Raw genomic sequence first — 55,728 nt, forward strand, 5'->3', positions numbered from 1 at the left:
TTCGATCCAGGCGCTGTGGACTGCAGCTCAGCGAAAGCTGCCGCTCACCATCGTCGTCATCAACAATTCCGGCTACGGCGCGATGCGTTCGTTCAGCCAGGTAATGCAGGTACGCAACGTGCCTGGGCTGGAACTGCCGGGAATCGATTTCGTTCGGCTCGCCGAAGGCCTGGGCTGTCATGCGGTGCGGGTCAGCAAGGCCGCCGAGCTCGGCGAGGCGCTCAAACGCGGAATGGCGCACGAGGGCACCAGCCTTGTGGAGGTCGTCGTGGATTCGGCCGTGCCGGTGCTCTACGGGCAGAAGCATTGACGCGGCTACGCCGCCAAAAATCCCCCGTCCGCCGCCAGCACGTGGCCAACCACATACGACGACGCATCCGACGATAGCCACACCACGGCCTCCGCCACCTCCTCCGGGGTGCCCATGCGCCGCAACGGCAGGCCGGCGCCGACGGTTGCGACATCGCCGACGCCGGCGCTGAGCATCATGTCGGTGATGACACGGCCCGGTGCGACCGCGTTGATGCGGATTCCGCGCGGGGCGTTCTCCATCGCAGCCGAGCGGGTCAGCGAGATCGCGGCCGCTTTCGATGCCGAATAGAGCGAGAAGCCGGGATTGGGATTGCGCACGCCGCTGACGGAGGCATTGACCACGATACTGCCGCCACCATTCGCCAGCATCGCCGGCAGTTGATGGCGCAGGCAGAGAAACAGCGCGCGGACATTGGTGTCGAACACGCTGTCGTAGATCTCCATGCCCTGCTGCTCCAGCGGTGCACGGCGCTCCTGAAAACCGGCATTGTTGAAGGCGACGTCGAGACGGCCGCGGCGTTCAATGGCGGTGCTGACCAGACGTTCGACGTCGTCCTCTCGCGTGATATCGGTCTGGACCGCGATCGCATCTGCACCGAGCTCGCGACACGCTGCGGCGGTGGCTTCGATCTCGGCCTCGCGCCGGCCCGCGACAACAACCGCCGCGGCGCCCTCGGCCGCCATCCGCAGCGCAGTGGCGCGGCCGATGCCGCTGCCGCCGCCCGTGACGAGGCAAACCTTGCCCCGCATCCGCTCGCCGGTTGGCAAAGTTCCGCTCATGATACGGCTCATGGCCCCACTCCAAAACGCTTGCGCGCGCCGTTGCGCGCATATAGTTGTATGGTACAACTATATGCCGGGAGTCAAGATGGCCGAACTCGCGCTGATCGACGACATCCGCGCCGCCTCGCGGTTGATGGTGCGCGAGCTCGGCTTCATGGATGCGACGGTGGCGGCGTCGGACTATCCGCCCTCGGCCGTGCACACGATTTTGGAGATCGGCATCCGCGGCCCGCTGACCTCGGGCGAGCTCGGCGATTTCCTGCGCCTGGAGAAATCCAGCGTCAGCCGCATGGTGCGCAAGCTGATCGATTGCGGCGAGCTGCGGGAAACGCCGGATGAGCTTGATGCACGCATCAAGCTGCTGTCGCTGACCGCGAAGGGCCGGCGCACGCTGGAGGCGCTGCATGCGTTCGGCCGGCAGCAGGTGCGCTGCGCGCTGGCGGCGCTGACGGAGGCCGAGCAGCGCAAAGTGCGCGAGGGGATGATGCTCTATGCGCGGGCGTTGCGGGAGAGCCGGGTGGAGGATGAAGTGGAGTCGGTGGCATGAGGTTGCCGTAGCCCGGATGGAGCGCAACGCAATCCGGGGCCTTTCACGCTACTGAAAGACTGTCCCGGATTACGCTTCGCTCCATCCGGGCTACGAGATCGAGATCGCGGCAGCAGCCGCCCCTACTTCCCAAACTCCTCCCGCATCTTGGCCTGGATCTTCGCCATGCCGCCGATCCAGCGGTCGTAATTCTCGGTCTTCTTGCGCATGTAGCCGAGCACCTGGGAGTGCGGCAGGATCAGGAACGTCTCTTGCTCGAGGCCGGCGAGCACGTCCTTGGCGACCTGCTCGGGTGTGAGATCGCCGTCGCCGGATTGCGGGCCCTTCGGGATCGAGCGCAGCATGTTGGTGTCGACGCCCTGCGGGCAGAGAATCGAGACCTTGATATTGTCAGCCTTGTGCGAGATCGCGAGATTCTCGGCAAAGCCGACCGCGGCGTGCTTCGTGGTGGAATAGGCCGGGCTGCCGACCTGCGACAGCAGGCCCGCCGCCGAGATGGTGTTGAGGAAATAGCCGCCGCCGCGCGTCTTCATGCGGGGAATGAGATGCCGCGCCGCGTAGACATGCGCCATCACGTGGATCGCCCAGCTGCGCTGCCACGGTTCATCGGAGGCGCCGCCGGCATTGACCGACATCGGATCGAAGCCGCCGCCGATGCCGGCGTTGGAGCAGAACAACGCGATCGGACCGAACTGCCGCTCGGTCTCATCGATGACGTGGGCAATCTCTTTTTCTTGCGCGACGTCGCATCTGAACGCTGCGCCGTCCACCGTGGCAGCGACGGCTCTTGCGTTGGCGGCATCCATGTCCGCGACCACGACCTTGGCGGCCCCCGCCTTGTGAAAGGCCTCGCACAGCGCCTTGCCGATGCCGTTGGCGCCGCCCGTGACGACCACGACCTTGCCGGTCACCTGCATGCGACGTCTCCTCTTGTCTTGGACAGCTCTTTGGACAGCTTCTTGTTATGCCGTTTCGCGGAACTTGCTCAGCTCAACACGAGGTCGAGCACCGCGGTATAATGGCATGCCGCGCCGGCCAAGACAAAGCCGTGCCAGATCGCGTTCTGGAAGCGCAGCCGCCGCCAGGCGTGGAAGATCACGCCGAGGCTGTAGAGAATGCCGCCCGCCAGCACGAAGCCCAGTGCCAGCGCGGGCAGCGCCTTGACCACGGGGCCATAGAGCATCACGCCGCTCCAGCCCATCGCAAGATAGATGCCGACGGCGGCACGGTCGAACCGACCGGGATAGCGAAGCTTCAGCACGATGCCGACGATCGCGACACACCAGACGCAGACCAGCAGCGCCAGCGCGAACACGCTGTCCTTCACCTCCAGGATGAACGGCGTGTAGGTCGCGGCGATCAGGAGATAGATCGCCGAATGGTCGAACCGCCGCAGCAGCCATTTCACCGGCGAGACCGGCCAGAGATTATAGGATGCCGACAGCACCAGCATCGAGAGCAGGCCGGCGACGTAGACCGAGACGCCGACGATGTCGGTGGCATCGGCGTAGAGCACTGCCAGCACCACCAGCACCGTCGCGGCAACGATGCCGGCGAGGACACCGATCGCATGGATGATCCCGTCGGCTATCAGTTCGGCGCGGTCGTAGTGCCAGCCGACCGCGTCGGCCGCGGCATGGACGGAATCGGAGGCGAGCTGTTTCAGTTGGAAGACGGTCATGGCAATCCGCAAAGGCTTAAGACAATGTCTTCTTCTATGTGTGTTTCGGAACCGGCGCGTCGTTCAATCGGTTGATTTGCCGACAAAGGCGGTGGAAGTATGAAGCTTGATTTTCCCTACGCAACTGCCACTTTTGTGATCGGCTTCACTGTTCCGCCCGCCCGAGATCAATCACGTTCATATGGCATTCAGTTTTCAGGATATGGTCGAAGAGGCGCGCCTGTCGGCCCGGGCGCTGATTGACTATGGTGAGCACTTCTTTAACCCGACGGTGCGGCTTGGTGTCACCGGCCTGTCGCGAGCCGGTAAGACCGTATTTATCACCGCGCTGATCCATGGGCTGACGCGCGGCGGCCGGTTTCCGGTGTTCGAGGCCTATGCTTCGGGGCGCATCGCGCGGGCGCATCTGGCGCCGCAGCCGGACGACGCTGTGCCGCGTTTTTCCTATGAAAGCCATCTGCGCGCGCTGATCGAGGAGCGGCGCTGGCCGAGCTCGACCGTCGACGTCAGCGAGCTGCGTCTCGTCATCGACTATCAGCGCCCGAACGGCGCCGACCGCACATTGACGCTCGACATCGTCGACTATCCCGGCGAATGGCTGCTCGACCTGCCGTTGCTGCAGAAGAGTTTTGAGCAATGGTCGGCGGAAAGCCTGGCGCTGTCGCGCGAGGCGCCGCGCGCGCATCTTGCCGCAGACTGGCACGCCCATCTCGCCACGCTCAAGCCCGAAGCCCGCGAGGACGAACAGGCGACCCTCACCGCCGCAAAGCTCTTCACCGAATATTTGCGCGCCTGCCGCGACGAGCGGTTTGCGATGAGCCTGTTGCCGCCCGGCCGCTTCCTGATGCCCGGCAGTCTCGCCGACACGCCGGCGCTGACCTTCGCCCCGCTCGATGTACCCGCCGGTGGCCAGGCACCCGAGGGATCGCTGTGGGCGATGATGGTGCGCCGCTACGAGGCCTACAAGGACGTCGTGGTGCGGCCGTTCTTCAGGGATCATTTTGCCCGGCTTGATCGCCAGATCGTGCTGGCGGACGCGCTGTCCGCATTCAACTCGGGGCCCGAGGCGCTGCACGATCTCGAAGCGGCGCTGGCCGGCATTCTCGACTGCTTCAACATCGGCCGCAGCACGATCCTCTCCAGCCTGTTCCGGCCGCGCATCGACCGCATCCTGTTCGCGGCGACGAAGGCAGATCATCTGCATCATTCCAGCCACGACCGGCTCGAGGCCGTGCTGCGCCGTGCGGTGACCCGGGCGCTCGCGCGTGCGGAAAATACCGGCGCACAAATCGATGTGGTCGCCCTCGCCGCCGTCCGCGCCACCCGGGAGGCTCAGGTCACCCGTGGCCGCGACAAATTGCCTTCGATCCTGGGCACGCCGGCCGCAGGCGAAAGCGCCGGTGGTGAGTTCTTTGACGGCAACACGGAGGTCGCGACCTTTCCGGGCGACCTGCCGCTGGACCCCGAACCGCTGTTCAACGGCACCGATGCATTCCGCGGATTGTCGACACAAGCCGCCGAGACAAGCGATTTCCGCTTCCTGCGCTTCCGCCCGCCAAAGCTCGAACGCGACGGAATGGAAGAGCCCGCGCTGCCCCACATCCGCCTCGACCGTGCCTTGCAGTTCCTGATCGGAGACAAGCTCGCATGAACGACCGATCCCAGCCGCGGCGGCCAGCGACGTTCCGGCTCGACGATCCCGGCGTCGTCGTCACCGACGCCGATGAAACAAGCCGGCTCGGCCGCGCCACCATCCAGATCACGCCGGAGCCCGATCCGGCGACATTACCGGTGCCGATCGAAACGGCGCGCACCGCCCGGCGCGGTTTTCCCTGGGGCGTGCTGTTCTGGTCCGGCGTCGCCGGGTTGACACTGCTCGGCACCGGGCTCGGCGTCCTGCGCCTGATCGAGGATCTGTTTGCGCGCAGCGAGAGCCTTGGCTTCGTCGGGCTTGCGCTCGCCTTCGTCACAACGCTTGCGCTCGCGGTGGTGATCGGGCGCGAGGCGTTTGGACTCGCACGGCTTGCGACGATCGAAAAACTGCATCGGCGTGCCGCCGAGGTGCTCGCCAGCGACGATCGCAAGGAGAGCCGCGCCATCTTGCAGGATCTGATCGCGATTGCGCACCAGAACCCGCAGCTTGCCCGCGCCCGCGCCGCACTCGAAAGTCATTCCGGCGAGATCATCGACGGCGCCGACATGATCCGGCTTGCCGAGCGCGAGTTGATGTCGCCGCTGGATGCGGAGGCACGGCGGCTGGTGTCGTCGGCGGCGCAGCGCGTCTCGATCGTCACGGCGGTGTCGCCGCGCGCGCTGTTCGACGTGCTCTTCGTGTTCGTGGCCTCGCTGCGTCTGATCCGCCAGCTCGCCCGGCTCTATGGCGGCCGGCCCGGCGCGCTCGGCATGATCCGCCTGCTTCGCCACGTCATCGCCCATCTCGCCATCACCGGCGGTCTCGCCGCGAGCGACAGCCTCGTGCAGCAGATGCTCGGGCACGGGATTGCAGCAAAACTGTCGCAGCGGCTCGGTGAAGGCATGCTCAACGGGCTGCTGACGGCGCGGCTGGGATTGGCCGCGATCGATGTCACGAGGCCACTGCCGTTCGCAGCCTTGCCGCCGCCGAAGCTGTCGGATCTCGCGACGGATTTATTGCGAAGGAAAGAGGAAGAGGAGTAGCGGCGCTGTTCGCACCACGCGAACGGTGCACCCTCTCCCCTTGCGGGAGAGGGTGGCTCACCGCGTAGCGGTGAGACGGGTGAGGGGTACCTCTCCGCGAATGCCCCTCGCAGTCGTGTTCGCAGAGAGATACCCCTCATCCGGCGCTTCGCGCCACCTTCTCCCGCAAGGGGAGAAGGAAGAAGATCCGAGTTTGCCGCGCTAGGCGCGCGAACGCACTTCAAATTCCCCCGCCAGCACGCGCCACTGGAACAGCGGCGAGTCCTTTGGTGGCGAAAGCTCCGGGGTCCAGCCGGTGAGCTTGTCGATTGTGTAGGTGTCGATCAGGGCGCCGCGCCAGCGGCGTTCGACCTGCCCCAATGGTGCGCGCGTCGCGGGGATCGACTCCCAGAGATGCGAACGATCATCGGGCTGGCGACCGACATAGATCCCCGCCTGCCCCTTGATCCGGTCCATGCCGGGATCACGGAAATCCTGGAAGCGGCCGCGTTCGTTGATCTCGACCACCGGGACGCGGCCTCGGAACAGCCAGCGCATCATGGCATAGGTGCGGTAATCCGTGGTCGCGATCCAGGTCGCGCCGGTCTCATCCAGTGCGGCCTGCGCGCGCGCGGCGACCTGCTCGTAGCCGGCCTCGGCGCCGATCGGATCCATCTTGCCGAGGAAATTCCAGGGCGCCGCGACGTAATAGAGCAACACGATCACGACGAAGGCGATCCCCGACACCAGCGCCGCCTTCACCCAGAAGATGCACGACCGGATCATCCCCGCCGACCAGCCGTCCTCCGGCATCATCGCAAGGTTCACCGCGACGGCAGCGAAGCCGACCGGCCACATGAACATCGGCCAGGTGTCGCCAACCCTGAGCGTCAGTGACTTGAAGAAGAAATAGGCGAACGGCACCAGCACCGCGGTCGACAGCAGGATCGCAACCGGCTCGCGCCTGCGATAGCCGCGCCACACAGTCATCACGAGACCCAACAGCACCACAGGCAGCATGACAAAACCGACGAGGCCGAATTGCAGGCCGATAAAATCGCCGATGGTGCGCAGCGAGATGCCGTAATTGGCGGTGGCGCGCACGCCCTGGAAACGGAACGAGGCCCAGTCGTGCTGTGCGTTCCAGATCAGCACCGGCGAGAACATTGCGATGGCAATCAGTACCGCGAGATAAGGATAGGGACTGCGCAGCCAGCGCCAGCGCCAATCCGGCACCAGCAGAAACGCGGCGACGGCTGGCGCGAACATGATGGCGGTGAATTTCGACAGCAGCGACAGGCCGGCGAACAGGCCGGCCGCGAGCCACCAGCGTCCATCCCCGCTCTGCGTCAGCCGCACCAGCGACCACACCATCGCCACCGCAAACGGGATCATGGCGACGTCGGGGGCGATCTTGGCCATCAGCAGGCCGTAATAGAGCGCGGCCTCCGGCATCAGCACCGCAACCACAATCGCGCGCACATCATGGGTGAGGCGGCGGACGATGTCTGCCAGCAAAAGCTGGGTCACCAGCATCGCAACGATGCCGCCAAAGCGGACCCCAAGCACGGTGTCGCCGAAAATCGCGGTGCCAAAGCGGATCAGCCAGGCGATGCCGGGCGGATGATCGAGGAAGCTCAGCGCCGCCTCCTTCGACCAGGTCCAATAGTAGGCCTCGTCGGTGCGCAGCTCGATCGCGGAGGCATAGACGATGCGCAGCACCGTCATCGCGGCGATCACCAGCGCGGCCATGACAAGCGGCCGGCGCGCCGCGCCGTTGGGCTTCACGATGATGTCCGGAGCGATCGTCACGGCCGCGCTTTTCCCTGAGTTGGGAGGGGGAGTCAATGTGGCGGGTGTTGCCGGCTATGTCGGCCGTCCCTGGCGAGAATCCGTAGGGTGGGCAAAGGCGCTCTTGCGCCGTGCCCACCATTTCCCCTCACTCCCGATGGTGGGCACGCTTCGCTTTGCCCACCCTACGAGACTTACCGTTACGTAACCTTGTCGCTTATGTGATCCGTCTGGCCCCTCGCCCGCGGAATTTAACTCTCCGCTGGCTGTTCTCCTCAGTGAACTGATACAACCGAATCATGGCCGCCACCGCCCTTTCACGATTGCCCGAACTCGTCCGCTCGACCAGCGCGCGGCAGGTGCGGCTGGTCTGCGGCGTGATCCTGTTCGCTTACGTGGTCAGCCATTTCCTCAACCATGCGCTCGGCAACATCTCGGTCGATGCCATGCAGATCGGGGTCTATTACCACACGAGTTTCTGGCAGTTCCTGCCCGTCGCGATCGTGTTCTATGGCGCAGCCCTGACCCATATGGGGCTCGGAATCTATGCGCTGTACCAGCGCCGCCAGTTCCGCTGGCGGACGATCGAGCCGCTGCAGCTGGTGCTGGGGCTGAGCATTCCCGCGCTGGTGATGGCGCATGTGATCGGCGTGCGACTCGGCCACACGCTGTACGGCCACGAGAAACTCTATCCGCAGGAGCTCTATCTGTTCTTCGTCGTGTCATCCGGCCGGCTCTGGGGCATGACGATCCTGCTCATCATTGCCTGGGTGCACGGCTGCATCGGCATCTTTTTCTGGCTCCGGCTCAAACCGTTCTTCATCCGCGCGGCGCCGTATTTGCTGGCGGCAGCCGTGCTGATCCCGACGCTGGCGCTGCTCGGCATCTACCAGGGTGGCCGCAGCGTCGCCGCCGAAAGCGAGGACGGCGAGTGGCGTCCGCATAATTTCACGCAGCGCCAGGTCGGCACGGTCGCGGAGGCCGATACGCTCGACCGCATCACCGGCGGACTGACGATGGGTTACATCGGCCTGCTCGGGCTGGTGCTGCTCGGGCGCGGTGTGCGCGGCTGGCGTGAGCGGCGCGGTGGCATGATCGCGCTGTCCTATGGCAACGGCAAGACGGTGCGCGTGCCTAAGGGCCTCTCCGTGCTGGAAGCCAGCCTGCGCCACAACGTGCCGCATGCCAGCGTCTGCGGCGGCCGCGCCCGCTGCTCGACCTGCCGCATCCGCATCATCGGCGACCACGGCACCTTGCCCGAGCCGTCGCAGCGCGAGGCCTTCGTGCTGGCCCGCGTTGGCACCGCCGATCCCTCGATCCGGCTGGCCTGCCAGTTGCGACCTAACACCGACCTCTCCTTCTTCCAGCTGTTCATGCCGCACATGCTCTCGGCTAATTCGCAGGCCTCCTCGCCTGCGCGAATCGGGCAGGAACGCTATCTCGTCAGCCTGTTCGTGGACATGCGCGGCTCGACGCAGTTGGCCGAGAAGCGGCTGCCGTTCGACACCGTCTTCATCGTCAATCGCTTCCTCGGCGCGGTGTCGCAGGCCGTGATCGAGAATGGCGGCCAGCCGAACCAGTTCGTCGGCGACGGCATGCTGGCGCTGTTCGGCCTCACCAGCGATCCGCAGACCGCCTGCCGGCAAGCATTAAAGGCGGTGGCCGCCATCGCGACCCATGTGGACGAGCTCAACGAGCTCTTGAGCCACGATCTGCGCCAGCCGATCCGCTTCGGCATCGGCGTCCACGGCGGCGAGGTCATCATCGGCGACATCGGCTACCGCGACCACATCGTCTTCACCGCGCTCGGCGACGCCGTGAACGTCGCGGCCCGGCTTCAGGACATGACCAAGACGCTGGCCTGCGAGGCGATCGTCTCCGAGGAGGTCCGCCGTACCGCCGGGCTTCACGACGATGCGCTGCCGCAGCAGGAGGTCACGATCCGCGGCCGCGACGAGCCGATGGTGGTGCGCGTCATCACCGACACCAGGACATTGTCCGCCCTCATCGCCGGCGGCGAGCGCGTCGCGGCGTAACACCGCGTTGTTGCAGCGCAATGGCATGGGCTTGCTGCGAAAGCACGAATTGACTTCGCCCGAGTCGTTGCGACAGATGAGCGCGGGTCTCGCGGTGATGACCGCGAGCCAACGAAAAGCTCCGGGAGGAGACTCAATGTTCGATCGACGCGACCTGCTCAAAGGAGCGGGACTTAGCGCTATTGCCGCCGCACTGAACTCAACCAAAGCCCTCGCACTGGACACCGTCACGCTGCCCTTCGCCAATGGCGAGCGGCCGCTGGTGAAATATCCGCAGAAGCGGCCGATGATCGGGCTGACCAGCCGACCGCCGCAGCTCGAGACGCCGTTTGCGATATTCAACGGCGGCCCGATCACGCCAAACAACGCATTCTTCGTGCGCTATCACCTCGCCGACCTCCCCTACAATCTCGATCCCGACAAGTTCACGCTCGAGGTGAAAGGCAAGGTCGACAAGCCGCTCAAGCTGTCGCTGAAGGACATCAGGAGGATGAAGGCGACCGAGATCGTCGCCGTCAACCAGTGCTCCGGCAACAGCCGCGGCCTCGTGGAGCCGCGCGTCGCCGGCGGCCAGCTCGGCAATGGCGCGATGGGCAATGCACGCTGGCGCGGCGTGCCGCTGAAGGCGGTGCTCGACATGGCGGGCGTGCAGGCCGGCGCCAAGCAGGTCGTATTCGCCGGCATGGACGGGCCGGTGAGCGACAAGACGCCTGACTTCGCCAAGGCGCTCGACCTCGCTCACGCCACCGACGGCGAGGTGATGCTGGCCTATGGCATGAACGGCGACGATTTGCCGTTCCTCAACGGCTTTCCGCTGCGCCTGGTCGTGCCCGGCTATTACGGCACCTACTGGGTCAAGCACCTCAACGAGATCACCGTCGTCGACAGCGTCTATGACGGCTTCTGGATGAAGTCGGCCTATCGCATTCCGGACACGCCGGACAATTCGGTCGCGCCCGGCACCGCGCCGAAGGCGACGATCCCGATCAACCGCTTCACCATCCGCTCCTTCATCACCAGCGTGACTGATGGCGCCAAGCTGAAGGCGGGACGCACGACGCTGCGCGGCATCGCCTTCGACGGCGGCAAGGGCATCAAGGACGTGTCGGTCTCCACCGATGGCGGCAAAACCTGGGCTCCCGCCAAGCTCGGCAAGGATCTCGGCAACTACTCATTCCGCGAATGGAAGCTGCCGGTGAAGCTCGCCGCGGGCCAGGTCGAGCTCAGGGTGCGCGCCACCAGCAATTCCGGCGAGACGCAGCCAGAGACGCCGCGCTGGAACCCGGCGGGTTATTTGCGCAACGTCGTCGAAACCGTCCGCGTCAGCGTGGCCTAAAGGAGAATGATCATGCAGCGCACCGTTCTCCTCGCCATCACACTTGCCGTCGCCACTGCTGTGGGTTCTGCCATCGCGGCGCCGGTCGATTACAAGACGCCGGATGAGGTTGCAGCCTTCAAGCCCGGCGCCAATCTCGAGGTTGTTCAGGGCAATTGCGCCGCCTGCCACTCGTCCGACTACATCGCCACGCAGCCGCCGATGAAGGACAAGAAAGCGTTTTGGCAGGCCGAGGTGACCAAGATGATCAAGGTCTATGGCGCACCGATCGACGATGCCGACGTCGGCAAGATCGTGGATTATCTGGCCGCGACTTATTGACGGAGGGCGCGGTGCGTCCGGGACAATTGACCGCGAAACGGGCAAAACCGGTAAAAACGCCGCGAAGTTGAGCGAATTTCCGCGAAATGCCGATGTGGTTTGATCTACCAAGCCCGCCACATTCCGCGTATCCTGTTAGGACCGAACCGGCCGGTTGGCGGGGACTGGCGGTTCGCGATCTCGGAGGAAGACCCGCGGAGAAGACGTGATGGCTAAAGGTACGGTCAAGTGGTTCAATCCGACGAAGGGTTATGGGTTTATCCAGCCTGCGTCGGGCGGCAAGGATGTGTTCGTGCATATCTCGGCAGTGCAGAAGGCCGGTCTGTCCTCCCTCAACGAGGGCCAGACGGTTGAGTATGAAGAGATCGCAAACCGGGGCAAGACGTCCGCAGAGAACCTCAAAGTATAAGCCCGCCAGCCTTCGCTGCCTCCCGGATTTGTCCGGGAGTTGGGCCAAGAAAATTTTAGAAGACGATCAGTGCATTCGACGACAGGCGTTGCGACTGCGCGCGGAAACTATTTGCCCGTAGAGATCGCCGATCAACGCCGCAGCAGTGACAATCGCGACCGCATTTCGTCAGCCAACCGGCAACGGTGCGTCGCGCTTGATCTCCTCCATCACCGCATAGGTGCGCGTCTCGCGCACACCCGGCATCGACAGCAAGGTCTCGCCGAGGAAGCGCCGATACGCGCTCATGTCGGCCAGCCGCGCCTTCACTAGATAGTCGAAGCCTCCGGCAACCATGTGACACTCCAGCACTTCGGGCGCGAGTTTTACTGCGCGCGCAAAACGCTCGAAATTGTCAGGCGTGGTCTTGTCGAGCAGCACCTCGACGAACACCAGCAGGCCGAGACCAAGCAGGTGCGGATTGAGCCGCGCCCCATAGCCCTCGACGAAACCCTCGCGCTGCAGGCGCTTCAGCCGCTCGCCGATCGAGGTCGGCGACAGCCCGATGCGCTCGGCCAGCTCGACATTGGCGATTCGCCCATCCTCCTGCAAAATCGAGAGGATCTTCCGGTCGATTCGATCGAGTTCCATATTTTATGCGGTTGTCTTGCCAGTACCCTTCATTTCCTAAGGCAAATTGGCTATCTTGTCTATCGAACTACGGTAACGCGGGCTTTATCCTGATTTGAGCTACAGGACACGCCATGCCGAACATCCCGCCGCCCTTCTCCGCCCCCTACGCGCCCGATGATGCCGACATCGCTGCGCGCCTGCTGGCGTCGGCACATCTCAGCCCGCCGCAGGAAGCGCGGATCGACCGCACCGCGACCCGGCTGATCGAGGCGATCCGCAAGCGCGACGACCGGCTTGGCGGGGTCGAGGACATGCTGCGCGAGTTCGCGCTCTCGACCAAGGAGGGCCTCGCCCTGATGGTGCTGGCGGAAGCGCTGCTGCGCGTGCCCGACGCGCGCACAGCCGACCAGTTCATCGAGGACAAGCTCGGCGAGGGCGATTTCATCCATCACGAGACCAAGTCCACGGCGTTCCTGGTCAACGCCTCGGCCTGGGCGCTGGGCCTGTCGGCGCGCGTGATCCAGCCCGGCGAGACGCCCGACGGCACGATCGGCCGTCTCGTGAAGCGGCTGGGCGCGCCGGCCGTGCGCACCGCCACGCGCCAGGCGATGCGGCTGATGGGCAATCATTTCGTGCTCGGCGAGACCATCGAGCAGGCGCTGGAGCGGGGTAAGCCGCGCTCCGGCCAGAAGCCGCGCTACTCCTTCGACATGCTCGGCGAAGGCGCGCGCACGGCGGCCGACGCCAGGCGCTATTTCGACGCCTATGCCAGTGCGATCGAAACCATCGGCAAGGCGGCGGGCAATCACCCCCTACCCGACCGGCCCGGTATCTCCGTGAAACTCTCGGCGCTGCATCCGCGCTTCGAGGCGATCAGCCGCGCGCGCGTGATGGCCGAGCTGGTGCCGCAACTGCTGGATCTGGCCCGGCGCGCCAGGGTGTACGACCTCAACTTCACCGTCGATGCCGAGGAAGCCGACCGGCTGGAGCTGTCGCTCGACGTCATCGCGGCAACGCTCGCCGATCCCTCGCTTGGGGGTTGGGACGGCTTTGGACTCGCAATCCAGGCCTATCAGAAGCGCGCCAGCGCGGTGATCGACTATGTCCACGAGCTTGCGCAGGCGCACGACCGCAAGCTGATGGTGCGGCTGGTCAAGGGCGCCTATTGGGACACCGAGATCAAACGCGCGCAGGAGCGCGGGCTCGACGGCTATCCGGTGTTCACCCGCAAGGCGATGACGGATCTGAATTACGTCGCCTGCGCGCAGAAGCTTTTGAGTCTGCGGCCGCGCATTTTCCCGCAATTTGCCACCCACAACGCGCTCACGGTCGCGGCCGTGCTGGAGCTCGCCGGCGATGCTGGCTCCTTCGAATTCCAGCGCCTGCACGGCATGGGCGAGGCGCTCTACGAGCAGCTCGCCAAGAATCACCCCGATATCGCCTACCGCACCTATGCGCCGGTCGGCAGCCATCGCGACCTGCTCGCCTATCTGGTGCGACGGCTGCTCGAGAACGGCGCCAACTCCTCTTTCGTGGCGCAGGCGGCCGACTACCGCGTCCCGGTCCCGGCGCTTTTGAAGCGTCCGGCCGATCTCATCGTCCGTCCCGATCACGCGCATCACGCCAAGATCCCGCTGCCGGGTGATCTCTTTGCGCCGGAGCGGCATAATTCAGGCGGGATCGAATTCGGCGAGCGCGCGGCCCTCGACCGGTTGCTCGCCGACGTCAAGGCCGAGACGACCAATCTCAAACCGGTCACTGATGCAACGCCCGAACAGGCGGGCGCGGCGATTGCCGCAGCGCGCGCGGGCTTTGTGGCCTGGAGCCGGACGCCAGCAGCCACACGCGCAGCAGCGCTGGAGCAGGCCGCGCATCTCCTGGAGAGTCGCAGCGCGCACTTCATCGCATTGCTTCAGCGCGAGGGCGGCAAGACGCTCGACGACGCGCTCTCCGAGCTGCGCGAAGCCGCCGATTTCTGCCGCTATTATGCCGCACAGGGCCGAAAGCTGTTCGGTAGCGAAGTCGCGATGCCGGGCCCGACCGGCGAGAGCAACGCGCTCGCCATGCGCGGCCGCGGCGTGTTTGTCGCGATCTCACCGTGGAATTTTCCGCTGGCGATTTTCCTGGGCCAGGTCGCCGCTGCACTGATGGCCGGCAACAGCGTCGTTGCAAAGCCCGCCGAGCAGACGCCGCGCATCGCGCGCGCCGCGGTCGCCCTGCTGTACGAGGCCGGCATCCCCACAAGCGCGCTGCATCTCGTCACCGGCGACGGCCGCATCGGCGCGGTGCTGACCGCACATCCCGATATTGCCGGCGTCGTCTTCACCGGCTCGACCGAGGTTGCGCGTCACATCAACCGGACGCTCGCCGCCAAGGACGGACCGATCGTGCCGCTGATCGCGGAAACCGGCGGCATCAACGCCATGATCGCCGATGCCACCGCGCTGCCCGAGCAGGTCGCCGACGATGTCGTCACCTCCGCGTTCCGCTCCGCAGGCCAGCGCTGCTCGGCGCTGCGGCTGCTGTTCGTGCAGGAGGACGTCGCCGACCGCATGATCGAGATGATCGCGGGCGCCGCGCGCGAGTTGAAGATCGGCGACCCCAGCGAGGTCTCGACCCATGTCGGCCCGGTGATCGACGCCGAAGCCAAGCAGCGGCTCGACACGCACATCGCGCGGATGAAGACGGAGGCGCGGCTGCACTTTGCAGGCGCAGCGCCAGAGGGCTGCTTCGTCGCACCGCATATCTTCGAACTCAAGGACGCCGGCCAGCTCACCGAGGAGGTGTTCGGCCCGATCCTGCATGTGGTGCGTTACCGCGCCGAGACCCTCGCGCGAGTCCTGCAAGCGATCGAGCGCACCGGCTACGGGCTGACTCTCGGAATCCACTCCCGCATCGACGACACGGTCGAGGCCATCATCGACCGTGTCCAGGTCGGCAACATCTACGTCAACCGCAACATGATCGGCGCCGTAGTCGGCGTCCAGCCGTTCGGCGGCAACGGCCTGTCCGGCACCGGCCCCAAGGCCGGCGGCCCGCACTATCTGGCACGCTTCGCCACCGAGCAGACCGTGACCATCAACACCGCTGCCGCCGGCGGCAACGCCGCGCTGCTCGCCGGCGAGGCGCACGCACCCTAACGGGAGATGTAGCCCGCGGCCTCCGGCTTGAACCGATAGATCAGATAGGGCGTCTTGTTCTCTGCCTTTCCGTTGTGAAACATCGCGGCTGCAGAGACCTGGGACGCGGAGACGTACATGTACCCGTCGGGAGACGCCGTAATGCCGTCCGGCCACACCATGTCGGGGTCATTGAGATAGGTTCGATATTTCCGGTCCGCCCCGATGATGCCGATCGACTTCGATTCGACGGCGGTCAGGTAGATGTTGCCCGCGTAATCGATGGATAGCCCGCCATTGTTCGGCTTGTCGGAGTAGCGTTCGACCCTCTTGCTCAATTCCTCAGAGCCGAGCTTCTCGTTACTGAGGTCGGCGGCTTTGATCCGATAGAGAGATCGGCCGCTGAGTGGAGCGAAGTAGACCCACTCCGAGTTGACGTCCATCGTGATGCCGTCACAGCCGACCTTGATGACGGACTGCTTGCCGTCCTTGCCCGGCACGGTCAGATCGTTGCCGTCCACCGTGATCGGGATATTTTCCGGAACGGTCGATCGATCGCCATCCAGCACGCGCCGCGCGGCGCCGGTGTCCATGTCGATCACGATGATCGCCGCGTGAGAGCCGTCGCCTCCCGGCCCGATGTTTTCGTCGGCAATGTAGAATTTGCGATGCTTCTGATCGATCACGATGTCCTGCGGCTGAGATCCCGCCACCGTCACCGGCTCCGGCATATAATAGATTCGCTCGAGCTTGTTCGCCCGCGTATTCCAGCCGACGAGCTTTGGCGTAATCCGGGTTCGAAAACCCATATCGATGATCCATACCACTCCACTTTCGTCGGATCGCAAACCCAGCACGTTGTCGAGGTACTGATCCGTTCCCTTCCTTGGCGCGTTCCACTCGGCATTCGGAAAGGGCTCGAAAGTCGTCGGCGATGTGAGCCTGGCTACTCTCAGGTCGGGCTCATAGAATGGATGGTGACTGAAGATCAGCTGATTGTCCGGCGTGAACGCAATGTTGCCGACGGACTGCGGCAGTCTGGCGAAGATCTCCGCCTTGCCACCCCGGTCCTCGGCCTGCGCCGCTCCACCCAGACATGCAGCGGCTATCGAAGCACAGATCAGATTACGCCTCACAGTTTTCATGTGTCTCACTCCCCTGGTCGTTATTGTTGTTTATGAAGGCTTGGATGTTTCGAGGACCGCAGCTTCCGCCCGCATGTGGCAGTCGCCGACTTGTCCGAACCACCGTTAGCCGCTAGCCTCAGATCTTGCGATACGCACAAGAATTGCCACTAGTATCGAAAAGGATACCGTCATGGCCAAACCTCGGCATTCGCGCTTCGATTGCGCCCCAGGCTGCACGGTCGAAGCCGCCATCAGCCTCATCGATGGAAAATGGAAATGCGTCATCCTCTTCCACCTTCTGGAAGGGACGGTTCGCTTCAACGAGATCAAGCGGCGCATTCCCGCCGTCACGCATCGGACTCTTACAAACCAACTCCGCGAACTCGAAGTGGACGGATTGATTGTACGAACGGTCTATCCGCAGGTGCCGCCGAAGGTGGAATACAGTCTGTCAGAGTTGGGAAGAAGCATGACGCCTGTGCTGACGGCGTTGAAGGCCTGGGGAGACTCCAACATCGGCTTATTCAGCAACCGCGTGTCCGTCGCGGCCTGATGCGCGACGCCATCTCACTCATCGCGTTTGTCGGCTACAGACAGGTGTCGTCCTTGCTGCCGCGCCCGGAGCTGCCGCAAGGGGTGCGCTTCGAGAGTTGCTGGATCTTCAGCTTGGACTGGGTCTGCGCCGCGATATCGAACACGTTGGCCGGATTCATCTGGGTGGCGCTGCGATAGTCGCCGGTTGCCTTGTCCACATCGCCCTTGGCCTCGTAGACGCCCGCGCGCGCGAAATAACGCTCGATTGTCGGCTTCTGCGCGATCGCCTTGCCGAGATCGTCCAGTGCCTTGTCGTATTGCTTCATCGACGTGAAGGCGATGCCGCGCAGGCTGAGCGCGTCCGCATCGTTCGGCCGCGTCCCCAACACAAGATTGAGATCGGTCATGGCGCCGGCGGCGTCCTTCTTGCCGAGATAGGCTCGCGCGCGGAGCGTTCGCACGAACGCATCGAAGGCGGGCTCCTTGCTGATGATCTGATCAAGCGCGACGATCGCACGGTCATATTGCCCGGAGAGCAGCATCGCCAGCCCCTGGCCGAGTTCGGCGACCTGGTTGTTGGGATTGCGATCGAGCGCGTTCTTGACGTCGACCAGGCCCTCCGCGTTGTTGCCCTTCAGTAGCAACACCAGCCCGCGGGCGGCGCGCGCGGTGTCGTTGACGGGATTGAGAACCAGGGAACGGTCGAAATCGACGACGGCCTTGTCGATCTGGTTGAGCCCCATATAGGCCTGACCGCGTTCGGAGAAGGCCATGTAGTCCTTGTCGTTGAGCGAGATCGAGCGGTCGAAATCGGCGAGAGCGTCCTGGAATTTTCCGGTCAGGCGGTACGCCATGCCGCGGCAGATATAGGCGGCCGCATCATTCGGATTGACGCTGAGCGCCTGATTGGCATCGGCCGTGGCCTGGTCGAACTGCTTCAGGCCGAGCGACGCCACGGCATGGGACACCAGCAAGGGTCCATCGTTCGGCTTCATCCTCAGCAGGGTATCGATGTCGATCCGCGCCTCCGCGAAATGAGACAGCGACAGATTCGCGGCAACCCGGAGTCTTAGCGCGGCCTGGTTGCGCGGATCAGCCGCCAGCACCGAGTTCAAGCGCGGCAGCGCTTCGGCATATTTCTTCTGCGTCATCAATTGCGCCGCCTCGGTCAAAGACGGCGGCGTCGCCGGGAACGTCCCTTTCGGTATTGTCGCCATCGGGACCGTCGCTTGCGGCGCGACAGCCGCCGGGGCGGCGGCGGCCTCATTGGGTGCCGTAGCAGCGGGCTGTCCGCCATGCACCTTCGCAAGCTCGGCCTGCATGGCGATAGCGGACTGCTTCTGCTGCTGCGCGGCCGGGTCGTTCGGGGCCACCGACAGCACCTTGTCGAAATCCGCGATCGCGCGCGCATAGTCGCCCTTGGAGCTGAACAGCTGTCCCCGCGCGAAATAGGAGGCACGATCGGGCTGCGGCGTCTGCGCGATCGCACGCGAAAAATCCTCGATGGCGTGCTCGATGTCGCCCTTGCGGCGATAGACCTGGCCGCGCCAGAAGAAGGCGTTGGGCAGGCTCGCACTCATCGAGATCGCAGTGTTGAGGTCGCTCATGGCCTGGTCGAGCTGCGACGTCTCGACATAGGTCCGCGCGCGCCCGACATAGGCCAACGCGAAGTCCTGCCGCAGGCTGATGGCCTGGGTAAAATCCGCGGCAGCGTCGGTCCATTGCTTCTGGTCGATTTTCACCCCGCCGCGCGAGGCAAACGCATTCGGGCTCTTGGGGTCGAGCTCGATGGCCTGGTTGATGTCGGCGAGCGCGCCGTCAAGATTGCCTTTGCGCTGCCGGGCGAATCCGCGCGACAGCAGAGCGGGCACGGATTTCTGGTTGAGCTGGACCGCAGCATCGGCGTCTGCCAGCCCCGCATCGAGGTTGGCGCGCCCCATGAAGACACGCGATCTGTTCACATAGGCGCGCAACCGCTCGTCGGCAGCGCGCGACTGGTCGTTGATGATGGCCGTGCAGCCGGCCTCGACCTTCTCGGACGGCGGGCCGTTACAGTCTTCGAGATCGCCTGCCAGGGCCAGACCGGGCATGCCGCACAGGATCGTGAACGCGGCCGATACCATCAGGCGAACGAACGGGATCGACATGAGCGGATCCTTGAACGAAGGCGCGCCGGCCCGGCGAGATTGGACAGGCGCAGAAGCTGTACAACCGGGGCGAGCCGATTGCCATAACCGTCTGGCATGACGACCCCGAGAAAGCGATGGCCGGACGGCGTTGCATCCCGCCGGAACATCGGTCAAATGGTTGGGCTGTCAGGGATTACAGAATTCCAGCCAGCGGGAAACAACAAGAGCGAGGGAGCAACGCCGCGATGGAAAAAGGCATTTTTGCAGGTCTCCAGGTTCTGGACTGCGCGAGCTTCATCGCGGCGCCCGCGGCCGCGACCGTGCTGTCCGATTTCGGCGCCGACGTCATCAAGATCGAGCCGCCCGGCGCCGGCGACCCCTATCGCAATCTGCCCAACCTGCCCGGCTATCCCACCAGCGAGCACAATTTCGCCTGGCTGCTCGAGGCCCGCAACAAGAAGAGCCTCGCGCTCGACCTCTCCAAGCCAGAGGCGCAGGCCGTGCTCTACAAACTCGTCGAAGAGACCGACGTCTTCATCACCAACATGCCGCCGCCGGTGCGGACCAAGCTCGGCATCACCTATGATCACCTCGCCCATCTCAACGACCGGCTGATCTACGCCTCCTTCACCGGCTATGGCGAAAAGGGCGAGGAAGCCAACAAGCCAGGATTCGACAGCAACGCCTATTGGGCCCGCTCCGGCCTGATGGACCTCGTCCGCGCCGACACCAACACCACGCCTGCCCGCTCGGTCGCCGGCATGGGCGACCATCCCTGCGCCATGGCGTTGTACAGCGCGATCGTCACGGCGCTGTATCAGCGCGAGAAGACCGGCAAGGGCTCGCATGTCGCCTCGAATCTGATGGCGAACGGCGTGTGGGCGGCGAGCGTGCTGGCGCAGGCCAAGCTCTGCGGCGCCAAGTTCGGCGAACGGCGGCCGCGCGAACGCGCGCCGAATGCGGTGGGCAACCACTATCAGTGCAAGGACGGTCGCTGGCTGATCCTGTCGCTGCTCAGCGAGGATAAGCAGTGGCCGACGCTTGCCAAATGCCTCGGACGCGAGGATCTGATCGCCGATCCGCGCTTCGCCACCAAGCCCGACCGTCACGCCCGCTCGATCGAGCTGATCAAGATCTTTGACGAGACCTTTGCCACCAGGGACCTCGCCGAATGGCGAAAAATCCTCGACGGCAACGGACTCGTCTTCGGCATCGTCGGCATTCTGGACGACATCCCGAACGACAAGCAGATGCTCGACAACGAGGTGCTGGTGCCGTTCGAGAACGACACCATGCTCACCATCTCCAGCCCGATCTGGATCGACGGCACCAAGAAGGTGCAACCGCGCAAGCCGCCCGGCGTCGGTGAGCACAGTGACGAGATTTTGCGTGGCGCGGGATACGACGAGGCGGCGATCAAGCAGCTGCGATCGAAGGGGGCTGTGGGGTAAGGGCCATTGCAAGCCAACGGGTCCGCGCACAGCGCGGCCCGATGACAGGCTCCGCGAAGCAATCCAGACTGCCACCGCGGATGCATTGCTGGATTGCTTCGCTGCGCTCGCAATGACGGCGTGGAACGATCTCGCTATAAACTCACGGCAACATTGCGCCTCGTGAGGTCCCATGCCCCTCTATCGCCTGCACTACTTCCCCGAATCCGGCAACAGCTACAAGCTGGCGCTGATGCTCACGCTTTGCGGCGAGACGTTCGAGCCGGTCTGGACCGACTTTGGCGGTGGCGTCACGCGCACGGCGGAGTGGCGCAAGGTCGTCAACGAAATGGGCGAGATTCCCGTACTCGAGGTCGACGGCGTGAAGATGACGCAGACGGCTCCCCTGCTGCTGAGGCTTGCCGAGCAGTATGGCCGTTTCGGCGCCGAGACGGCGGACGAAAAGTTCGAACTGCTGCGCTGGTTGTTCTGGGACAACCACAAGCTCACCGGCTACATGGCGACCTACCGCTTCATGCGGGCCTTCACCGAGAAGAACGATCCGCAGGTGCTGAAGCACTTTCGCCGGCGGCTCGAGGATTTTCTCGGCATTCTCGACGGACATCTCCAGCACAATGCTTTTGCGATCGGCAGCAAGCCGACCGTCGCCGATATCTCGATGATGGCCTATCTGCATTATCCGAGCGACGAGCACGGTTTCGATTTCGCGACGAGCCATCCCGCGATTCACGCCTGGCTCGGCCGCATGGCCGCGTTTCCCGGCTGGAAGCCGGCATACGAGCTGTTGCCGGGAAAGCGGATGACGAATTACGCGAAGTGAATGCTCTTTCCCTCTCCCCGTTCTTACGGGGAGAGGTGAACCGGCGGCTCCATCCGAGCCTTCAATTGAAAGAGTTTGCGCAGCTATTTCAGCGCCAGCCAGCCGAGCGTGAACAAAATCCCGCCGATGATGACGACCACCGCGACCGCCCAGGTGCTGACGCGGATGCTGCCGGTGACCTGTTTGGCTTCCTCATTGCGCGCGATCTCACGATTGCGCTCCTTGTTGGCGTCGCTGGTATCCGTCATGGGTCATCCAAATCGCTTGTTGGCTGGCGCATGATCTTGTCGGAAAACCGCTACACACTTTTCCGGATCATGCGCTAGTGAGGGCGGGCCTAACGCGTCTTGATGAAGCACATGCCAATACGGCTCGAGGCCGCCGCAGCCTGACAGGTGAGACCTTTAGCACAGGTCCATGACGTAAAACTCTTATCCGGCGTTCCCGATCCCTCGTTTTGCAAAGAACAATGGGCGCCCCAGCCGTCCTGATATTCGGTGCCGGCGAGCTCCTGGCTACCGCGGGTCTGCGGCCGGCTGGCAAATCCGCGTGAGAAATCAGGGCGTTTGCCGGCCGCAAAGGCGGTCAGGATGTCGCGGCGGCGGAGCTGGTCGCCGACGAAATGCGGCGAGGCCGGCACGATGGTGGAATTCGAGGCCTTGTCGGTCAGCCAGTCCACGCCAGGGAAATGGAAGCCGCCGATGCCGCGGGTCTGGTGGCAACCCGAACAGGTGACATCGTTGAGGCGGCGCTGGAAGCCCGCGACCGAGCGGATGTTCTCCATGGTGATGCCGCGTGCTGCGGCCTGCTTCAGCGCGCCGACGACGTCGTTGTCGGTGAAGACGGGATCGCTCCTGCCCTCGCCTTTGCCTTCCCCCTGCATCAAGCCGAACTCCGGCTGCATCGTCGAGGCGTCGAGGCCAGCAGGTGTCGGCGCCACCGCGGCCTTGGCGAGATACTGCTCCGGGATCAGCACGGTGCCGCGATCGAACTCGCGAAGATTCGCAGGGGTCAGCAGCCAGGCCTTGAAGTCGCGCCGGAGCGCGTCATCGGCAAGGATACGATCGCGGTCGATCTGGTTCTCCAGCGTCGATTCCTCGAAAATCTTGGTGGCCGCGTCGTATTTGAACACCTTGAGCAGATAGTCGGAGCGGAAATCGTGCAGCGCCGATTTCGGTGCGATCGAGATCTGGATGTTGGTCTCGATGCGATCTATCATGGCATCGTAAGGAGTAGTGCGGCTGCCGATCAGCCCTTGCCAATCGCCATTGTCCAGCCACCGTCGCGCGACCTCGGCGCAGGTGACGGGCTTGCCGCTCGCATCAGTTTGGCGCGCATCGCGCGCCTTCATCACCAGGTTGAACGTCATCGGCAGGCGCGTCGCGGACTTGCTGCCGTCGGCATTGGTGTCGAAGCGCGCCAGGCGATAGATCAGCCGGATCTCGCCGCATCGCTCTTCCGAGACATAGGCGCGGTCCATGCGGTTGACGATGCCGGCCAGCACGAAGCGCGTGTTGGCGGCCTTCAGGTTGGCTCGATCGAACAGCTGGACGTCGAAGCCGTCGCCGACGCCGATGGTCTCGCTTGGCGAGGCCGCCTTGTGCTGCGCGATATAGCGATCAAACTCCGCATCGATCGCCGGCGGAATAGCCTTGAGCTGCGGCAGCGAGGCGAACAGCTGATCGCTGGTCAGCGGAACGCCCGCGTTGCGCTCAGGCTGCAGCAGGCGGGAAATCGACAGCGCATCGCTCTGGTCGAGCTTGCGGAGGAGATCGGGATCGGTGATCGCGGTGCCGCGCGCGAGCGGCGCGTTCTCTGCTGCCGAGAGCGACATGACACCGCCAAACAACAGAATGGCAGCCAGAAGGATTTGGGCAGCCAGGACAATTCGCAGCGCACGGCTCATGCCTCCAATAACACCGCGCGTGACAGCCTATTCAAGTAAAAAGGCGCTTCACGCGGTGGTGAAGCGCCTCTTTGAAAAGTCGGATATCGGATGCTTAGCGCGAAACGATCAGGCCCTTGCTGGTGACGACCACCCAGCGGCCGTCCTGGCGGCGGATCGCATCGACGCGGCCGATACCGGGGATGGGATCGCCGGCATAGACCTCGTAGAGGCCGTCGCGGCCCTCGATCAGCGCGCCGCCATTGGCGACGTCGCGGAGCCTCCAGCCGTCAATCGTCGGCAGGCGGCCGAGCTCTGTCTTGGGCGCGGCCGGCGCGGGAGCCGGGGCAGCAGTGGCGGTCGCGACCTGGGTCGGAGCCAGTGCGATCGAGCCGGTGGTCTCCTTCGCGGGCGCCGCAGCTGCGGCCTGCGCGGGGGCTGCCGGCGGCGTGGCGCGGAGCTTGTCGACGGTCTCGGACAGCTTTGCGAGCTTGGCCATCGGTTCGGCCTGCGCCTTCTCGAGCTTATCCAGACGGTCGTTGGACCGGTTGAACTGGCTGAGGCCGGTCTTCGAGGCGTGCTCGACATTGGCCTTGAGCGCGACGATGTCGGCATCGATCCGGGAGACGGACGCATCCAACGCACTGGTGTCGGCAACTTGCGCCGGCGCCGGGCTGGCGAAATGCATCATGCCGGCGGTCGCGAGCGCGCCGCTGACGGCGCCGACGCAGGCCGCGATCGCCACCACCGCGGCCATCGCCGACAGGCGGCGCTTGCTGCCGGTGTCACGCACCTCGTCGGCCTTCACGTGCGGGGCAAACTCTTCGCGGTCCCAGGACCGCTCCGAGGGCGCCATCACGATGAGCTTGCCGGGTTTCGGCTCGGGCTTGGTTTCAGCCTTAACGTCAGCCTTGGTTTCGAGCTTCGGCACCTCAATCCGCGGCGGCTCGACCACCGGGGCGTCCGCTTTGGGCGGCGTCTCATGGTCAGGGGCGATCGAGGGGGCCTCGATGCCGGCGGCAGCCTCGACGGCCTGCGGCGCGGTTGCGGCGGCGGCAGTCCGGTCGCCAGTCTGCTCACCAGTCTCTTGGCCGGCCAGTTCGGGCATTGCTTCGCTCACGGCTCAAATACTCCAGTCCAGGTTGACTTTTTGGTAACTTTCATTGCTTGCGAATTCCTTACCTCGGGACCCGCTTACCGAAATTTTAGGAACTCGTCCGGGGCCGAATTGGGTCGGGAAAGTGGAACCGGCGTGGCGGCGTGCAACAAATTGTCAACCGATGCTGCCCTGCGGTAGGCCGCGCGGCTTAGCCGAAGGGGTTGTTTGCCCGTCACTGTTCCGCGGCTAACATGGGCCGTCCCGTCAGCCAGAAGGCGTTTGGGGGTGCCATGACGATCGAGAAATGCATCAACGCGTTTGCCGTCGATGACGTCATCTTCGAGGAGGGCTCGACCGGCCGTGAGTTGTTCGTCGTGCTCGACGGCGAGGTCGAGATCGCCAAGGTCGACGGCGCGCACAAGACCAGCATCATCAAGCTCGGTAAGGGCGAGTTCTTCGGCGAGATGGCCGTGATCGACGGTTCGGCCCGTTCGGCAACCGCGATCGCATCGGCGCCGAACACGCGCGTGATGCGGATCAACCACGCCCGCTTTGTCTATCTCGTCAGCCAGCAGCCGGCGTTCGCGCTGATGGTGATGGACGCGCTGTCGAAACGCCTGCGCGCCTCCAACGCGGTCACCTACCGGGCAGCGCAATCATGAGCGAGCGGAAGCCGACCGCATTCCCCATCCTGATGAAGAACGACATCTGCTCGCTGATCCAGGCGGCCGACGACGTCTACCAGATCCGCTTCTCCAACCGCGCCGCCAACGCCTATCTGGTGCGCGGCTCGGCGCGCACCATCCTGATCGATGTCGGCCTGTCCTCGAACTATCCGGCGATGGTCGAGTGTCTGACTTTTGCGGGCTGCCCGCCGGAGAAGATCGACATGGTGGTGCTGAGCCACGAGCATCTCGATCACATCGGCGCCGCCTGGCACTTCAACGAACGTCGCACCTTGGTCGTCGCCCATCGGCTCGCCGCCAACAAGATCATGCTGCGCGACGATTTCTCGATGCTGCGCAAGATGTTCAACGAGCCGAACGTGCCTGTTAACATCGACATCTGGCTCGAGGAAGGCAATCTGATCGACCTCGGCAATTTCCGCCTCAACGTGATGTACACGCCGGGCCATACCTCGGCCTGCATCACGCTATTCGAGCAGGACAAGGGCCTGCTGTTCGCCGCCGACACCCTGATGCCGGGTGGCGTGATGGGCGGCGTATTCGGCTCCGGCAGCATCTCCGACTACATCCAGTCGCTGGAGCGCATCAAGGGCCTGAACACCAAGATCCTGCTGTCAGGGCACGGAAGGCTGTCCGACACGCCGCAGGACGACGTGCGCATTGCTATTGCGCGCTCGCACGGCCTGCTGGAGGACACCGCGCAATTGTTCGACGCACTGGATGCGCGCTCGAACTTCGAGCCGATCATGCAGTCGGTGCGGGATTTGAACAAGCTGGATGATTGATGCCCCCCGTCATTGCGAGCGCAGCGAAGCAATCCAGAGTCTTTCCGCGGCGGCAGTCTGGATTGCTTCGTCGCAAGGGCTCCTCGTAATGACGGAGTGTGGGTTGTCAGCCCGGCTCACATCACCACCGGCTCATCCGGCAGCTCGTTGGGATGCGCACCCGCTGGCGGGAAATGCTTGGCCAACTCCCGCGACACCGCCGCGATGCCGTCGATCACGCCGCGCTCGAACTGGCCTGCCCCGAACTCCGCCTCCATCGCGCGGCAGATCTTCTCCCAACCGGCAGCACCAACCTTCGCATCGATGCCGCGATCGGCGATGATCTCGACGTCGCGGTCGGCGAGCAGCAGGTAGATCAGCACGCCGTTGTTGTGCGCGGTGTCCCAGATCCGCAAATGCGCGAACACATCGAGCGCGCGCTCGCGTGCGGACTGGTTGTGGAACAGGGGGGCGCCGTCCAGCGCGCCTTCGACGACGAAACGGACCTGGCCGGAGTGCGTCGTTTCGCTCAGCTTGATCGCCTGCTCGATGCGATCGAGCACGTTTTGCGGGAAAATGTGCTTCGCCCGCCAATGATGTTGCACGAGATGTCTGGCAATGCGCTTGATGCTCATGACTACCAGCTCCCCGAGGCGCCGCCGCCGCCAAAACTGCCGCCACCGCCGCTGAAGCTGCCGCTATCGCTGGACGATGATCCGCTGCTCCAGCCGCCCGACGAGGAGCCGCTCGACCACGAGCCGCCGCGCGATGGTCCCGTGGACTTCGGAAAAAGATCGGCGATGAACGCCAGGAAGAAACCGATGAACCCGACGATCACGGCAACGCCGACGGATCCGACAAAGAACAACGCCAAAACACCGATCAGGCTGCCGGTCGCGACCGAGCCCAGCAGTTGCCCCAGCAAGGTGCGCAGGATTCCACCGATGATGAACGAGGCAAACAGCGTGACCGGGATGATCGGTCCGATGTTTTCCAAATTGCCGAAGTTCACGCTGCGCGAGGGAACCGGTAACGGTTCGCCGTCGACGACGCGCATCATCCGCTCGACACCGGCCGAGATGCCGCCGGCGAAGTCTCCGGTTCTGAACTTTGGCGTGACGACCTCGTCGATGATCCGCCGCGAGGTCACATCGGTGAGGGCGCCTTCGAGGCCGTAGCCGACCTCGATACGCAGGTGATGGTCGTTCTTCGCGACGACGAGGATCGCGCCGTCGTCGACCTTCTTGCGGCCGATCTTCCAGGCCTCGGCAACGCGGATGGAGAATTGGTCGATCGTCTCCGGGTCTGTCGTCGGCACGATCAGCACAGCAATCTGACTGCCCTTCCGCTTTTCGAAATCACTCAGCTTTTGCGACAGCGCAGCGACGTCGCTGCTCGACAGCGTGCCGCTCCGGTCGACCACGCGGCCGGTGAGTTGTGGCACCGCCACGTCAGCTAAGGCGGCAAACGCCCAGCCAAGCAGCAGTGCAAGCAGGATAGCCTTGACGGCGCGCATCAGTCGAACGCGCTTACTTCGACGGCGCGGGCGCGGGATTGAAATCGACCTTGGGCGCGGTCGAGATTTCCTTCTCGTTCTCGACCGAGAAGTTCGGCTTCTCCTTGTAGCCGAACATCATCGCGGTGAGGTTGTTCGGGAACGATCGGACGGTGACGTTATAGTCCTGCACCGCTTTGATGTAGCGGTTGCGTGCGACCGTGATGCGGTTCTCGGTGCCTTCGAGCTGCGACATCAGATCCTTGAACAAGGCATCCGACTTGAGCTGCGGATAGTTTTCCGTGACCACGAGGAGCCGCGACAATGCGCTGGAGAGTTCGCCCTGAGCGGCCTGGAACTTCTGCAGGGCCGCGGGGTCGTTCAGCACCTCGGGTGTCGCCTGGATGCTGCCGACCTTGGCGCGGGCATTGGTGACGCCGAGCAGCACGTCCTTCTCCTGCTGCGCAAAGCCCTTCACCGAATTGACGAGATTGGGCACAAGATCGGCGCGGCGCTGATACTGGTTCACCACCTCGGACCAGTTGGCCTTGATCTGCTCGTCCTCGCTCTGGATCGCGTTGTAGCCGCAATTGGTGAGGCTGAGCGAGGCCAGCGCCGCCAGCACGGTGAGGATCTTGCGCATCAAATTTCTCCCGGTGGAATCGGCTGCAAACTACCAGATTGAGCGCGCACGGCGCCAGCTATCCCGCGCGGACGGCGCGAAAAGCAGCCGGCTGACGCAAGCCTCTTGCCTATCAGCCGGTGACATAGTCAACTCGAAGCAAACAAGACGAAAAATGGTAGGGGAGCGCGCCATGTCCTCGTTCGAGACCATCCTCGTGGAGCGGCCGGAGCCGACGATTGCCCGGATCGTGATGAACCGGCCCGAGGCGCGCAATGCGCAGAACCTGCAGATGACCTACGACCTCAACGCCGCCTTCGACGCGGCGGTGCAGGACGACGCGGTCAAGGTGATCATCCTCGCCGGCAACGGGCCGCACTTCTCCTCCGGCCACGATCTGCGCCCCGGGGCCAAGAATGCCGCAGGCGTCGATTTTCCGCCGATCGGGAATTGGGGCGGCTTTGCCGAGGCGAACGCGCACGGCCGCTTCGCGCGCGAGCAGGAAATTTATCTCCAGATCACGCGGCGCTGGCGCAACCTCGCCAAGCCGACGATTGCGGAAGTGCATGGCAAGTGCATCGCCGGCGGGTTGATGCTGGCCTGGGCCTGCGATCTGATCGTTGCCAGCGACGACGCGCAGTTCTGCGATCCCGTCGTCACCATGGGCGTCTGCGGCGTCGAATGGTTCGTGCATCCCTGGGAGCTCGGCCCGCGCAAGGCCAAGGAATTTCTGTTCACGGCCGACAGCTGGAGCGCGCAAGAGGCGCACCAGCTCGGCATGGTGAACCAGGTCGTGCCGCGTGCGGAGCTGTCCGCGCGGGTGCTGGAGCTCGCGCGCAAAATCGCATCAAAGCCGTCCTTTGCATTGAAGCTGACCAAGGAGGCGGTGAACCGCTCCGTCGACGTGATGGGCCAGCCCGCCGCGATCGACCAGGCCTTTGCGCTGCATCAGCTCTGTCACGCCCACAATCTTCAGGAGTTCGGCATGGTGGTCGATCCATCCGGACTGCATCCCTCCGTGCGCAAGCCGGCGGCCGCGGAGTAAGAACATGGATCTCAATCTCAGTGACGAGCAACGGCTGCTGCGCGAGAGCGCGGAGCGCTTCGTGGCCGAGAGCTACGATGCCGACCACCGCCGCAAGACGGCCAACGATCCGCTCGGCTTCAGCCCGGCGGTGTGGAAGCAGTTTGCCGAGCTCGGCTGGCTGGCGCTGCCGATCCCGGAGGAGTTTGACGGGCTCGGCGGCGGGCCGGTCGAAATCGGCATCTTGATGGAAGCTTTTGGCCGCGGACTGGTGTCCGAGCCCTATGTCGCAACTATCGTGCTCGGTGCCGCGCTGATCGACAGATGCGGCAGCACGGCGCAGAAGCAGGCCAGCCTGCCCAAGATCGCGGACGGGTCGTTGAAACTTGCGTTTGCGCATTCCGAGCGCGCGGCGCGGTTCGATCTTGCCAAGGTCGCGACTATCGCCAACAAGACGGCGCAGGGCTGGCATCTCTCCGGCAGCAAGATCGCCGTGCTCGACGGCCACGCCGCCGACGAGATCATCGTCTCCGCACATCTGCATGATCATCAGGGACCATCGGGGCGCATCGGCCTGTTTCTGGTGCCGGCAACGGCGCAAGGCCTTGCGATCTCGGACTATCCGCGCCTCGGCGGCGGACGCGCCTGCAACGTCGAACTCTCCGACGTGCAGCTGGCGGAGGATGCCCTGCTCGGCGACGGCAAGGACGCACTGCCGGCGATTGAATGGGCCGTCGATCGCGCCATGGCCGCGCTCGGCGCGGAAGCCGTCGGCATCATGCAGACGCTGCTGGACACCACGCTGGACTACACCAAGATCCGCAAACAATTCGGCCGGCCGCTGTCCGCGAACCAGGTGATCCGCCATCGCCTCGCCGACATGGCGATCCAGGTCGACGAAGCCCGTTCAATGGCGCTGCGCGCCGCGCTGAAGGCAGATCAGCCGCCGGTCGAACGCGCGCGCGCCGCGTCGGCTGCGAAGGCGAAGATCGGCAAATGCGCCCGCTTCGTCGGCGAACAATCGATCCAGCTCCACGGTGGCATGGGCGTCACCGAGGAGCTCGAGGTCGGCGCCTATTTCAAGCGGCTCGTCGCCTTCGACACGCTGTTCGGCGGCAGCGCGCACCATTACGGCCGCCATGCCCAGCTCAGCCGCACCACCCAACCCGCCTGACACGAGGAGCGCATCATGGACCTCTCGTTCAATGCCGAAGAGCGCGCCTTCCAGAGCGAGGTGCGCGGCTTCATCGCCAAAAATCTCACCGAGGAAATGAAGCGCGCCACCGCGCTGACGCCGTCGGTGTTTTCAGATCCCGACATCGGCATGGCCTGGCAGCGCGCGCTGCATAAGCAGGGCTGGGGTGCGCCGGGCTGGCCGGTCGACCACAGCGGCCCGAGCTGGACGCCGGCGCAGCGCTGGATCTTTGAGAGCGAATGCGCGCGCGCCGGCGTGCCTAATGTCAACGTAATGGGCGTGAAGATGGTCGGGCCCGTCATCATCGGCTTCGGCTCGCCTGAGCAGAAGAATTTCTACCTGCCGCGCATTCTTTCCGGGGAGGACTATTGGTGCCAGGGCTATTCCGAGCCGGGCTCCGGCTCCGATCTCTCGTCACTGAGGACCCGCGCGGTACGCGACGGCGACGACTACATCATCAACGGCACGAAGATCTGGACCACGCATGCGCACCATGCCAACCGCATGTTCGCGCTGGTGCGCACCAGCGACGGGCCGCGGCAGCAGGACGGCATCAGCTTCATCCTGATCGACATGAAGACGCCGGGGATCACCACGCGGCCGATCCTCACCATCGGCGGCGACCACGAGGTCAACCAGGTGTTTTTTGACGACGTGCGCGTACCCGTGGCCAACCGCGTCGGCGACGAAGGCAAGGGCTGGACTTACGGCAAATACCTGCTCGAGTTCGAGCGCGGCTCCGGCATCGCATCCGCCAAGCTGCGCGAAGGGCTGCGCGCCATCACCGAGCTAGCGGAGTCCGATCTCACGGGACGCGCGATCGACAGCCCTGATATCGCGTCCCGCATCTCCGAAGTCGAGGTCGACATCGACGCGCTCGAGATGACCGAGCTGCGCGTGCTCTCGGCGCTGCAGACGGGACAAAACCCCGGCGCGGTGTCGTCGATCCTGAAGCTGCGCAACAGCGAGATCCGGCAGGCCGTGACGCGGCTCGGCGTCGACGTGATCGGCCACGACGCGCTCGCCGTCGAGCCGATGCGCCCGCTTTACAAGCTCAACCACGAGCCCGCGCTGCCGGCGGACATGCTGACGGTGGTGCCGGAATATCTCAACGGCCGGGCCTATACGATCTTCGGCGGCACGTCGGAGATCCAGCGCGATATTATTGCGAAGATGATGTTGGGGATCTAGGGCTTGTAGCCCGGATGGAGCGAAGCGCAATCCGGGGCAACAACCACGAGCGGACCCGGATTTCGCTGCGCTCCATCCGGGCTACGCGCTCGAGATATTAACCGCCCGCCTTCGCGTCCTTGATCGCCTTCCAGATCTTCTGCGGCGTCAGGGGCGTGTTGAGCTGGGTGATACCGAGTTCGGCCAGCGCATCCATCACGCCGTTGGTGACGCAGGGCGGGCCGCCGATGGCGCCGGATTCGCCGCAGCCCTTGGCGCCGAGCGGATTGGTGCGGCAGGGCGCGGAATCATCCAGCGTCACCACGATCGGCGGCACGTCGTCGGCGCGCGGGATGCAATAATCCTGGTAGCTCGCGGTGAGGAGCTGGCCGTCGGTATCATAGGAGACGCCCTCATACAGCGCCTGACCGATGCCCTGCGCGACGCCGCCATGGATCTGGCCGGTGACCAGCATCGGGTTCACGGCCACACCGACGTCATCGACGGTGGTGTAGCGCACGACCTTGGACACACCGGTCTCCGGGTCGATCTCGACCTCGCAGATATGCGTGCCGTTAGGCCAGCTGGGACCATCGACCTCACCCTCGGAATCGACGCTGAGTTTTGCGCCACTCTCCTTCTCGGCGATGTCGAACAGGCTGATGCGGCGGTCGGTGCCGACCACGGTGAGCATACCGCCCTGGTACTCGATATCCTCGACCGAGGTCTCCAGCACGTTCGCCGCCTTCTCGCGCGCCTTCTGGATCAGGTCGTTGGACGAGACCGCCACGGCCGTGCCGCCGACGAACAGCGAGCGCGAGCCGACGCTGCCAAAACCCATGGCGAGATCGGTGTCGCCCTGAACGACATCGATCTTGTCCATGGGAATGCCGAGCGAGTCGGAGATCATCTGGGTGTAGGTGGTCTGCAGCCCCTGCCCCATCGCCATGGTGCCGGAATGCAGCACGACGCGGCCCTGCGAGGTCGCATGCAGGCTGACTTTCTCGGTGTGGGCGCGGCCGCCAGTCCACTCGATGTAGGAGGTCAGGCCGCGCCCGTAGAGTAGGCCGTTCTTCTTCGCGGCCTTCTTGCGCGCGGCAAAGCCATCCCAGTCGGCGAGTTTGACCGCGCGATCGAGCATGTGGGCGAAGGCACCGGAGTCGTATACCTGACCGGCGGCGTTGGTGTAGGGCAGCTGCGCTGGCTCGATGTAGTTTGCCTTGCGGATCGCGCGCGGATCCATGCCGATTTTTCGCGCGGCAGCGTCGAACAGGCGCTCGACGATGAAGACGGCTTCTGGACGACCAGCACCACGATAGGCACCGACCGGTGCCGTGTGGGTCATCACCGACTTGATCTCGAAATGCACCAGCGGCAAATCATAGACGCCGGTCTGCACGAACGGCCCGAGCACCAGCGGAATGATGTTGGCCGCACCCGAGGAATAGGCGCCGGTGCAACCGATCGAGGTGACGCGATAGGCCAGCACCTTGCCCTTCTCATCCAGCGCAAAGGACGCCGTCGAGGTGAGATCGCGGCCGTGGGTGCCGCCGACGAATTCGTCGGTGCGGTCGCCGCGCCAGCGGATCTTCCTGTTCAGCTTGGTCGCGACATAGGCGACAATGCCGTCTTCCGGATAGAGATTGGTCTTCTGGCCAAAGCCTCCGCCGATGTCGCCGACCAGCACGCGCACGCTGTCCTTGGGACGCTTGAGCACGGCTTCGGCAAGCACATCGCGGGTCGATGCCGGGGTCTGCGACTGCACGTGCAGGAGGAGACGGCCGGTTGTCTTGTCGATCTCGGCAATGGTCGAGCGTGGCTCCATCGCGGAGGGCACGAGGCGCTGGCTGACGAGATCGAGCTCGACCGTGTGCGCGGCCTTGGCGAAGGCCTCGTCCACCTTCACGGCGTCGCCATAGCTCATCGCGCCAACGATGTTGTCGGGCGCCTCAGGCCACACCACTGGCGCGCCAGGTTTTACGGCCTCAACGGGATCGACCACGGCGGGCTGCACGTCGTATTCGATCACGATCGCTTCGGCCGCGCTCTGGGCCTCCGCGCGCGATGAAGCCACCACGGCCGCCACCGCCTCGCCGGTGTAACGCACGACTTCATGGGCGAGCAGCCGGCGCGGCGGCACCGTCATCGGCTTGCCGTCGGGGCGCTTGAAGATGCTTAGGGTCGGGATGGTGCCGACGTCGTCCTTGATCAGATCGGCGCCGGTGTAGATCGCGGTAACGCCGGCCATCGTTGCCGCCGCGCTGGTGTCGATCGAGACGATCTTCGCGTGCGCATGCGGCGAGCGCAGCACGTGCAACCACAGCGCGCCATCCTCCGGCTTGTCGTCGATGAATTGCCCCTTCCCGGTGAGCAGCCGTTGGTCTTCCAAACGCTTGACGGGCTGGCCCGCTCCGAAACGCAAATTGCCGGGAAGAATGTTCATTCCGCAGGGTCCTCGGGGTCTCTTGAAATTCGGGCTGCCTTTTAGCGGATCGAGCCATGCGAGACCAGCCGCGGTTTTGGGCGGTGGGACCATGGATTCGTCATGCCGCGAAGGCTACGCGAGCTCCCGCAATGCCGCTTCCACGACCTTGCGCGCGTCGGCTGTCAGAGGGGCCTGCGGCGGGACGGGATCGCCGACGTCATAGCCCTGGATCGCAAGCCCGGCCTTGATGCAGGCCGCGAGGTTGAAGCGGGCGAAGGCCTCGTTGATGCGCCACAGCCTGCGCTGGAGCGCCATGGCCTCATCCCAGCGGCCGGCCTGGCAGAGGTCGTAGAGCGTGACGCTCTGGCGCGGGATGATGCAGGCCGGTCCCGCCATCCAGCCAAGGCCGCCGATCAGCATCACCGCGGCCGGGATGTGGGCGGAGGCCGAAAAGACCCGCAAGCGATCGCCGCAGCGGTTCATGATAGAGAGCAGCCGCCCGGTGTTGGTCGAGGCATCCTTGATGTAGCCGATGCGCGGATGCTCGGCGAGGCGCGCGATGACATCGAGAGTCAGGTCCGAGCGCTGGAATTGGGGATTGGTGTAGATGACGACCGGAATGTCCACGGCGTCCGCGATACTGCGGAAATAGGACTCGACCTGGGCATCGGCGAGCGGGAAGTAGGCCTCCAGGATCGCCAGGATGCCGTTGGCGCCGAACCTCTGATAGGCCTGCGCCTGCGCCACCGCATCGGCCGTCGAGGTGGAGGCGACGCCGGCTACGACCGGCACGCGGCCCTTCGCAGCCTCGATCGTGGTCTGCACGACCGCCATGCGCTGCGCGGCGTTCAGATAGGCGAACTCGCCGGTCGAGCCGAGCGGCGTCAGCCCGTGCACGCCGGCGCCGATCAAGTCGTCGCAGAGCTTTGCGAGCACATCGGTCCGCACCGTGCCGTCAATACCGACCGGCGAGACGAGATAGGGGAAGACGCCGCGAAAATCGGTCATGTCGGGAATAAGTTCCGGAGGAAGCGAGTCTTGTCTGACAGGCGCGCGATCCATCGCGTGCTACCATGAGGTATTATTGCCAGCAAGCGATCGGCCTTCGAAGAGCGTGTTTGTGGTTTCGGGAATTGTCCTGCAGCGTTGGCGGGTTTCGTTGTGTTGCGTCGGCCTCCTTGCCACCGCGCTGTGCCCCGGCATGGCCCACGCCGGTGAATGCCCCTCGCCGCAATCGGAGATCGCGACCGATCGTCCTGACGTGACCAATTCCAGCCTGGTCGTGCCTGATGGCAGCATCCAGATCGAGAACGGTCTGAACACGTCCGGCCAGAGTGCGGGTAAGGGCTTTGACGGCAGCAACAGCCGTCTCCGCTTCGGCATCGCGCCCTGCCTCGAAGTGCTGGTCGATGTTCCCAGCCATGTCGGGCGGCTGACCGGCACGGTCGACAGCGGTTTCACCAATGTCACCCCCGGCGTGAAATGGCAGGTCAGCGGGCTGCCTGAGCCCGCAAACCTCTCGGTGGTGTTCGGCGTCGGCCTGCCCACCGGCACGCCCGCAATCACCGGCGCAGGCCTTCAGCCCTATCTGCAATTCCCCTGGTCTTACGAGCTCGGCGGCGGCTGGGGCATCAGCGGCATGTTCACGAGCTTCTTCCGGCCATCGGATCTCGCCAACCACCAGACCAGCGAGGCGACCTTCGTGCTCGAACGCAAGGTCAGCGAAAAGCTGGCGCTGTTCGCCGAATATGTCAGCGACACTCCGTCACGCGGCGCGAGCACGGCGCTCTTCAATGTCGGCGGCGGCTATCTCTTGAACCGGACCGAGCAGCTCGATTTCCACCTGGCCTTCGGCCTCAACCGGAATTCGCCGGACTACATCATCGGCGTCGGCTATTCCTACCGCTGGGACAACGTCATCGGCACGGCAATGAGACCAATGCTTCGGCATTGACCAGTTCCCGAGGACTTTGCCTGGCTATCAAGTCGCCCCCCGATCGAACGGCAATGAACCGTTCCATCTGGCCGCGGACTAATGGTGGCGTGTAACCAGGCAGGGAAGCCACATGTTGATCGTCACCACTGAGAACGTCGCGAACCACCGCGTGGTCCGGACGCTGGGCCAGTGTTTTGGCATTGTCGTCCGCAGCCGCGGACTTGGCGGCAATATCGTCGCCGGCCTCCGTTCGATCGTCGGCGGCGAGATTCCGGAGTATACGAGGCTGCTGGAGGACGCCCGCCGCCACGCCATCGATCGCCTGGTCGAGAACGCCACCGCGATGGGTGCCAACGCGATTGTGATGATGCGGTTCGATTCCGCCGAGATCGGCCAGACCATGAGCGAGATCGTCGCTTACGGGACGGCCGTCGTCATCGAGCCGGCGGCACACTAGGAACGGGAGCATGTCCCTGACGATCGGCATCGCGGCGCTTCTGATCGCAATCGTGCTCGTCATTGTCGGACATTTCTTTCCGTTCGGCATACCGCTGACATTCGTCGGTATCGGCCTGATCGCGAGCCTGATCTACGACACGCGCTACAAGCCGGCCTCGAAGCAGCCGATCGAGCCTGGCTGGGTCGACACCGGCGAACGCTTCATCGACCCCGAAACCAACAAGCGCGTCGCCGTGTTCATGCGGCCCGAAACCGGCGAGCGGAGCTATCGCGAGCTCTAGGCGGCCGCTCACACCTTGAGCAGCCGCACCCGTGTGCCCCAGGGATCAATTGCCTCGACACCATCCGGCAGCTGCGCGACTCGCGCGCCGCCCTTGCGCAGCCGTTCTTCCTGCGCGGCAAGCAGCTCCTGCTTCTCCGTCACCAGCGAGAACCAGGCGAGACCGGTCATGGCGTCGTCGCGCTGGCCCGCGCCCTGGCTCTGCCAGACGTTCATGCCGAGATGGTGGTGATAGCGGCCCGACGACAGGAACGCGGCGCCGTTGCGGCTGCGGGTCGGGTCGAGACCAATCGCACCGTGGTAAAAGCTCTCGGCCTGCGCGAGATCGCCGACACGCAAATGCATGTGGCCGACGCGCAGGCCGTCCGGCGCCCTGGCATAGTCGCTGACGCGCGTGTTCGTCAGCGACAGCAGATCGGGAATGTTGAGCTCGTCGGTCGCCATTTTCACGCTGCCCTCGCTCCACTGCCATTGCGAGGGATCGCGATCGGCATAGACCTCGATGCCATTGCCTTCGGGGTCGTCGAGATAGACAGACTCGCTGACGAGATGATTGGCAAAGCCCGACAGCTTCACGCGGTGCGAGGCGGCATGCACCAGCCAGCGCGCGAGGTCTTTTCGCGATGGCATCAGGAAGGCGGTGTGGTAAAGGCCGGCGGCGTTGCGCGGCTCGATCGCGGCGTCGGGACGGGCTTCCAGCACCAGCAGCCCGATACCGGCCGTACCGAGCTTTGCGGCGGCGCTGGAGCGCTCCATCACGGTGAGCCCGATCACGTCGCGGTAGTAGTCTGCCACCTTGTCGAGGTTCTTCACGCGCAGCGTCACCATGCCGACCCGCATCGGGGTGCGGCTGGCATAGGTCGGCCCGCCGCCTTGCGGATTGCCCTCGGCGTGCGCGGCGGCCACTGCCGCCATCGCGAGCGAGCTGGCGCCGGCGAGCTGAAGCAGGGTGCGGCGGGTGAGGTCGATGGTCATCGGTCAGGGCTCGCTGAAATCCTTGAGGCCATATGGCGCAATTTGGCGATTGCTACACGTTCCCGTGAGCGGCTCCCAATCACATGTTCGTCGGCCGTGGCCCAGGGAGGACTGGCCACCCGGCCAGTTTCGCAATGGCCCGTGACGTCCCAGATTGTGGACAGCTTACAGGAGCCTTCCATGACCGACTTCACTCCTTTCACCTCGCTATCGTCCGCGCTCGCGGATGTCGTGGCGCGCATCGCGCCGTCCGTCGTCTCCGTGCATTCGCATCGCTCCCGCTCAACCGGCTTCGTCTGGAAGCCCGGCCTGATCGTCACGGCCGACGAGGCGCTGGCCGATGAGGGCGAGGTCCAGATCGTTCTTCCCGATGGCAGTACGACGGCCGCCAAGATCGTCGGCCGCGACCACACCACCGATATCGCACTGCTGCGCACCGATACCAGCATCAGCCCGGTCAAGCTCGCCGCGACAGTCCCCGCCCTCGGCACGCTCTCGGTCGTGGTCGCCACCAATCGCGATGCGCAGAGCGCGGCGCTCGGGATGGTGTCGGTTTCAGGCAAGAGCTGGCGCTCCTTGCGCGGCGGCGAGATCGATGCGCGGATCGAGCTCGATGTTCGCCTGCGTCCGAGCCAGGAGGGCGGCCTCGCCCTCGATGCATCCGGCGAGGCCTTCGGCATGACCGTCTTGGGACCGCGGCGTGTGCTGGTGATCCCGACGGCGACGATCGAGCGCGTCGCGGCCCAGCTCGAGACACGCGGCCGCATCGCGCGCGGGTATCTCGGGCTCGGGCTGCAGCCGCTGCGGCTCGACGACGGCATCGGCGCGATGGTGATGAATGTCGACAAGGCAGGCCCGGCGGCCACGGCCGGCATCCGCCAGGGCGACGTGATCGTGGCGGTTAATGACCAGAAGCTTTCCGGCGTGCGCGCGCTACTGCGAACCTTGGGACCCGCGAGCGTCGGCCAGGTGGTCGATGTCGCGGTCCGCCGCGGCGGCGAGCCGGCGAGCTTCAAGGTCACGATTGGCGAGAGGCCGGAGGCGTGAGCGAGGACAACGCACCCGAGATCGTGCTGTCCCTGGAGATCGACGATCCCGCTCTCGCCGACCGCCTCGCGACGCTGCTCGGCAGTGTCGCGGGGCTTCGCCTTGTTGCGCCGGGCGAGACCGCCACGGCGAGCGTCGTCGCGCGCGATCCGCGCGTCATGCCGGACGACATCGCCCTGACGCAGCGCGAGCTCGACGTGCTGGCGCTGATGGCGGAGGGTTCCTCCAACAAGATGATCGCCCGGCAGCTCAACATCTCCGTGCATACCGTGAAATTCCACGTCGGCTCGTTGCTCGACAAGCTGGATGCCACCGGCCGCACCGACGCGGTGGCGCATGCGGCGCGTCGTGGCGTGATCGAGCTATAGCGCGCTCGGGAAGTTGAGCTGGACCGTCAGGCCCGGCGCGTTGTCATGCAGCGCGATCTCGGCGCCGTGGAGGCGCGACACCGCCGCGACCAGGCTCAGGCCCAGGCCGTTGCCGGGCGTATAGCGGCTCTGCTCGAGCCGGTAGAAGCGTTTGAACACGGGATCGTGCTGATCGGCGGCAATGCCCGGACCATCATCGGCGATGGCGATCGTCGCGCCGTCCCCGGTGTTACGGCATGTCACCGTAACCTTTCCGCCTGGGCGGCCATGCTTGATCGCGTTGTCGACCAGATTGGCGATGGCATCGAACAGCAGATCGCGGTCGCCGGTGACGGCGACCTCGCGGTCACTACTGATGCTCAGCCGCGTCGCGATCTGCTCGGCGGCGGCGTCGTAGAGTTCGACGACCTCGCCGGCGATCTCGGCGAGGTCGAGCGCGCGAAACGCGCTCCGGCGGGCGCGGGTCTCGATCTCCGAGATCCGCGTGATCGAGGCGAACATGCCGAGCACCGCATCGAGGTCAGCGATGGTGTCGCCGATCAGCGCCGCATCGGCCTCACTGTTGCGCTCGTGGTGATAGGCCTTTTCCAGCCGGCCGCGCATGCGGGTCAGCGGCGTGCGCAGATCGTGGGCGACATTGTCGCTGACCTGCTTGACCTCGCCCATCAGCGTCTCGATGCGGTCGAGCATCTGGTTGAGGTTTTCGGCGACACGGTCCCATTCGTCGTGGCTGCCGCGCAAGGGAATGCGGCGATCGAGGCCGGACAGCATGATGGCGCGGCTGGTGGCATTGATCTCCTCGATCCGTCCGACCGTGCGTCGCGTCACCAGCACGGCGGCGAGGCCTGCCAGCACCAGGAGCAACACCGCAACCGCGATCATCGCAAGCTCGAGCATCGCGACGAAGCCGCTGTGGTCGCCGACATCGCCCACCCGGCTCCGCACATAGGCGAGCGTACCGAAATAGACGTACGCCATGATCGCCGCGACGATCAAGCCGAAGATCGCGATCGCGATCAGCGCCAGGCGGAAGGTCGAGGACCGAAGCGTGTTAGCCAGGAGCACGGAGGCAATATCCAATGCCGCGAATGGTGTGGATCAATGGATAGGCCTGGGCGTCGTCGACCTTGCGACGAACGCGTCCGACATAGACGTCGATGATGTTGGTGGAGGGATCGAAATGCAGGTCCCAGACATGCTGGAGCAGCATCGCGCGCGAGACCACGCGGCCCTCATTGCGCACGAGATATTCGAGCAGCTGAAACTCGCGCGGCAGCAGCGGAATCTTGCGGCCGCGGCGGCTGGCGTTACGCGCGATCAGGTCGACCGCGAGATCGCCGACGCGCAGAATCGTTTCCTTCGCGATGGTCTCGCTGCGTCGACCGAGCGCCTCGAGACGTGCGAGCAGCTCGACGAAGGAGAACGGCTTGACGAGATAATCGTCGCCGCCGGCGCGCAAGCCGCGCACGCGGTCGTCGACCTCGCCGAGCGCGGAGATGATCAGGAAGGGCGAGGCAACGCCGTCGTCACGCATTTGCCGCATCACGGCGATGCCGTCGATGTCGGGCAGCATGCGGTCGATGGTGATCACGGCATAGTCGCGCGCGACGCCATGGCTGAGGGCTTCACGCCCCGTGGCGGCAAGGTCGACGTCATAGCCGGAAATCGTCAGCTCCTCGACGAGCTGGCCTGCGGTTTCCGGATCGTCCTCGACGACCAGAATGCGGCGGTGACCTCCAGTCATGACAAACTCCGCGCGACGATCGCCACCAGACTATCCCGTTCCGGGGCTGAGCGGAACTGCCCGGTGGCGATCGCGACAATGGTGCGGTCCAGCGATGCTAGTACCAATTTTCCCCGCACACATTGACCCATTGCCATCCATAGGGCGTCAGACTCCTGCGCCAACAGCCGTCGTCGTAATAGTTGGAGTAGTAGTAAGGCGCGCCGAAGACGGCGAAACGGCGGAAGTGGTGATGGTGGAAGAAGAAGGCATGCCGGCCGATGAAGGGCCGACCGTGCCAGCCGGCACCAGCGCCAGCGAAGCGCGGCCCGATCGCCGCATGCGCGAAGCGCGCACCGCCGAAGGCCGCTCCACCAAAGCCTGGTCCACCGACATGGGCGAAGTGCGCACCGCCGCCCATGCCGCCGACATGCATTCCGCCGAAGCCGCCGGCGTGCATGCCACCACCGAAGCCACCACCGTGCATCCCGCCACCGAAGCCGCCACCGTGCATCCCGCCACCGAAGCCGCCGCGTCCACCACCGCCGAAGCCGCCACCGCCGTGGCCGCCACCGCCGCCCCCGCCTCCACCTCGGGCGAGCACGGGTGAAGCGATCGCCATCACTGCTGCGATCGTCGCGGCAGTGAGACCTTTGAGAAGCCTGTTGTTCATCGAACCATCCTCCTTGCAGTGCGGCGGTGACCGCGCCGCACGAGGATGCTCAGATGAGAAGAAGGAGCGCTCTCCTTCAACTTACAAATGCGCCAGATTCTGACGCGGGTGTTAGGGAAGGCTAGGCGCGCTTGCCGCCGTTCTTCTCCGCAGCACGGCGCATTGCCTCGGCGAGGGCGCCGCCGCTGCCGGAAGACTCCTGATTGCGCGGGGCCGAGGAGGTCATGCGCGCAGGATTGCGAGCCCCGTTGTCGCGCTGCATGCCGGGGGCGTCCTTCTTGGCGCCGACCTCGTCGTCGAGACGGAGGGTCAGCGAGATGCGCTTGCGGGCGACCTCGAAGTCCAGCACCTTCACTTTGACGATATCACCGGGCTTCACCACCTCGCGCGGATCCTTGATGAAGGTTTTTGACATCGCCGAGATGTGAACGAGGCCATCCTGGTGCACGCCGATGTCGACGAAGGCGCCGAACGCAGCAACGTTGGTCACGGTGCCCTCGAGGATCATGCCCTTCTGCAGATGCTTGATCTCCTCGACGCCCTCCTTGAACACCGCGGCCTTGAACGCCGGACGCGGGTCGCGGCCGGGCTTTTCCAATTCGCGCAGAATGTCGGTGACGGTCGGCAGACCGAAGGTCTCGTCGACGAAATCCTTCGGCTTCAGCGTACGGACGACCTCGCTGCTGCCGATCAGCGCCTTGATGTCGCTCTTGGTGGCGCTGAGAATCCGCCGCACCACCGGATAGGCTTCCGGATGCACGCCGGAGGCATCGAGCGGATCCTCGCCGCCGAGGATGCGCAGGAAGCCGGCGCACTGCTCGAACGCCTTCGGACCGAGCCGCGGCACTTCTTTGAGCGCTTTGCGCGACTTGAACGGACCGTTGGCGTCACGGTGCGCCACGATGCTCTGGGCAAGGCCGGAGCCGACGCCCGACACGCGGGCGAGCAGCGGTGCCGAAGCGGTGTTGACGTCGACACCGACCGCGTTCACGCAGTCTTCGACCACGGCATCGAGCGACTTTGCGAGCTTGGCCTGGCCGAGATCGTGCTGATACTGGCCGACGCCAATTGCCTTGGGCTCGATCTTGACGAGCTCGGCGAGCGGATCCTGGAGACGGCGGGCGATCGAGACCGCACCACGCAGGGTAACGTCGAGCTCAGGCAATTCCTCCGAGGCGAAGGCCGAGGCCGAATAGACCGACGCGCCGGCTTCCGACACGACGATCTTGGACATCTTCAGCTCGGCGAGGCCCTTGACGAGATCGCCCGCGAGCTTGTCGGTTTCGCGCGAGGCGGTGCCGTTACCGATCGCGATCAGTTCGACGCGATGCTTGATCGCAAGCTTGCCGAGGATCGCGAGCGACTCGTTCCACTGCCGCTGCGGCTCGTGCGGATAGATCACGGCGGTATCGACCACCTTGCCGGTCGCGTCAGTGACGGCGACCTTGACGCCGGTGCGGTAGCCGGGATCGAGCCCCATGGTGGCGCGGGTGCCGGCGGGCGCCGCGAGCAGGAGGTCGCGCAGGTTCGAGGCGAATACGCGCACCGCTTCGGTCTCGGCCGCATTCCACAGCCGCATGCGCAAATCGATATTGAGATGCACCTGGATCTTGGTGCGCCAGGCCCAACGCACGGTGTCGATCAGCCAGCGGTCGCCGGCGCGCTTGAGGTCGGCAATGCCGAACCGCTTCATGATCTTCAGTTCATAGGCACCCGGCACGCCCGCGGGCGGCGCTTCGGCCTCAGCCTGGATCTGGAGATCGAGGATCTCTTCCTTCTCGCCGCGGAACATCGCGAGGATGCGATGCGACGGCAGTTTTGTCAGTGGCTCGGAGAACTCGAAATAGTCGGCGAATTTTTCGCCCTCGGTTTTCTTGCCCTCGCGCACCTTCGAGGCCATGCGTGCGTTGGTCCACATCTCCTCGCGCAGCACGCCGATCAAATCGGCGTCTTCGTCAAAGCGTTCGACCAGGATGGCGCGGGCGCCGTCGAGCGCGGCCACGACATCCGCGACGCCCTTCTCGGCGTTGATGAAGCCCTCGGCGACGACCTTGGGATCGTTGCCGGACTCTGCGATCAGCTGGTTGGCGAGCGGCTCGAGGCCGGCCTCCTTGGCGATCTCGGCCTTGGTGCGGCGCTTCGGCTTGAATGGCAGATAGATGTCTTCGAGGCGCGCCTTGCTGTCGGCGGCAAGAATGGAGGCTTCGAGTGCGGCATCAAGCTTGCCCTGCTCGCGGACCGATTCGAGGATCGCCTTGCGGCGGTCTTCGAGCTCGCGCAGATAGCCCAGGCGCTCCTCCAGGGTGCGCAATTGCGCGTCGTCGAGCGCACCGGTCGCTTCCTTTCGGTAGCGCGCGATGAAGGGAACCGTAGCGCCGCCATCGAGCAGCGTCACCGTCGCCTCGACCTGCTCCGCCCGTACCCCAAGCTCCTGCGCAATTTTCTGGTTGATATTTGCCACGCGAGAATCCCTTTATAGCCAAGCACGCGACGCAAACCGAAATCCGGTCGCGGGACGCCGCTTATGGACCAACCAAGGTTGATTCATCAAGGTGCGGCGCGCAACCGTCGACAGAGGATTTTTTTGTGGGGCCGATGCGATCTCGCCACAATCGTGGGGATGTCGCGGGTTCTGCCTCTTGCTTCGGCTCCGTCATCCTGAGGGGCCGTAGCGTAGCGGAGGCCTCGAAAGGATGCACGCCCCGGATGCAGCCGGGCGTCGCCCTTCGAGGCTTGCGCTGCGACGCTATCGCGCCGTACCGCGCGCACCTCAGGGTGACGGGATGGTGTGGTGCCCGTTGCAGCCTCCACAATCGTCATTGCGAGCGGTGGCATTGTGGTCCTCCAATGGACATTTCAACTTGCAGACGCAGCTTCGCACTCTCGCGGCATATTCCGCCCGAGTTTTGTGCTCCGTTCACGCCCTCAATGGAAAGGGCGCAGGGAAGGCCGGGTGCCGGCTGGCACCCGCGGTCTGCTGCGCGAAGATGTAGCGCAAAGAGACCGCACAGCAGCATACAGGTGTAGCCGAACACACGGCCTTCCCTGCGCAGTGGTCGGACGGCTTATGCCATGCTCTCCCGGGAGCCGAGTTCCTTCTGGCCTCCCTCGCGCTTGCGGAATTCACCGACACCGCGCCGGTTGACGCCAATGCCGCCTCCGCAAGAACTTGGCCGTAGCGACGACGGCCAGGACCACACGGTTTTGCCGTACGCAAGCAATTCCTGTTTAGGCCCAAGGGCCTGGCAGGACAAAGCGCCGTTCGTACAACGCGGCTTGCAAGTCGCTCACGGGGCTCGGCTCAATCCACTGCCCCACCCTGCAACTCGCATCCGCGACGGCGCTGCTCACGTCCACCGCAGCCCGACCCGCGGCTCGTGACGACGTACGACCGCCCCTTTTCGCCGGATCAGGATGGGCGACACATACGACAAATCCGAATTTCGGTAAAGTAGAATATTTTGCCGCAGGTTGATTGACCCAGCGATCGTGTTTTGGCCGAAGAGGCGACGCAGGATCTTGTAGCCCGCATGGAGCGGCTTGTCCGCCGTAGCTCGAAGAGCGAAGGCGGAAGTGGAATGCGGAGACGCCGTCCCGGATTTGCGCTTCGCTCCATCCGGGCTACCGCTCACACTTGACATCCACCCTGCTTCCACGGCTGGTTGACCCGCCGGACCACCGAACTTCCCACGAGGACTATCCATGCGGACGACATCGGTCGGCGTCTTCAAGGTCGCCACCAAGGGCCCCGGCGACGTTTCCGGCCTCATAAGCCTGATCGGCTCCGGCGCGATCGATCCGGCCTCCATCCTGGCGATCCTCGGCAAGACCGAGGGCAATGGCGGCGTCAATGATTTCACCCGGGAATATGCCGTGGCTGCGCTGTGCACGGCGCTGGCGCCAAAGCTTGATCTGACGCCGCACGAGGTCGAGCAGCGCATTGCGTTTGTGATGTCCGGCGGGACCGAAGGCGTGCTCAGCCCGCACATCACGGTGTTCACGCGCCAGCAGGTTGCGACGCCGCACGCAGGCATCGCCGGCAAGCGCCTGAGCATCGGCATGGCGCAGACCCGCGATTTTCTGCCTGAAGAGCTTGGCCGCTCGGCACAGATCACCGAGACCGCCAGGGCGGTGAAGGCCGCGATGGCGGATGCCGGCATCTCTGACGCCGCCGACGTCCATTTCGTCCAGATCAAGTGCCCGCTGCTCACCAGCGAACGTGTCGAGGCAGCAGCCGCGCGCGGCGCCAAGACGGCGACGATCAGCGCCTACAGCTCGATGGCCTATTCGCGCGGCGCCTCCGCACTCGGCGTTGCGGTTGCGCTCGGCGAGGTCGCATCCGACATCAGCGATGACGTCGTGCTGCGGCGCTACGACCTGTTCTCGAAGGTCGCCTCGACCTCGTCAGGGATCGAGCTGATGCACAACGTCGTCATCGTGCTCGGCAATTCGGAAGGCTCAGCGAGCGAATTCGAGATCGGGCATGCCGTGATGGACGATGCGATCGATGCCGCCGCGGTGATGTCGGCATTGAAGAGCGTTGGGCTTGGTACCACACCGAAGTCGGGCCGCGAGCTCGTCAACATCCTCGCCAAGGCCGAGGCCTCACCTGATGGCACCGTGCGCGGCTCCCGCCACACCATGCTGGAAGACACCGATATCAGCTCGACACGCCATGCCCGCGCGGCGGTCGGCGGCTTAATCGCCGGCCTCGCCGGCACCAGCGCGGTCTACGTCTCCGGCGGCGCCGAGCATCAGGGACCGGCCGGCGGCGGACCGGTTGCGGTGATCGCGCACCTGCCCTAATGACGCCGCGACCTCTCCGCCCGGCGCAACCCTGCCCTTCGCGCCGGCTCAGTTGATTCACGCGGGCCCTTGCGAAAAAGGTGGCGCCCGCACCTTGAGGGATTTGACTTCATGACTTTGCCGATGAGCTGGAACGAATGGGCGCAGCACGATGGCGTCGGGCTGGCGGCGCGCGTCCGCAAGGGCGAGCTGACGGCGAAGGAACTGGCTCGTCAGGCTGCAGCGGCCGTGGCCAAGGTCAATCCGACGCTGTCGGGCGTGGTCGAGCTGTTCGATGACGTGATCGCCGATCCCGCCAAGGACGGCGCCAATCTCGGCGGGCCGTTCGCCGGCCTGCCCTTCCTGATGAAGGATCTGGGGCCGACCATGAAGGGCCGGATGCAGGAGATGGGCTCGCTGCTGATGCGCGGCAATCGCGCCGCGGCCGACACGTTCCTGACCGGCAAATTCCGCCAGGCAGGCCTCAACCTGATCGGGCGCACGACGACGCCGGAATTCGGCGTGTGCAGTTCGGCCGACAATCCCGCCGTCTATGTCACCCGCAATCCCTGGAATACCGACTACACCACCTGCGGCTCGTCGGCAGGCAGCGCCGCGATGGTCGCGGCCGGCGTGGTGCCGATCGCGCACGCGACCGACGGCGGCGGCTCGATCCGCATTCCCGCCGGCGTCAACGGCAATATCGGGCTGAAGGTCTCGCGCGGCGTGTTCTCGCTGGCGCCGCACATGTCGGATCTCACCGGCCTGGTCTCGATCCAGGGCTGCCAGTCGCGCACGGTGCGCGACACCGCCGCCTTCGTCGACAATGCCCGTGGCCCTGCGCCCGGCGAGTTCATGCCGTTCTGGACCACGGCGCAGCCTTACAGCGAGATGATCAAGCGCGATCCGTCCAAGCTGCGCATCGCGCTGTCGCATACCTGGGGCGACTACACCGCGACGCCTGAGATCGCCGCCGAGCTGGAGAAGACCGGCCGCTTTCTCGAAGGCCTCGGCCATCACGTCGATTACGCGCTGCCCGAGCTCGATTTCCGCGCCGCCTTCGCGGCGCAGACCACCTGCTACATCTCGAACTTTTCCGTGGTGATCTCCAACATGCTCGCCGCGCGCGGGCTGGAGCGTCCGCCCGAAGATTTGATCGAGCCCATGAACATCCGGATCTGGGAAGCCGGGCTTCACACCAGCTTTGCCGATCGGGCCAAGATGCAAGGCGTGTTCAACACGACATCACGCGGTTTCGGCGCCTTCTTCGAACAGTGGGATGTGATCCTGACGCCGATCACGGCGCTACCGACGCCGAAGGTCGGCACCAAGGAATATCTCACCATCTCCGATAATCCCGACGTGCTCGACTGGTTCGGCAATCTCTGGCGCTTCTTCGCCTTCACGCCGCTTGCGAACCTCTGCGGCATGCCGGCGATCTCGATGCCGATGGCCGCGCAAGAGCACGGCCTGCCGCTCGGCATCCAGGCGATCGCGAAACAGGCCAATGACGGCCTGCTGCTGCAACTCGCCGCCCAGATCGAGCGCGCGCTCGACGGCAAGTGGAACGGCGGGAAGACCGCAAAGGTCCACGTGGCGAAAGCGTAAGCAGTCGCTACGGACTGCCTAGCCCTTCTCCTTGGCAGCATTTCGCGCGATGGCTTTGTCGACGCGCCAGCGTGTCACGCCCTGGTCGGCGAGCATGCGCGCCGCCGGGCTTCGCGTCTCCGGAAACAGAGCGACGAGCGCATTGGTGCCTGTCACGGCGGGATAGCCGACTTCCTGGGCATGCAGCGCTGCACGGCGGTCGACACGCAGGAATGCGGCGGTCGGCGCTGCGGTGCCGGTCTCGATCATGGTGTGCGCGAGCTCTTTGTCGAGATAGTCGGCCAGGTTTTTCCTGAGCACGTCGAGATCGGCGTTGCAGGCCTGCAGCACGGGTGCCGCATCGCCGTCTTCGGTCAGCGCCAGCAGCAGATGCTCCAGCGTTGCAAACTGATGCCGGCGCTGATCGGCGAGGACGAGCGCGCGGCGTCGCGCCGCTTCATAGGCCGGGCCGAATGGCCGCGCCGACACGTCCAGCAATGAATCGATCTTTTCCAGCCGCTTCACCGGATCGAGGATCGCCAATAGCTCGTATTTGTCCTTGACCGGCAGCTTCATGCGCGTCGCCATCGTGTCGGCAATTCGCCCGACGTCGCGGGTCTGGTCGAAGAACAACCAGACGTCCGGCATGAGCAGAAGATGAGCCGCCGCGTAATCCTCGAAGCGCTGGATGGCCCTGCGAACGAGATCAGGCGCATCCACGGCCGGGCGCTCGGGCAATTCGGAAGTGTCGGACCGATAGCCGGTCGCCACCGCCGTGAAGCTGTGGAGCCCGACGCGACGGATCGCGCGTGTCAGCACCCGGATCGAGCCGTCGGAGAGCCGTTCCAGCTCGAGCAATTGAGCGAGCACGCCGACCTCGTAGAGATCGGCAAACGCCGGATCATCGACACCGGAATCGCGCTGGATCGCGCAGACCATCTCGCGTTCGCCCTCGAACGCATGATTGAGCGCCAGCACCGTGTGCTCGCGTCCAACGAACAGCGGAAAGGTCGCGTTCGGAAACGGCACGAAATCGCGCAAGGGAATCGCCGGGTAGACTGCCGACGGGCTCTTGAGCCTTACAATCGGCGCAGCCGTGTCACGCCGCTCGGCGTGAAGCAGCGCCGACAACGTATTCCAGTCGGCAACACCGAGCATTCTCGATACCAGTTCGAGGCTCTCGCTGTGACTGATGGTGACGGCCTTGGTGGTCAGGGATTCGCGCAGGGTCTGCGCCATAGCCTTGGCATCGCGAAAATCGCGCATCGGTTCGTCCTCTGCATAAGCGATCCAGGTGTGTCAGGTGGTTGCGTTGCTGACCCGGTCGCTCGGGCAAAGGGGGGCCGATCAGGGCTCGATACATTCACCGTTCCACGGAGGGCGCAACCGGCAGGTCGTATCAACCTGCGCGAAAGGTGACGTAAAGCCGGATGGCTGTCAATCTCAGTTCTTCACGGCCGGGATCGCTTCCTCCGGCTGCTGCTGTCCGAGCTTGAGCATCGCAAGGGCCTTGTCGAGCGCTTCGCGCAAGGCCAGCGCCGCGGCTGGGCTGCAGCGCAGATGCGCGGTCTGGACCACGTCGACCCTGACGGCGGCACCGATCGGCATCAAGAGGTTCGCAGCGAGCTCGATCTGGATCGCACCGTTATGATGGCCGAAGCAGGAGGCGCCGTCGAAATAGATGATCGGCGCCCGCTCGGAGCTGGAGGTGGAAATGGTGACGGGCCCCTGGCTGGTGGTGGGTGTTTCGGGATCGGCCATGGGCACTCCTTGGGGCAAGTCTTGGGGCAAGTCGACAGGCGAAGCGCCCACCATCGTTGCTTCGGCGCGCTCTGTCGAGGCCAAACCGGTTCCTGACAGACCTGTCGTGCAGGGCGCATTCGGGGTTTTGCGCCGTTCCCGACAGTGGTCTAGAACGTCACCATGTCCAGCTCACCGACCACGCTTCCCTTCGAGGAACTCGCCGAGGCCATCAAGGGCCGCCGCTCCGATTACGGCCATATCAGCGGGCTTCAGCTCGACCGGTTCGCGCCGGGCGAGGCCTGGTCGAGCCTGCCCTACCGCCCCGTCTTCGTCGGCGACACCGAGACTGGCGTGCTGCATGGCGGCGTCGTCACCGCAATGCTCGACGAGAGCTGCGGCATGGCGGTGCAACTCGCGCTCGACGGCACCAGCGCGATCGCAACGCTCGATTTGCGCATCGACTACCAGAAGCCGGCCACACCCGGCCTCGCTATAAAGGCGCATTCGGTCTGCTACCGCACCACCCGCTCGATCGCCTTCGTGCGCTCCACGGCCTACCAGGACTCCGAGGACGATCCGGTGGCGACCGCCACCGCCTGCTTCATGATCGGTGCCAACCGCACCAACATGCTTGCGGACCGCAGGATGGATTCGCGCAGCATTCCGACGCTGGAAGCGCCGGAGGATCCGGACGGCCCGTTCGCCAACAGCCCGTTCGCGCGCTGCCTCGGTATTCGCGTGAATGATGACGGCACGCTGACGATGCCGTTCTCGCCAAAAATCATCGGCAACCCGATCCTCCCCGCCATCCATGGCGGCATGACCGGCGCCTTCCTCGAGACCACCGCGATCCTCGGCGTGCGGCGCGAGCTCGGCATCGCGACGCTGCCCAAGCCCATTGGGCTCACTGTCAATTATCTGCGCTCCGGCCGGGCGCTGGGCACCATTGCCAATGTCTCGATCGTGAAACAGGGCCGGCGTATCGTCGCCTTCGAGGCGCGGGCCTGGTAGGACGATCCGGGCAAGCCGATCGCCTCTGCTTTCGGTCATTTCATGCTGCGCCCGACGCCTGGAAACGACGAGGAATAAGCGTATTTTACTTGACGACCGGGATTCGGGACACAACGATAGCGCGTTCCCACGAGAGGTATTGGGTTGCGGCATCCGATCGACATCATCGCCATGTTTGCCGCCATCTGGCTGTTGGCGTCGATGGTGCTCGACGCGCTGACGCCGAAGGAGCTGACGGCGGTCATGATCGCCATCGCGATCGGGCCCGCCGTGGTCATCACCGCCGTGTTCTACTATCTGCGCTGCCCGCGCACGGATTTCGCGGTGATGTTCGCAGCGCTCTGGCTGATCTCGGACATCGCCATCGCCTTCATCTCGCCGAAGGAATTGCCGCACTTCCTGATCGTGCTCGGCTTCGTGCCGGCGGCGATCATCGGCATCGTCCTGCACTGGCAGCGCTTCCAGCGCCGCCATGAGCGATTGCCCGTGCCGTCGGCGAAGCGCGGCTGATTTCGCTTTAGCGCGATAGCAGATTGGTCTTCGCGAGGTCGATAACCTCGTCGCCACGGCCACTCATCACCGCTCGCAACACCCAGAGGCTGAAGCCCTTGACCTGTTCGGCCGTGATGGTCGGCGGCATCGACAGCTCCTGCTTGGCGGTGACGACGTCGAGCAGCGCCGGGCCATTATGGGCCAGCATGTCCTTCATTGCGCCCGGGAGCTCGCCGGGGTCCTCGACGCGCTTGGCGAAGATGCCCATCGCACGCGCCATCGCGGCGAAGTCCGGATTCTCCAGATCGACATTGGTGTCGACGAAGCCTGCCGCCTTCATCTCCAACGCAACGAAGCCGAGCACGCCGTTGTTGAAGACGACGATCTTCACCGGCAGCTTCATCTGCGTCAGCGTGATCAGATCGCCCATCAGCATGGTGAAGCCGCCGTCGCCCGACAGCGAGATCACCTGGCGGCCGGGCTGCGAGGCCTGCGCGCCGATCGCCTGCGGCATGGCGTTGGCCATCGAGCCGTGCACGAAGGAGCCGATCAACCGGCGGCGGCCGTTCATATTGAGATAGCGCGCAGCCCACACCGTGGGCGTGCCGACATCGGCGGTGAAGACGGCGTCGTCAGAAGCATGATCGCTGATGACTTTTGCGAGATATTGCGGATGGATTGGCTTAGCTCCGGGCGTGCCCTTGGCGAGCGAGTCCAGGCCTTCGCGCGCCTTCTTGTAGTGCGCGACTGCGTCGTCGAGATGCTTGCGCTGCGTCTTGGTCTTGAGCAGCGGCAGCAGCGCCTCGATCGTCAGCTTGACGTCGCCGACGAGGCCGAGATCGATCTTGCACCGCCGGCCGAGATTTTCCGGGCGAATGTCGATCTGCGCGACCTTCGCATCGGTCGGGAAAAACTGCTTGTAGGGAAAATCCGTGCCGAGCATCACCAGTGCGTCGCAGGCGTGCATGGCTGCGTAGCCCGAGGAGAAGCCGATGAAGCCGGTCATGCCGACGTCGTAGGGATTGTCGTATTCGACATGCTCCTTGCCGCCGAGCGCATGCACGATCGGGCTCTTGAGCGCCTCGGCAAGCTGCATCAACGGCGCATGCGCGCCGGCGCAGCCGCGGCCGCAGAACAGGGTGATACGCTCGGCGCCGTTGAGGAGATCGGCGAGCGCCTTCAGCTCGTCGGCCTGCGGCACGATTTTTGGTGCTGCGAGCGCAAGCCCGCGTGGCGTCGACAACGCGCGCTTCGGCGGCGAGCGGAAGGCGACGTCGCCGGGCATCGCGACGACGGCGACGCCGCGCAGGCCCACTGCTGCGCGGATCGCATTCTCGAGCACGAAGGGAAGCTGGCTCGGATCCGATACGAGTTCACAGTAGTGGCTGCATTCGCGGAAAAGATTCTGTGGATGTGTCTCCTGAAAATAACCGCCGCCGATCTCGGCCGACGGGATCTGCGCCGCGATCGCCAGCACCGGAACGCGGCTGCGATGCGCATCGAACAGGCCGTTGATCAGATGCAGATTGCCCGGCCCGCAGGAGCCGGCGCACACCGCAAGGCTCCCGGTCATCTCGGCTTCGCCGGCGGCGGCGAAGGCCGCGACCTCCTCGTGACGGACATGCACCCATTCGATGGTGCCGCGACGGCGCAGCGACTCCGTGATCGCGTTCAGGCTGTCGCCGACAATGCCATAGATGCGCTTGACGCCGGCCTGTTCGAGCGTTGCCACGAACAGATCGGCTATGTTGTTGATCGCCATGTCGGTCTCCTGATCTCGCTGATGCAGCAAGATAGGATACAAAGCCGCTGTGACGGCATCACGGCTTGTTTATTGCTGCTCAGTCTTGCACAATCGCCCGATCGTAGGCCGTGATCGTCGCTTTCGCGCGCGCGGCGACATCCGCGGCCGACATGCCGGGCTTGTAGAGGCTGGAGCCGAGCCCGAAGGCGGTGACGCCGCCCTTGATGTACTCCGCAAAATTCTGGTCGGAGACGCCGCCGACGGCGGCGATCATGACACCGGCCGGGAGCACGGCGCGGATCGCACCGATGCCGGACGCGCCAAGCACGCTCGCCGGAAAGAACTTTAAGCCGGATGCCCCGGAGCGCGCCGCAAGCAGCGCCTCGGTCGGCGAGAACACGCCGGGCAGCGTGATCATGGCGTACTGATGTGCACGCGCGAGCACCTGCGTATCCACATTCGGCGAGACCATCAGGGTGCCGCCGACGTCGTTAAGGCGATCGACATCTGCCGTGGTCAGTACCGTGCCTGCGCCGATCAGCACGCCAGCCGGTGCCTGCTTCACAGCAAGCCCGATCGAGCGGAACGGATCAGGCGAGTTCAGGGGGATCTCGATCGCGGTCATGCCGGCCTCGATCAGCACGCCGACGATGGCCTCGGTCTCCTCCGGCTTGACGCCGCGCAGGATTGCGACCAGGGGCCGTTTCATCGGCGGAAAGGGAACGCTCATCTCAAGAATCCTTTTTACTTCGTCCAGATCGCCGCAGCAGCCATCGACAGGCCGCGGCGCACCGCGTCATCGGCATCGATCGGGTTCACGACCACCGACAGCGCGTCGAAGGCCTGCCGGTAGAGCATCGCCAGCCGCCCCGACGCGATCAGCGTGATGCCGGCTTTTGGCACAGTGCCTGACAGACCTGCGGCGAGCTCAACGCCGATCAACGTGCCCGACAGCGTCTCGCGCGCCGCGGCCGGCGTGCCGCCGAACAGCAGCTGCCGTGACCGGGCGCCGAACAGGAGGTTGGCGGCGAAGGCCGGCGCTTCGTACGCGGCCTTCACCGCCGCCTTGAAGCTCGCGACATCCTCGGCATCATCGGCACCGGCCACCGCGAGCGACAAGATCGTCTCGCGCGACACGACGCTGAAGAGCTCACCGGTCATGAACGTCGAGAGGCGCGCGACCGTGCCGTCCTGCACCCTCACCCATTTCGAATGCGTGCCGGGCATGCAGACCAGCGCCTCACCGGCGGCCTCCAGGCCGAGCGCGCCAAGCAATTGCGTCTCCTCGCCGCGCATCACGTCCGGCGCTTTTGTGTCGCGCTGCGCGATGCCGGGCAGGATGCGGATGTCGCGCGCCTCGCCCGGCACGCGCGCGGCCTGCTTGAGGACCGCGGACAACGGCGTCGGCGTGTCGACGTAGCCGGCCTCGACCCAGCCGGTTTTGGCACCGGCCATGCCGCACACCAGCACCGGCAAATGAGCAGGTGCAGCGACTGCGGCCAGGTGCGATTGCAGCACGCCGGCGAAGCCGGCCTTGGCCGCGGCCATCATGCCCTCATCGCTGCGGCGCTCGGCCAGCACGTGGCCTGTGCGATCGACCAGCCAGAGCCGGAAGCTGCTGGTGCCCCAGTCCACCGCGACAAAAGCGGGTTCGGTCATTTCGAATCGTATCCTCGTCTCACGGCCAAGACGCCGTCTCGCGACAATGAGACGGACGCTCGGCAAATCCGCCCCGGGATATCGGCTATTGCGGCCCCAAACCAGCGTTTTCTCGCGGGTCTGGGGCGCGAGCCACGCTGGCACACCGCTTGCTGAAGCTGTTCCTGTTCACGTCAGCGAACGCGCAGCAAGACGCGTCAACATCAGATGAGGAAACCCATGGAGATCGGCTATTTCACGATGCCTTCGCATCCGCCGGAGTGCGGCCTGAAGGAAGGAAGCGACTGGGACCTGCAGGTCATGCGCTGGCTCGACGAGCTCGGCTATCAGGAGGCCTGGGTCGGCGAGCACCACACCGCGCCCTGGGAACCCAATCCCACGCCGGACCTTTTGATCGCGCAAGCGCTGATGCAGACCAAGAATATCCGCATCGGGCCCGGCGGCTTCCTGCTGCCCTATCATCACCCGGCCGAGCTCGCCAACCGCGTCGCCATGCTGGACCACCTCTCCGAGGGCCGGCTCAATTTCGGCGTGGCGGCCTCAGGGCTGCCGAGCGACTGGGCGATGTTCAACGTCGACGGCATGAGCGGCCAGAACCGCGACATGACCCGCGAGGCGCTGGAGATCATCCTGAAGATGTGGAGCGATCCCGCGCCGTGGACCTACAAGGGCAAGTTCTGGACGGTGACCAAGCCGGACACGATGTTCGACTTCCTCAAGCCTCACATCAAGCCGTTGCAGGCGCCGCATCCGCCGATCGGCGTCGCGGGTCTCTCGAAGAACTCGGACACGCTCAAGCTCGCCGGCGAGCGCGGCTTCATCCCGATGAGCCTCAACCTCAACCCGGCCTATGTCGGCAGCCATTGGGACTCGGTCGAGATCGGCGCCGCCAAGACCGGCCGCAAGCCGAACCGCGCGGACTGGCGGCTGGTGCGTGAGGTGTTCGTCGCCGACACGGACGAGGAGGCCTGGAAGCTCTCGACCGGCGACATGATGGGCCGGATGATGAGCGAGTACTTCCTGCCCCTGCTCGGCCATTTCGGCTTCAAGGACTATCTGAAGCACACCCCCGACGTGCCGGACAGCGACGTCACCGTCGAATATTGCGCCAAGCGGAACTGGGTCGTCGGCTCGCCGGCGACCGTCGCCGAGAAGATCGAGAAAATCTACGACGAGGTCGGCGGCTTCGGCGTCCTGCTGGTGTTCGGCTTCGACTAC

General features: G+C 64.9%; 51 protein-coding genes and 1 pseudogene (1 of these 52 only partly in view). 27 read left to right on the forward strand and 25 right to left on the reverse strand.

The annotated features are described in order from the left end of the window. Nucleotides 1-310: thiamine pyrophosphate-dependent enzyme (locus tag FXB40_RS11715; protein WP_246207550.1), on the forward strand; the 310-nt coding region annotated here is incomplete at its 5' end. A gap of 5 nt (nt 311-315) precedes the next feature. Here FXB40_RS11715 and FXB40_RS11720 read toward each other — a convergent pair. After that, the gene (locus FXB40_RS11720; RefSeq protein ID WP_148772460.1) at nt 316-1,092 is read right to left on the reverse strand and encodes an SDR family NAD(P)-dependent oxidoreductase; all 777 of its coding nucleotides are present in this window, start codon (nt 1,090-1,092) and stop codon (nt 316-318) included. 88 nt (nt 1,093-1,180) lie between these two features. Here FXB40_RS11720 and FXB40_RS11725 point away from each other — a divergent pair, with 88 nt between their 5' ends. Beyond that, a complete protein-coding gene (locus FXB40_RS11725) occupies nt 1,181-1,642 on the forward strand; it encodes a MarR family winged helix-turn-helix transcriptional regulator (protein ID WP_187436814.1) in 462 nt (153 codons plus the stop codon). A 122-nt stretch (nt 1,643-1,764) separates the two neighbouring features. Here the strand turns inward: FXB40_RS11725 and FXB40_RS11730 are convergent, their stop codons facing one another. Together FXB40_RS11730 and trhA are read right to left on the reverse strand one after the other, a co-directional pair. Beyond that, entirely contained in the window at nt 1,765-2,559 is a 795-nt protein-coding gene (locus tag FXB40_RS11730) for an SDR family oxidoreductase (RefSeq protein ID WP_148772363.1), read from the reverse strand. Between the two features lie 68 nt (nt 2,560-2,627). Then, on the reverse strand, nt 2,628-3,323 hold the full coding sequence (gene trhA, locus FXB40_RS11735) for a PAQR family membrane homeostasis protein TrhA (protein WP_148772364.1): 696 nt from the start codon (nt 3,321-3,323) through the stop codon (nt 2,628-2,630). 181 nt (nt 3,324-3,504) lie between these two features. Between trhA and FXB40_RS11740 the strand changes: the two genes are divergently transcribed. Both FXB40_RS11740 and FXB40_RS11745 read left to right on the forward strand, forming a co-directional pair. After that, nucleotides 3,505-4,974: a YcjX family GTP-binding protein gene (locus tag FXB40_RS11740; RefSeq protein ID WP_148772365.1), complete on the forward strand. Its 1,470-nt coding sequence runs from the start codon at nt 3,505-3,507 to the stop codon at nt 4,972-4,974. Next, nucleotides 4,971-5,999 (forward strand): YcjF family protein, encoded by a 1,029-nt coding sequence (locus tag FXB40_RS11745; RefSeq protein ID WP_148772366.1) that lies wholly within the window; start codon nt 4,971-4,973, stop codon nt 5,997-5,999. Before FXB40_RS11740 ends, FXB40_RS11745 begins: the two co-directional genes overlap by 4 nt. A gap of 201 nt (nt 6,000-6,200) precedes the next feature. Here the strand turns inward: FXB40_RS11745 and FXB40_RS11750 are convergent, their stop codons facing one another. After that, on the reverse strand, nt 6,201-7,730 hold the full coding sequence (locus FXB40_RS11750; protein ID WP_148772461.1) for a glycosyltransferase family 39 protein: 1,530 nt from the start codon (nt 7,728-7,730) through the stop codon (nt 6,201-6,203). A gap of 338 nt (nt 7,731-8,068) precedes the next feature. Here FXB40_RS11750 and FXB40_RS11755 point away from each other — a divergent pair, with 338 nt between their 5' ends. The 4 genes from FXB40_RS11755 (at nt 8,069) to FXB40_RS11770 (ending at nt 11,871) form a co-directional block, all read left to right on the forward strand. Continuing rightward, a complete protein-coding gene (locus FXB40_RS11755; protein WP_148772367.1) occupies nt 8,069-9,805 on the forward strand; it encodes an adenylate/guanylate cyclase domain-containing protein in 1,737 nt (578 codons plus the stop codon). Between the two features lie 136 nt (nt 9,806-9,941). After that, nucleotides 9,942-11,141, forward strand: a complete 1,200-nt coding sequence (sorA, locus tag FXB40_RS11760) for a SorA family sulfite dehydrogenase catalytic subunit (protein ID WP_148772368.1) — start codon at nt 9,942-9,944, stop codon at nt 11,139-11,141. A 12-nt stretch (nt 11,142-11,153) separates the two neighbouring features. After that, nucleotides 11,154-11,462 carry a SorB family sulfite dehydrogenase c-type cytochrome subunit gene (gene sorB, locus FXB40_RS11765; RefSeq protein ID WP_187436815.1) on the forward strand — a complete coding sequence of 103 codons (309 nt, stop codon included), beginning with the start codon at nt 11,154-11,156 and terminating at the stop codon, nt 11,460-11,462. A gap of 208 nt (nt 11,463-11,670) precedes the next feature. After that, complete coding sequence (locus FXB40_RS11770; RefSeq protein WP_008134691.1) at nt 11,671-11,871, forward strand: cold-shock protein; 201 nt, start codon at nt 11,671-11,673, stop codon at nt 11,869-11,871. A gap of 168 nt (nt 11,872-12,039) precedes the next feature. On the opposite strand, the gene FXB40_RS11775 is transcribed toward FXB40_RS11770, so the two are convergent. Continuing rightward, a complete protein-coding gene (locus tag FXB40_RS11775) occupies nt 12,040-12,501 on the reverse strand; it encodes an Lrp/AsnC ligand binding domain-containing protein (protein WP_148772370.1) in 462 nt (153 codons plus the stop codon). Between the two features lie 113 nt (nt 12,502-12,614). On the opposite strand from FXB40_RS11775, the gene putA reads away from it, so the two are divergent. Beyond that, complete coding sequence (gene putA, locus FXB40_RS11780; RefSeq protein ID WP_148772371.1) at nt 12,615-15,623, forward strand: bifunctional proline dehydrogenase/L-glutamate gamma-semialdehyde dehydrogenase PutA; 3,009 nt, start codon at nt 12,615-12,617, stop codon at nt 15,621-15,623. On the opposite strand, the gene FXB40_RS11785 is transcribed toward putA, so the two are convergent. Continuing rightward, nucleotides 15,620-16,747, reverse strand: a complete 1,128-nt coding sequence (locus FXB40_RS11785) for an L-dopachrome tautomerase-related protein (protein ID WP_148772372.1) — start codon at nt 16,745-16,747, stop codon at nt 15,620-15,622. The genes putA and FXB40_RS11785 overlap by 4 nt on opposite strands. A 172-nt stretch (nt 16,748-16,919) precedes the next feature. Here FXB40_RS11785 and FXB40_RS11790 point away from each other — a divergent pair, with 172 nt between their 5' ends. Then, complete coding sequence (locus FXB40_RS11790; protein ID WP_148772373.1) at nt 16,920-17,282, forward strand: winged helix-turn-helix transcriptional regulator; 363 nt, start codon at nt 16,920-16,922, stop codon at nt 17,280-17,282. 34 nt (nt 17,283-17,316) lie between these two features. Here the strand turns inward: FXB40_RS11790 and FXB40_RS11795 are convergent, their stop codons facing one another. Beyond that, nucleotides 17,317-19,410 carry a tetratricopeptide repeat protein gene (locus FXB40_RS11795; RefSeq protein WP_148772374.1) on the reverse strand — a complete coding sequence of 698 codons (2,094 nt, stop codon included), beginning with the start codon at nt 19,408-19,410 and terminating at the stop codon, nt 17,317-17,319. A 227-nt stretch (nt 19,411-19,637) separates the two neighbouring features. Here FXB40_RS11795 and FXB40_RS11800 point away from each other — a divergent pair, with 227 nt between their 5' ends. Both FXB40_RS11800 and FXB40_RS11805 read left to right on the forward strand, forming a co-directional pair. Next, nucleotides 19,638-20,843: a CaiB/BaiF CoA transferase family protein gene (locus FXB40_RS11800; protein WP_187436816.1), complete on the forward strand. Its 1,206-nt coding sequence runs from the start codon at nt 19,638-19,640 to the stop codon at nt 20,841-20,843. Nucleotides 20,844-21,015: 172 nt separating this feature from the next. Beyond that, on the forward strand, nt 21,016-21,663 hold the full coding sequence (locus FXB40_RS11805) for a glutathione S-transferase family protein (RefSeq protein ID WP_148772376.1): 648 nt from the start codon (nt 21,016-21,018) through the stop codon (nt 21,661-21,663). Nucleotides 21,664-21,746: 83 nt separating this feature from the next. Here the strand turns inward: FXB40_RS11805 and FXB40_RS47820 are convergent, their stop codons facing one another. The 3 genes from FXB40_RS47820 to FXB40_RS11815 form a co-directional block, all read right to left on the reverse strand. Then, nucleotides 21,747-21,911, reverse strand: a complete 165-nt coding sequence (locus FXB40_RS47820) for a hypothetical protein (protein ID WP_187436817.1) — start codon at nt 21,909-21,911, stop codon at nt 21,747-21,749. Between the two features lie 89 nt (nt 21,912-22,000). Beyond that, nucleotides 22,001-23,569, reverse strand: coding sequence for a hypothetical protein (locus FXB40_RS11810; RefSeq protein ID WP_148772377.1), 1,569 nt, complete (start codon nt 23,567-23,569; stop codon nt 22,001-22,003). A gap of 94 nt (nt 23,570-23,663) precedes the next feature. Beyond that, nucleotides 23,664-24,656 carry a hypothetical protein gene (locus tag FXB40_RS11815; RefSeq protein ID WP_187436829.1) on the reverse strand — a complete coding sequence of 331 codons (993 nt, stop codon included), beginning with the start codon at nt 24,654-24,656 and terminating at the stop codon, nt 23,664-23,666. 281 nt (nt 24,657-24,937) lie between these two features. Between FXB40_RS11815 and FXB40_RS11820 the strand changes: the two genes are divergently transcribed. Beyond that, the gene (locus FXB40_RS11820) at nt 24,938-25,309 is read left to right on the forward strand and encodes a Crp/Fnr family transcriptional regulator (protein WP_148772379.1); all 372 of its coding nucleotides are present in this window, start codon (nt 24,938-24,940) and stop codon (nt 25,307-25,309) included. Further along, complete coding sequence (locus FXB40_RS11825; protein WP_148772380.1) at nt 25,306-26,118, forward strand: MBL fold metallo-hydrolase; 813 nt, start codon at nt 25,306-25,308, stop codon at nt 26,116-26,118. The genes FXB40_RS11820 and FXB40_RS11825 overlap by 4 nt, the downstream gene beginning before the upstream one ends. Nucleotides 26,119-26,234: 116 nt before the next feature. Here FXB40_RS11825 and FXB40_RS11830 read toward each other — a convergent pair whose 3' ends face one another. Genes FXB40_RS11830 through FXB40_RS11840 form a run of 3 tightly spaced genes read right to left on the reverse strand, consistent with a single transcriptional unit; the run spans nt 26,235 to nt 28,235 of the window. Then, entirely contained in the window at nt 26,235-26,732 is a 498-nt protein-coding gene (locus tag FXB40_RS11830; RefSeq protein ID WP_148772381.1) for a TPM domain-containing protein, read from the reverse strand. A gap of 2 nt (nt 26,733-26,734) precedes the next feature. Next, nucleotides 26,735-27,613: a TPM domain-containing protein gene (locus FXB40_RS11835; RefSeq protein WP_148772382.1), complete on the reverse strand. Its 879-nt coding sequence runs from the start codon at nt 27,611-27,613 to the stop codon at nt 26,735-26,737. A gap of 13 nt (nt 27,614-27,626) precedes the next feature. Continuing rightward, nucleotides 27,627-28,235 carry a LemA family protein gene (locus tag FXB40_RS11840; RefSeq protein ID WP_148772383.1) on the reverse strand — a complete coding sequence of 203 codons (609 nt, stop codon included), beginning with the start codon at nt 28,233-28,235 and terminating at the stop codon, nt 27,627-27,629. 172 nt (nt 28,236-28,407) lie between these two features. On the opposite strand from FXB40_RS11840, the gene FXB40_RS11845 reads away from it, so the two are divergent. Genes FXB40_RS11845 through FXB40_RS11855 form a run of 3 tightly spaced genes read left to right on the forward strand, consistent with a single transcriptional unit; the run spans nt 28,408 to nt 31,624 of the window. Beyond that, nucleotides 28,408-29,259: an enoyl-CoA hydratase gene (locus FXB40_RS11845; RefSeq protein ID WP_148772384.1), complete on the forward strand. Its 852-nt coding sequence runs from the start codon at nt 28,408-28,410 to the stop codon at nt 29,257-29,259. A gap of 4 nt (nt 29,260-29,263) precedes the next feature. Then, complete coding sequence (locus FXB40_RS11850; protein WP_148772385.1) at nt 29,264-30,412, forward strand: acyl-CoA dehydrogenase family protein; 1,149 nt, start codon at nt 29,264-29,266, stop codon at nt 30,410-30,412. A 15-nt stretch (nt 30,413-30,427) separates the two neighbouring features. After that, complete coding sequence (locus tag FXB40_RS11855) at nt 30,428-31,624, forward strand: acyl-CoA dehydrogenase family protein (protein ID WP_148772386.1); 1,197 nt, start codon at nt 30,428-30,430, stop codon at nt 31,622-31,624. Between the two features lie 97 nt (nt 31,625-31,721). Here the strand turns inward: FXB40_RS11855 and FXB40_RS11860 are convergent, their stop codons facing one another. Both FXB40_RS11860 and FXB40_RS11865 read right to left on the reverse strand, forming a co-directional pair. Beyond that, nucleotides 31,722-34,046: a xanthine dehydrogenase family protein molybdopterin-binding subunit gene (locus FXB40_RS11860; RefSeq protein ID WP_148772387.1), complete on the reverse strand. Its 2,325-nt coding sequence runs from the start codon at nt 34,044-34,046 to the stop codon at nt 31,722-31,724. A 114-nt stretch (nt 34,047-34,160) separates the two neighbouring features. Then, nucleotides 34,161-35,036: a dihydrodipicolinate synthase family protein gene (locus FXB40_RS11865; RefSeq protein WP_148772388.1), complete on the reverse strand. Its 876-nt coding sequence runs from the start codon at nt 35,034-35,036 to the stop codon at nt 34,161-34,163. Nucleotides 35,037-35,229: 193 nt separating this feature from the next. Between FXB40_RS11865 and FXB40_RS11870 the strand changes: the two genes are divergently transcribed. The 3 genes from FXB40_RS11870 to FXB40_RS11880 all read left to right on the forward strand — a co-directional run bounded on the left by FXB40_RS11870 (nt 35,230) and on the right by FXB40_RS11880 (nt 36,704). Then, entirely contained in the window at nt 35,230-35,982 is a 753-nt protein-coding gene (locus FXB40_RS11870) for a transporter (protein ID WP_187436818.1), read from the forward strand. Nucleotides 35,983-36,094: 112 nt separating this feature from the next. Beyond that, nucleotides 36,095-36,421 (forward strand): YbjQ family protein, encoded by a 327-nt coding sequence (locus FXB40_RS11875; RefSeq protein WP_148772390.1) that lies wholly within the window; start codon nt 36,095-36,097, stop codon nt 36,419-36,421. 10 nt (nt 36,422-36,431) lie between these two features. Next, a complete protein-coding gene (locus FXB40_RS11880) occupies nt 36,432-36,704 on the forward strand; it encodes a hypothetical protein (protein ID WP_148772391.1) in 273 nt (90 codons plus the stop codon). Nucleotides 36,705-36,712: 8 nt separating this feature from the next. Here FXB40_RS11880 and FXB40_RS11885 read toward each other — a convergent pair whose 3' ends face one another. Beyond that, nucleotides 36,713-37,678, reverse strand: coding sequence for a VOC family protein (locus FXB40_RS11885; RefSeq protein ID WP_148772392.1), 966 nt, complete (start codon nt 37,676-37,678; stop codon nt 36,713-36,715). Nucleotides 37,679-37,858: 180 nt separating this feature from the next. Here FXB40_RS11885 and FXB40_RS11890 point away from each other — a divergent pair, with 180 nt between their 5' ends. Together FXB40_RS11890 and FXB40_RS11895 are read left to right on the forward strand one after the other, a co-directional pair. Beyond that, nucleotides 37,859-38,725, forward strand: coding sequence for a S1C family serine protease (locus FXB40_RS11890; RefSeq protein ID WP_148772393.1), 867 nt, complete (start codon nt 37,859-37,861; stop codon nt 38,723-38,725). After that, nucleotides 38,722-39,093, forward strand: coding sequence for a response regulator transcription factor (locus FXB40_RS11895; RefSeq protein ID WP_148772394.1), 372 nt, complete (start codon nt 38,722-38,724; stop codon nt 39,091-39,093). Before FXB40_RS11890 ends, FXB40_RS11895 begins: the two co-directional genes overlap by 4 nt. Here FXB40_RS11895 and FXB40_RS11900 read toward each other — a convergent pair. The 4 genes from FXB40_RS11900 to FXB40_RS11920 form a co-directional block, all read right to left on the reverse strand. Beyond that, the gene (locus FXB40_RS11900) at nt 39,088-40,158 is read right to left on the reverse strand and encodes a sensor histidine kinase (RefSeq protein WP_148772395.1); all 1,071 of its coding nucleotides are present in this window, start codon (nt 40,156-40,158) and stop codon (nt 39,088-39,090) included. The genes FXB40_RS11895 and FXB40_RS11900 overlap by 6 nt on opposite strands. Beyond that, a complete protein-coding gene (locus FXB40_RS11905) occupies nt 40,145-40,837 on the reverse strand; it encodes a response regulator transcription factor (RefSeq protein ID WP_148772396.1) in 693 nt (230 codons plus the stop codon). Before FXB40_RS11905 ends, FXB40_RS11900 begins: the two co-directional genes overlap by 14 nt. 97 nt (nt 40,838-40,934) lie before the next feature. Then, complete coding sequence (locus FXB40_RS47825; RefSeq protein WP_187436819.1) at nt 40,935-41,489, reverse strand: hypothetical protein; 555 nt, start codon at nt 41,487-41,489, stop codon at nt 40,935-40,937. A 121-nt stretch (nt 41,490-41,610) separates the two neighbouring features. Continuing rightward, nucleotides 41,611-43,950, reverse strand: a complete 2,340-nt coding sequence (locus tag FXB40_RS11920) for a Tex family protein (protein WP_148772399.1) — start codon at nt 43,948-43,950, stop codon at nt 41,611-41,613. A 1,241-nt stretch (nt 43,951-45,191) separates the two neighbouring features. Between FXB40_RS11920 and atzD the strand changes: the two genes are divergently transcribed. Further along, nucleotides 45,192-46,295 carry a cyanuric acid amidohydrolase gene (gene atzD / locus FXB40_RS11930; RefSeq protein WP_148772400.1) on the forward strand — a complete coding sequence of 368 codons (1,104 nt, stop codon included), beginning with the start codon at nt 45,192-45,194 and terminating at the stop codon, nt 46,293-46,295. 111 nt (nt 46,296-46,406) lie between these two features. Further along, the gene (locus tag FXB40_RS11935) at nt 46,407-47,882 is read left to right on the forward strand and encodes an amidase (protein WP_187436820.1); all 1,476 of its coding nucleotides are present in this window, start codon (nt 46,407-46,409) and stop codon (nt 47,880-47,882) included. 18 nt (nt 47,883-47,900) lie between these two features. Here FXB40_RS11935 and FXB40_RS11940 read toward each other — a convergent pair whose 3' ends face one another. Then, nucleotides 47,901-49,127 carry an LON peptidase substrate-binding domain-containing protein gene (locus FXB40_RS11940; protein ID WP_148772401.1) on the reverse strand — a complete coding sequence of 409 codons (1,227 nt, stop codon included), beginning with the start codon at nt 49,125-49,127 and terminating at the stop codon, nt 47,901-47,903. 177 nt (nt 49,128-49,304) lie between these two features. Beyond that, on the reverse strand, nt 49,305-49,622 hold the full coding sequence (locus FXB40_RS11945) for a hypothetical protein (protein WP_148772402.1): 318 nt from the start codon (nt 49,620-49,622) through the stop codon (nt 49,305-49,307). Between the two features lie 162 nt (nt 49,623-49,784). On the opposite strand from FXB40_RS11945, the pseudogene FXB40_RS11950 reads away from it, so the two are divergent. After that, a pseudogene (locus FXB40_RS11950) lies at nt 49,785-50,693 on the forward strand (PaaI family thioesterase). A 66-nt stretch (nt 50,694-50,759) separates the two neighbouring features. Further along, entirely contained in the window at nt 50,760-51,125 is a 366-nt protein-coding gene (locus tag FXB40_RS11955) for a hypothetical protein (RefSeq protein WP_187436821.1), read from the forward strand. Between the two features lie 7 nt (nt 51,126-51,132). Here the strand turns inward: FXB40_RS11955 and poxB are convergent, their stop codons facing one another. The 3 genes from poxB to FXB40_RS11970 form a co-directional block, all read right to left on the reverse strand. Then, complete coding sequence (poxB, locus tag FXB40_RS11960) at nt 51,133-52,869, reverse strand: ubiquinone-dependent pyruvate dehydrogenase (protein WP_148772403.1); 1,737 nt, start codon at nt 52,867-52,869, stop codon at nt 51,133-51,135. 79 nt (nt 52,870-52,948) lie between these two features. Next, the gene (locus tag FXB40_RS11965; RefSeq protein ID WP_148772404.1) at nt 52,949-53,581 is read right to left on the reverse strand and encodes a 2-dehydro-3-deoxy-6-phosphogalactonate aldolase; all 633 of its coding nucleotides are present in this window, start codon (nt 53,579-53,581) and stop codon (nt 52,949-52,951) included. A 14-nt stretch (nt 53,582-53,595) separates the two neighbouring features. Further along, nucleotides 53,596-54,510 (reverse strand): 2-dehydro-3-deoxygalactonokinase, encoded by a 915-nt coding sequence (locus FXB40_RS11970; protein ID WP_148772405.1) that lies wholly within the window; start codon nt 54,508-54,510, stop codon nt 53,596-53,598. Nucleotides 54,511-54,729: 219 nt separating this feature from the next. Here FXB40_RS11970 and FXB40_RS11975 point away from each other — a divergent pair, with 219 nt between their 5' ends. After that, nucleotides 54,730-55,728, forward strand: partial view of an LLM class flavin-dependent oxidoreductase gene (locus tag FXB40_RS11975; RefSeq protein WP_148772464.1) — the 5' portion only. Its footprint extends 99 nt past the window's final position; 999 of the gene's 1,098 nt are visible here — the first part of the coding sequence; the start codon lies at nt 54,730-54,732; the stop codon falls past the right edge of the window.

The organism is Bradyrhizobium rifense (genome assembly GCF_008123425.1).
Classification (GTDB): domain Bacteria; phylum Pseudomonadota; class Alphaproteobacteria; order Rhizobiales; family Xanthobacteraceae; genus Bradyrhizobium; species Bradyrhizobium rifense.

Excerpts from the sequence above, each read along its gene's own strand:
- FXB40_RS11720 (WP_148772460.1), bottom strand. The coding sequence starts at position 1,092 with ATGAGCGGAACTTTGCCAACCGGCGAGCGGATGCGGGGCAAGGTTTGC.
- FXB40_RS11725 (WP_187436814.1), top strand. The coding sequence starts at position 1,181 with ATGGCCGAACTCGCGCTGATCGACGACATCCGCGCCGCCTCGCGGTTG.
- FXB40_RS11730 (WP_148772363.1), bottom strand. The coding sequence starts at position 2,559 with ATGCAGGTGACCGGCAAGGTCGTGGTCGTCACGGGCGGCGCCAACGGC.
- trhA (WP_148772364.1), bottom strand. The coding sequence starts at position 3,323 with ATGACCGTCTTCCAACTGAAACAGCTCGCCTCCGATTCCGTCCATGCC.
- FXB40_RS11740 (WP_148772365.1), top strand. The coding sequence starts at position 3,505 with ATGGCATTCAGTTTTCAGGATATGGTCGAAGAGGCGCGCCTGTCGGCC.
- FXB40_RS11745 (WP_148772366.1), top strand. The coding sequence starts at position 4,971 with ATGAACGACCGATCCCAGCCGCGGCGGCCAGCGACGTTCCGGCTCGAC.
- FXB40_RS11750 (WP_148772461.1), bottom strand. The coding sequence starts at position 7,730 with ATGGCCGCGCTGGTGATCGCCGCGATGACGGTGCTGCGCATCGTCTAT.
- FXB40_RS11755 (WP_148772367.1), top strand. The coding sequence starts at position 8,069 with ATGGCCGCCACCGCCCTTTCACGATTGCCCGAACTCGTCCGCTCGACC.
- sorA (WP_148772368.1), top strand. The coding sequence starts at position 9,942 with ATGTTCGATCGACGCGACCTGCTCAAAGGAGCGGGACTTAGCGCTATT.
- sorB (WP_187436815.1), top strand. The coding sequence starts at position 11,154 with ATGCAGCGCACCGTTCTCCTCGCCATCACACTTGCCGTCGCCACTGCT.
- FXB40_RS11770 (WP_008134691.1), top strand. The coding sequence starts at position 11,671 with ATGGCTAAAGGTACGGTCAAGTGGTTCAATCCGACGAAGGGTTATGGG.
- FXB40_RS11775 (WP_148772370.1), bottom strand. The coding sequence starts at position 12,501 with ATGGAACTCGATCGAATCGACCGGAAGATCCTCTCGATTTTGCAGGAG.
- putA (WP_148772371.1), top strand. The coding sequence starts at position 12,615 with ATGCCGAACATCCCGCCGCCCTTCTCCGCCCCCTACGCGCCCGATGAT.
- FXB40_RS11785 (WP_148772372.1), bottom strand. The coding sequence starts at position 16,747 with ATGAAAACTGTGAGGCGTAATCTGATCTGTGCTTCGATAGCCGCTGCA.
- FXB40_RS11790 (WP_148772373.1), top strand. The coding sequence starts at position 16,920 with ATGGCCAAACCTCGGCATTCGCGCTTCGATTGCGCCCCAGGCTGCACG.
- FXB40_RS11795 (WP_148772374.1), bottom strand. The coding sequence starts at position 19,410 with ATGTCGATCCCGTTCGTTCGCCTGATGGTATCGGCCGCGTTCACGATC.
- FXB40_RS11800 (WP_187436816.1), top strand. The coding sequence starts at position 19,638 with ATGGAAAAAGGCATTTTTGCAGGTCTCCAGGTTCTGGACTGCGCGAGC.
- FXB40_RS11805 (WP_148772376.1), top strand. The coding sequence starts at position 21,016 with ATGCCCCTCTATCGCCTGCACTACTTCCCCGAATCCGGCAACAGCTAC.
- FXB40_RS47820 (WP_187436817.1), bottom strand. The coding sequence starts at position 21,911 with ATGACGGATACCAGCGACGCCAACAAGGAGCGCAATCGTGAGATCGCG.
- FXB40_RS11810 (WP_148772377.1), bottom strand. The coding sequence starts at position 23,569 with ATGAGCCGTGCGCTGCGAATTGTCCTGGCTGCCCAAATCCTTCTGGCT.
- FXB40_RS11815 (WP_187436829.1), bottom strand. The coding sequence starts at position 24,656 with ATGCCCGAACTGGCCGGCCAAGAGACTGGTGAGCAGACTGGCGACCGG.
- FXB40_RS11820 (WP_148772379.1), top strand. The coding sequence starts at position 24,938 with ATGACGATCGAGAAATGCATCAACGCGTTTGCCGTCGATGACGTCATC.
- FXB40_RS11825 (WP_148772380.1), top strand. The coding sequence starts at position 25,306 with ATGAGCGAGCGGAAGCCGACCGCATTCCCCATCCTGATGAAGAACGAC.
- FXB40_RS11830 (WP_148772381.1), bottom strand. The coding sequence starts at position 26,732 with ATGAGCATCAAGCGCATTGCCAGACATCTCGTGCAACATCATTGGCGG.
- FXB40_RS11835 (WP_148772382.1), bottom strand. The coding sequence starts at position 27,613 with ATGCGCGCCGTCAAGGCTATCCTGCTTGCACTGCTGCTTGGCTGGGCG.
- FXB40_RS11840 (WP_148772383.1), bottom strand. The coding sequence starts at position 28,235 with ATGCGCAAGATCCTCACCGTGCTGGCGGCGCTGGCCTCGCTCAGCCTC.
- FXB40_RS11845 (WP_148772384.1), top strand. The coding sequence starts at position 28,408 with ATGTCCTCGTTCGAGACCATCCTCGTGGAGCGGCCGGAGCCGACGATT.
- FXB40_RS11850 (WP_148772385.1), top strand. The coding sequence starts at position 29,264 with ATGGATCTCAATCTCAGTGACGAGCAACGGCTGCTGCGCGAGAGCGCG.
- FXB40_RS11855 (WP_148772386.1), top strand. The coding sequence starts at position 30,428 with ATGGACCTCTCGTTCAATGCCGAAGAGCGCGCCTTCCAGAGCGAGGTG.
- FXB40_RS11860 (WP_148772387.1), bottom strand. The coding sequence starts at position 34,046 with ATGAACATTCTTCCCGGCAATTTGCGTTTCGGAGCGGGCCAGCCCGTC.
- FXB40_RS11865 (WP_148772388.1), bottom strand. The coding sequence starts at position 35,036 with ATGACCGATTTTCGCGGCGTCTTCCCCTATCTCGTCTCGCCGGTCGGT.
- FXB40_RS11870 (WP_187436818.1), top strand. The coding sequence starts at position 35,230 with ATGGCCCACGCCGGTGAATGCCCCTCGCCGCAATCGGAGATCGCGACC.
- FXB40_RS11875 (WP_148772390.1), top strand. The coding sequence starts at position 36,095 with ATGTTGATCGTCACCACTGAGAACGTCGCGAACCACCGCGTGGTCCGG.
- FXB40_RS11880 (WP_148772391.1), top strand. The coding sequence starts at position 36,432 with ATGTCCCTGACGATCGGCATCGCGGCGCTTCTGATCGCAATCGTGCTC.
- FXB40_RS11885 (WP_148772392.1), bottom strand. The coding sequence starts at position 37,678 with ATGACCATCGACCTCACCCGCCGCACCCTGCTTCAGCTCGCCGGCGCC.
- FXB40_RS11890 (WP_148772393.1), top strand. The coding sequence starts at position 37,859 with ATGACCGACTTCACTCCTTTCACCTCGCTATCGTCCGCGCTCGCGGAT.
- FXB40_RS11905 (WP_148772396.1), bottom strand. The coding sequence starts at position 40,837 with ATGACTGGAGGTCACCGCCGCATTCTGGTCGTCGAGGACGATCCGGAA.
- FXB40_RS47825 (WP_187436819.1), bottom strand. The coding sequence starts at position 41,489 with ATGAACAACAGGCTTCTCAAAGGTCTCACTGCCGCGACGATCGCAGCA.
- atzD (WP_148772400.1), top strand. The coding sequence starts at position 45,192 with ATGCGGACGACATCGGTCGGCGTCTTCAAGGTCGCCACCAAGGGCCCC.
- FXB40_RS11935 (WP_187436820.1), top strand. The coding sequence starts at position 46,407 with ATGACTTTGCCGATGAGCTGGAACGAATGGGCGCAGCACGATGGCGTC.
- FXB40_RS11940 (WP_148772401.1), bottom strand. The coding sequence starts at position 49,127 with ATGCGCGATTTTCGCGATGCCAAGGCTATGGCGCAGACCCTGCGCGAA.
- FXB40_RS11945 (WP_148772402.1), bottom strand. The coding sequence starts at position 49,622 with ATGGCCGATCCCGAAACACCCACCACCAGCCAGGGGCCCGTCACCATT.
- poxB (WP_148772403.1), bottom strand. The coding sequence starts at position 52,869 with ATGGCGATCAACAACATAGCCGATCTGTTCGTGGCAACGCTCGAACAG.
- FXB40_RS11965 (WP_148772404.1), bottom strand. The coding sequence starts at position 53,581 with ATGAGCGTTCCCTTTCCGCCGATGAAACGGCCCCTGGTCGCAATCCTG.
- FXB40_RS11970 (WP_148772405.1), bottom strand. The coding sequence starts at position 54,510 with ATGACCGAACCCGCTTTTGTCGCGGTGGACTGGGGCACCAGCAGCTTC.